At 35.4% G+C, this 49,954-nt stretch carries 42 protein-coding genes, 1 tRNA gene, 1 rRNA gene and 3 riboswitches; of the genes, 36 read left to right on the top strand and 8 right to left on the bottom strand.

Going from position 1 to position 49,954, the window contains the following annotated elements:
• The first annotated feature begins 146 nt into the window (after nt 1–146).
• Nucleotides 147–262 (top strand): 5S ribosomal RNA (gene rrf, locus BKP45_RS20905).
• 3 nt (nt 263–265) lie between these two features.
• Nucleotides 266–397, top strand: a complete 132-nt coding sequence (locus BKP45_RS23435) for a hypothetical protein (protein ID WP_281243190.1) — start codon at nt 266–268, stop codon at nt 395–397.
• Between the two features lie 390 nt (nt 398–787).
• Here BKP45_RS23435 and BKP45_RS20900 read toward each other — a convergent pair whose 3' ends face one another.
• Nucleotides 788–979, bottom strand: coding sequence for a hypothetical protein (locus BKP45_RS20900; protein WP_071391090.1), 192 nt, complete (start codon nt 977–979; stop codon nt 788–790).
• 133 nt (nt 980–1,112) lie between these two features.
• Here BKP45_RS20900 and BKP45_RS20895 point away from each other — a divergent pair, with 133 nt between their 5' ends.
• The 8 genes from BKP45_RS20895 (at nt 1,113) to BKP45_RS20860 (ending at nt 9,326) form a co-directional block, all read left to right on the top strand.
• Complete coding sequence (locus tag BKP45_RS20895) at nt 1,113–2,255, top strand: trans-sulfuration enzyme family protein (RefSeq protein ID WP_071391089.1); 1,143 nt, start codon at nt 1,113–1,115, stop codon at nt 2,253–2,255.
• 210 nt (nt 2,256–2,465) lie between these two features.
• A tRNA-Met gene (locus tag BKP45_RS20890) sits at nt 2,466–2,542 on the top strand.
• 237 nt (nt 2,543–2,779) lie between these two features.
• Entirely contained in the window at nt 2,780–3,775 is a 996-nt protein-coding gene (gene thiL, locus BKP45_RS20885) for a thiamine-phosphate kinase (RefSeq protein ID WP_071391088.1), read from the top strand.
• 1 nt (nt 3,776) lies between these two features.
• The gene (gene tsaE, locus BKP45_RS20880; protein ID WP_071391087.1) at nt 3,777–4,235 is read left to right on the top strand and encodes a tRNA (adenosine(37)-N6)-threonylcarbamoyltransferase complex ATPase subunit type 1 TsaE; all 459 of its coding nucleotides are present in this window, start codon (nt 3,777–3,779) and stop codon (nt 4,233–4,235) included.
• On the top strand, nt 4,232–4,933 hold the full coding sequence (tsaB, locus tag BKP45_RS20875) for a tRNA (adenosine(37)-N6)-threonylcarbamoyltransferase complex dimerization subunit type 1 TsaB (RefSeq protein ID WP_071391086.1): 702 nt from the start codon (nt 4,232–4,234) through the stop codon (nt 4,931–4,933). Before tsaE ends, tsaB begins: the two co-directional genes overlap by 4 nt.
• Nucleotides 4,934–4,948: 15 nt before the next feature.
• Nucleotides 4,949–5,398, top strand: coding sequence for a ribosomal protein S18-alanine N-acetyltransferase (gene rimI, locus BKP45_RS20870; RefSeq protein WP_071391085.1), 450 nt, complete (start codon nt 4,949–4,951; stop codon nt 5,396–5,398).
• Entirely contained in the window at nt 5,398–6,414 is a 1,017-nt protein-coding gene (gene tsaD / locus BKP45_RS20865) for a tRNA (adenosine(37)-N6)-threonylcarbamoyltransferase complex transferase subunit TsaD (RefSeq protein WP_071391084.1), read from the top strand. Before rimI ends, tsaD begins: the two co-directional genes overlap by 1 nt.
• Before the next feature lie 782 nt (nt 6,415–7,196).
• Entirely contained in the window at nt 7,197–9,326 is a 2,130-nt protein-coding gene (locus tag BKP45_RS20860; RefSeq protein ID WP_071391083.1) for a hypothetical protein, read from the top strand.
• A gap of 58 nt (nt 9,327–9,384) precedes the next feature.
• On the opposite strand, the gene abc-f is transcribed toward BKP45_RS20860, so the two are convergent.
• Nucleotides 9,385–11,313, bottom strand: coding sequence for a ribosomal protection-like ABC-F family protein (gene abc-f / locus BKP45_RS20855; protein WP_071391082.1), 1,929 nt, complete (start codon nt 11,311–11,313; stop codon nt 9,385–9,387).
• A gap of 391 nt (nt 11,314–11,704) precedes the next feature.
• Here abc-f and moaC point away from each other — a divergent pair, with 391 nt between their 5' ends.
• The 5 genes from moaC (at nt 11,705) to thiH (ending at nt 15,774) form a co-directional block, all read left to right on the top strand.
• A complete protein-coding gene (gene moaC / locus BKP45_RS20850; RefSeq protein WP_071391081.1) occupies nt 11,705–12,196 on the top strand; it encodes a cyclic pyranopterin monophosphate synthase MoaC in 492 nt (163 codons plus the stop codon).
• A 331-nt stretch (nt 12,197–12,527) separates the two neighbouring features.
• Complete coding sequence (locus BKP45_RS20845) at nt 12,528–13,157, top strand: redox-sensing transcriptional repressor Rex (protein ID WP_071391094.1); 630 nt, start codon at nt 12,528–12,530, stop codon at nt 13,155–13,157.
• 192 nt (nt 13,158–13,349) lie between these two features.
• Nucleotides 13,350–13,481, top strand: coding sequence for a multidrug efflux MFS transporter (locus tag BKP45_RS23175; RefSeq protein ID WP_139193881.1), 132 nt, complete (start codon nt 13,350–13,352; stop codon nt 13,479–13,481).
• A gap of 72 nt (nt 13,482–13,553) precedes the next feature.
• Nucleotides 13,554–13,664, top strand: a riboswitch (TPP riboswitch).
• 153 nt (nt 13,665–13,817) lie between these two features.
• Nucleotides 13,818–14,591 (top strand): thiazole synthase, encoded by a 774-nt coding sequence (locus BKP45_RS20840; RefSeq protein ID WP_071391080.1) that lies wholly within the window; start codon nt 13,818–13,820, stop codon nt 14,589–14,591.
• Between the two features lie 76 nt (nt 14,592–14,667).
• Nucleotides 14,668–15,774, top strand: coding sequence for a 2-iminoacetate synthase ThiH (thiH, locus tag BKP45_RS20835; protein WP_071391079.1), 1,107 nt, complete (start codon nt 14,668–14,670; stop codon nt 15,772–15,774).
• A 90-nt stretch (nt 15,775–15,864) separates the two neighbouring features.
• Here thiH and BKP45_RS20830 read toward each other — a convergent pair whose 3' ends face one another.
• Together BKP45_RS20830 and BKP45_RS20825 are read right to left on the bottom strand one after the other, a co-directional pair.
• Nucleotides 15,865–16,065, bottom strand: a complete 201-nt coding sequence (locus BKP45_RS20830) for a YdiK family protein (protein WP_071391078.1) — start codon at nt 16,063–16,065, stop codon at nt 15,865–15,867.
• Complete coding sequence (locus BKP45_RS20825; protein ID WP_071310599.1) at nt 16,066–16,779, bottom strand: CPBP family intramembrane glutamic endopeptidase; 714 nt, start codon at nt 16,777–16,779, stop codon at nt 16,066–16,068. It lies immediately after the preceding gene.
• A gap of 549 nt (nt 16,780–17,328) precedes the next feature.
• Between BKP45_RS20825 and groES the strand changes: the two genes are divergently transcribed.
• Together groES and groL are read left to right on the top strand one after the other, a co-directional pair.
• On the top strand, nt 17,329–17,613 hold the full coding sequence (gene groES / locus BKP45_RS20820; RefSeq protein ID WP_071391077.1) for a co-chaperone GroES: 285 nt from the start codon (nt 17,329–17,331) through the stop codon (nt 17,611–17,613).
• A 102-nt stretch (nt 17,614–17,715) separates the two neighbouring features.
• Nucleotides 17,716–19,353, top strand: coding sequence for a chaperonin GroEL (gene groL / locus BKP45_RS20815; RefSeq protein WP_071391076.1), 1,638 nt, complete (start codon nt 17,716–17,718; stop codon nt 19,351–19,353).
• An 82-nt stretch (nt 19,354–19,435) separates the two neighbouring features.
• Here the strand turns inward: groL and BKP45_RS20810 are convergent, their stop codons facing one another.
• Nucleotides 19,436–20,569: a tyrosine-type recombinase/integrase gene (locus BKP45_RS20810; RefSeq protein ID WP_071391075.1), complete on the bottom strand. Its 1,134-nt coding sequence runs from the start codon at nt 20,567–20,569 to the stop codon at nt 19,436–19,438.
• A gap of 1,057 nt (nt 20,570–21,626) precedes the next feature.
• Between BKP45_RS20810 and BKP45_RS20805 the strand changes: the two genes are divergently transcribed.
• From BKP45_RS20805 to nikE, 11 genes are all read left to right on the top strand, one after another.
• Entirely contained in the window at nt 21,627–22,493 is an 867-nt protein-coding gene (locus BKP45_RS20805; RefSeq protein WP_071391074.1) for a BMQ_0737 family morphogenetic spore coat protein, read from the top strand.
• A gap of 194 nt (nt 22,494–22,687) precedes the next feature.
• Nucleotides 22,688–23,017, top strand: a complete 330-nt coding sequence (locus BKP45_RS20800; protein ID WP_071391073.1) for an S-Ena type endospore appendage — start codon at nt 22,688–22,690, stop codon at nt 23,015–23,017.
• 113 nt (nt 23,018–23,130) lie between these two features.
• Nucleotides 23,131–23,592 (top strand): hypothetical protein, encoded by a 462-nt coding sequence (locus tag BKP45_RS22755; protein ID WP_071391072.1) that lies wholly within the window; start codon nt 23,131–23,133, stop codon nt 23,590–23,592.
• A 215-nt stretch (nt 23,593–23,807) separates the two neighbouring features.
• Entirely contained in the window at nt 23,808–23,963 is a 156-nt protein-coding gene (locus tag BKP45_RS22750) for a hypothetical protein (protein ID WP_169824148.1), read from the top strand.
• A gap of 283 nt (nt 23,964–24,246) precedes the next feature.
• A complete protein-coding gene (locus BKP45_RS20790) occupies nt 24,247–26,589 on the top strand; it encodes a TOTE conflict system archaeo-eukaryotic primase domain-containing protein (RefSeq protein ID WP_071391071.1) in 2,343 nt (780 codons plus the stop codon).
• Nucleotides 26,590–26,859: 270 nt separating this feature from the next.
• A complete protein-coding gene (locus BKP45_RS20785) occupies nt 26,860–27,600 on the top strand; it encodes a Fic family protein (RefSeq protein WP_071391070.1) in 741 nt (246 codons plus the stop codon).
• 571 nt (nt 27,601–28,171) lie between these two features.
• The gene (gene nikA / locus BKP45_RS20780; protein ID WP_071391069.1) at nt 28,172–29,803 is read left to right on the top strand and encodes a nickel ABC transporter substrate-binding protein; all 1,632 of its coding nucleotides are present in this window, start codon (nt 28,172–28,174) and stop codon (nt 29,801–29,803) included.
• Between the two features lie 18 nt (nt 29,804–29,821).
• Nucleotides 29,822–30,766 carry a nickel ABC transporter permease subunit NikB gene (gene nikB / locus BKP45_RS20775; protein WP_071391068.1) on the top strand — a complete coding sequence of 315 codons (945 nt, stop codon included), beginning with the start codon at nt 29,822–29,824 and terminating at the stop codon, nt 30,764–30,766.
• On the top strand, nt 30,763–31,593 hold the full coding sequence (gene nikC / locus BKP45_RS20770; protein WP_071391067.1) for a nickel ABC transporter permease subunit NikC: 831 nt from the start codon (nt 30,763–30,765) through the stop codon (nt 31,591–31,593). The genes nikB and nikC overlap by 4 nt, the downstream gene beginning before the upstream one ends.
• A 21-nt stretch (nt 31,594–31,614) precedes the next feature.
• Nucleotides 31,615–32,445 carry a nickel import ATP-binding protein NikD gene (gene nikD, locus BKP45_RS20765; RefSeq protein WP_071391066.1) on the top strand — a complete coding sequence of 277 codons (831 nt, stop codon included), beginning with the start codon at nt 31,615–31,617 and terminating at the stop codon, nt 32,443–32,445.
• A gap of 35 nt (nt 32,446–32,480) precedes the next feature.
• Nucleotides 32,481–33,290, top strand: coding sequence for a nickel import ATP-binding protein NikE (gene nikE, locus BKP45_RS20760; RefSeq protein ID WP_071391065.1), 810 nt, complete (start codon nt 32,481–32,483; stop codon nt 33,288–33,290).
• 443 nt (nt 33,291–33,733) lie between these two features.
• Here the strand turns inward: nikE and aspA are convergent, their stop codons facing one another.
• Together aspA and BKP45_RS20750 are read right to left on the bottom strand one after the other, a co-directional pair.
• The gene (gene aspA / locus BKP45_RS20755; RefSeq protein ID WP_245747590.1) at nt 33,734–35,188 is read right to left on the bottom strand and encodes an aspartate ammonia-lyase; all 1,455 of its coding nucleotides are present in this window, start codon (nt 35,186–35,188) and stop codon (nt 33,734–33,736) included.
• A gap of 24 nt (nt 35,189–35,212) precedes the next feature.
• Nucleotides 35,213–36,454 (bottom strand): dicarboxylate/amino acid:cation symporter, encoded by a 1,242-nt coding sequence (locus BKP45_RS20750; protein WP_071391064.1) that lies wholly within the window; start codon nt 36,452–36,454, stop codon nt 35,213–35,215.
• Nucleotides 36,455–36,605: 151 nt separating this feature from the next.
• On the opposite strand from BKP45_RS20750, the gene BKP45_RS20745 reads away from it, so the two are divergent.
• On the top strand, nt 36,606–37,886 hold the full coding sequence (locus BKP45_RS20745) for a sensor histidine kinase (RefSeq protein ID WP_071391063.1): 1,281 nt from the start codon (nt 36,606–36,608) through the stop codon (nt 37,884–37,886).
• A gap of 28 nt (nt 37,887–37,914) precedes the next feature.
• Nucleotides 37,915–38,835 (top strand): response regulator, encoded by a 921-nt coding sequence (locus tag BKP45_RS20740; protein WP_071391092.1) that lies wholly within the window; start codon nt 37,915–37,917, stop codon nt 38,833–38,835.
• A 303-nt stretch (nt 38,836–39,138) separates the two neighbouring features.
• On the opposite strand, the gene mreBH is transcribed toward BKP45_RS20740, so the two are convergent.
• Nucleotides 39,139–40,149, bottom strand: coding sequence for a rod-share determining protein MreBH (gene mreBH, locus BKP45_RS20735; RefSeq protein WP_071391062.1), 1,011 nt, complete (start codon nt 40,147–40,149; stop codon nt 39,139–39,141).
• 450 nt (nt 40,150–40,599) lie between these two features.
• On the opposite strand from mreBH, the gene BKP45_RS20730 reads away from it, so the two are divergent.
• The 6 genes from BKP45_RS20730 (at nt 40,600) to BKP45_RS20705 (ending at nt 49,493) form a co-directional block, all read left to right on the top strand.
• Entirely contained in the window at nt 40,600–40,746 is a 147-nt protein-coding gene (locus BKP45_RS20730) for a hypothetical protein (protein WP_407639609.1), read from the top strand.
• A gap of 333 nt (nt 40,747–41,079) precedes the next feature.
• Nucleotides 41,080–42,051, top strand: coding sequence for an AAA family ATPase (locus tag BKP45_RS20725; protein WP_071391060.1), 972 nt, complete (start codon nt 41,080–41,082; stop codon nt 42,049–42,051).
• The gene (locus tag BKP45_RS20720) at nt 42,051–43,268 is read left to right on the top strand and encodes a DUF58 domain-containing protein (RefSeq protein ID WP_071391059.1); all 1,218 of its coding nucleotides are present in this window, start codon (nt 42,051–42,053) and stop codon (nt 43,266–43,268) included. The genes BKP45_RS20725 and BKP45_RS20720 overlap by 1 nt, the downstream gene beginning before the upstream one ends.
• Entirely contained in the window at nt 43,252–45,522 is a 2,271-nt protein-coding gene (locus BKP45_RS20715; protein ID WP_084788103.1) for a transglutaminase TgpA family protein, read from the top strand. The genes BKP45_RS20720 and BKP45_RS20715 overlap by 17 nt, the downstream gene beginning before the upstream one ends.
• Before the next feature lie 42 nt (nt 45,523–45,564).
• A riboswitch (purine riboswitch) is annotated at nt 45,565–45,665 on the top strand.
• Between the two features lie 444 nt (nt 45,666–46,109).
• On the top strand, nt 46,110–47,648 hold the full coding sequence (guaA, locus tag BKP45_RS20710; protein WP_071391058.1) for a glutamine-hydrolyzing GMP synthase: 1,539 nt from the start codon (nt 46,110–46,112) through the stop codon (nt 47,646–47,648).
• 232 nt (nt 47,649–47,880) lie between these two features.
• Nucleotides 47,881–47,982: riboswitch (purine riboswitch) on the top strand.
• A gap of 209 nt (nt 47,983–48,191) precedes the next feature.
• Nucleotides 48,192–49,493 carry an NCS2 family permease gene (locus tag BKP45_RS20705; protein ID WP_071391057.1) on the top strand — a complete coding sequence of 434 codons (1,302 nt, stop codon included), beginning with the start codon at nt 48,192–48,194 and terminating at the stop codon, nt 49,491–49,493.
• Nucleotides 49,494–49,954 lie beyond the last annotated feature (461 nt).

Genomic DNA, 49,954 nt, shown 5'->3' with positions numbered 1-49,954 from the left:
CACACTCAAGAAACTTATATGTATGTTATCTAGTTTTGAAAGAATGATTTCTTTCAATTAAATAATATCTAGTGGCGATAGCGAAGAGGTCACACTCGTTCCCATGCCGAAGTTTTGAAAGAATGATTTCTTTCAATTAAATAATATCTAGTGGCGATAGCGAAGAGGTCACACTCGTTCCCATGCCGAACACGATCGTTAAGCTCTTTTGCGCCGATGGTAGTTAGGGGCTTCCCCTTGTGAGAGTAGGACGTTGCTAGGTAAAATGAAAAACACATTCCGATGGGATGTGTTTTTTTGTGTTTTCGGAAATCGAATATTTGCGTTAAGTGGTGCTGCATCTGCGTTTGCTAGTATCGCTCCGATGAAGGCTTCCTCGATGCAAAGCAGCATGTAGTAAATTCAAAGAAGCAACTCATGAAGTGATTGAAATTAGTAGCTTTTCTGCGTCTAAGAGTGTCGCTTCTCAGTGTGTTTCCTCAAAGCAAAGCCACATGGTTAGAAAAGTCATGGATTACACGTATCAAATCAAAACGGAGCAAAAGAAAAATGGGAACGTAATTTCTCAAATACGTACCCAAAATCAGTGCATTAAAAAAAGGTTTTGGTTGAACCCAAAATGACGTTTTGAAAAATATAGTTAACATCAATAATAAGAGTGAGTTTCATGATTACTTAAATGGAGCTAGAAGTCTAAATGTTGTTGGAAACAGTATTCACCTAAGAACGTTTAGTATCAGAGTAGCGAAAATAAACAATTATGAAATTCATTAAATAAAATACTATATTATGAATTTTCATTACTTTGCTTAATCTCCTTTTCACTAAACATTTCGTTAACCTCTTCTAATTGTTTATGCTGATCAACGGAATCGCCTGCATAGAAAGGAGTTGAGTGGAAAATATTTTTTGAATTTAGATCGCTCCGTATAGTAACTTCTTCTTTAGCTAGATAATTTTCTCTTTCTTTGTTACTCATATATAAAACCTCCCATAAATTAGTACGCTATAGTTATTCCCTATCCTTTAACTATTACTTAAACAATGGTAAAATTCTAAATAATATAATTTTTAAAAATGAAATTTTTGAACAGTTAATTGGAGGCATAAAAATGACATTTAAGTTTAATACGAAAACCGTTCATTTTCAAAAGAAAATGGAAGAAATGAATGTAAGTAAAGCACAACCGATTTATCAAACATCTGCGTTCTCTTTTAAAGATTTAGATGATATGGAAGATTTTTATAGAGGAAATAAAGAATATTTATATACAAGATACAGTAATCCAAATACTGATGACTTAGGTCAGGGAGTAGCGCAATTAGAAGGGGCACCTAAAGGTTTAGCTACTTCATCTGGCATGTCTGCGATTTTAGCAGGGATATTAGCGGTGGTTAGTCACGGTGACCATATTATTGCCTCTGAAGATATTTATGGTGGTACGTATCAACTTTTTGCAAATGAATTAAAAGAGTTTGGTATTGAAGTTTCTTTTATTTCTATGCATAATTCTGTTGAGATTGAGAATGCTATTAAAGGAAACACAAAACTGTTATATTCTGAATCCATTACAAACCCACTTTTAAGAGTGGAGGATATGACATCTATTGTTTCTATTGCAAAAAGGAATAATTTAAAGACAATGATAGATAATACATTTGCAACACCTTTTTTAATTAAACCATTTGAATTAGGTGTAGATTTAGTTGTTCATAGTGCGACTAAATATATTGGTGGTCATAGTGATGTGACTGCAGGGGTATTAGTAGGAAAAGAAGAAATAATCGCTAAAGCTAAATCAAAGGTTGCCAATTTAGGTTGTAACCTAAGTCCTTTTGAAGGATGGTTAGCTTGTAGAGGCTTGAAAACTTTAGCTGTTAGAATGGAACGCCAAGTAAAAAATGCACAAGCCCTAGCTGATTTTTTACGAAATAACAGATTTATTGAAAAAGTTTATTATCCGCAATCAGTTTCTCCTAATGGAAATGGAGCTATTGTTACAATTGATCTTGGTGAACATTGTGATTTACACCTATTTTTTAAATCTTTACAATGGATAAAAATAGTGCCTACTTTAGCCGGAGTTGAATCTTCAGTTACTTACCCACTCGGGACGTCACATCGTTCAGTTCCAGATGCCATTAGACAAAAGTTAGGAATTACGAAAGGTTTAATCAGAGTTTCGTTGGGAATTGAGGATTCTGCCGATATTATTAACGCTTTTGCAGAAGCTATAGAAAAATCTAGAGTATAATTTGCATTAAGGTTATTAATATGTTAATGTATACATGTTAGCGATAAACATCTGCATACGCAGATGTATTATCGCAAGATGGAGGACATTGAGTTAGCTTCGAAGGATAAGTACCGCAGTTCGACGCAGATTACATCAAAGAAATACTATTAGAGGAAGAAACAGTTATCATGTTCTGATCAGGTACGAAACTAAATATTTTATTATTATCGCGGGGTGGAGCAGTCTGGTAGCTCGTCGGGCTCATAACCCGAAGGTCGTAGGTTCAAATCCTGCCCCCGCAACCAAAAATTATTTCACTTCAATTTAAGTAGACACAATTACGCAAGATCATATGGCTTGCGTTTTTATTAATTTTAAGCAAAGTAATGCTAAACTTCTACTATAATATCTCCAGTACTACTAGGTTTTTTACAAAAAATAAGATACACTACTATATGAACAACCTTAGGAAAATACCTAAGGTTTTTTACACATTTCAATGGACAATTTTAAAAATTTATTTCAAATAGGTGTGAAACAACTTGTTACGTGATGAATTTGATTTTATTACTAAAATAAAGCCTAAAATAGCTCATCAACCCTCGTTAAAAAAAGGCATCGGTGATGATGCAGCTGTTTTTGAAGGTAATAGCATGTTTGATGAGCTTATATGTATGGATACAATGGTAGAAGGTGTTCATTTTACTAAAGAAACGATGGCACCTTTTATGATTGGATATAAAGCTCTTGCGGTAAATATTAGTGATATTGCTGCGATGGGTGGAGTGCCGACGTATTACCTTGTTTCAATTGCCATTCCTAATGATTGGGATGAAAAAGAACTCAAAGAAATTTATGAAGGAATGAAATCTTTAGGAGATAAGTATTCGGTCGATTTGATTGGTGGTGATACTGTTTCTTCTAAACAAGGACTCATCATCACAGTTACTGTATGTGGCAAAATACAAAAAGAATCTAGTCTATACAGAAGTAACGCATCTCCAGGAGATTTCGTTTTCCTTATTGGAGAAGTAGGTGGTTCTGCAGCTGGTTTGGAGCTTTTACTAAAACACGGGTTACATTATCCTTATTCAAATCAAGAAAAGCAGTTAATAGAAGCACACCAATATCCAATTCCACAAATTGAGGCAGGAAAGTTGCTAGCTTCTAGTAAGCAAAGGATATCATTAAATGATATTAGTGATGGACTTGCTAGTGAAGCTAATGAAATTGCAGAAGCAAGTAATGTTACGTTATATATTGACTATGATAAAATACCTCGCAATTCATTTATAGAGACGTATTCTGAAGAAAAGCAAAAGCAGTGGATTCTTTTTGGTGGTGAGGATTATCAGCTTATAGGAACAATACCTAAGGCTTTTTATTCAGAAATTAATCAAACGTTTAATCAAAACGGTATACAGTTCACTATTATAGGTGAGGTAAGTTCAGGGGATGCCGAAGTTTATTTAATAAATAATCATGCTAAACAAATCTTGCCTAAAAAAGGCTTTAATCATTTTAATAAAGGTGAATAACATGGATAACTTTACGATATATACATCTTCTCCAGAAGAAACAATGGAATTTGCAGAGAAGTTAGGTAGACTAATTCAAGCAGGTGCAGTTATTACCCTTGAAGGGGATTTAGGTGCTGGGAAAACTCACTTTACAAAGGGTTTAGCGAAAGGACTAGAAGTAAAAAGAACAGTGAATAGCCCGACATTTACAATTATTAAAGAGTATAAAGGAAGATTGCCTCTCTATCATATGGATGTTTATAGAGTTAGTGATGGTGATGAGGATTTAGGGTTTGATGAATATTTCTATGGTGAGGGTGTTTCTGTTATTGAATGGTCTAGCCTAATCGAAGAACAGCTTCCAGCAGAACGCCTCGATATTCAGATATTTCATCAAGGAGACCAAGAACGGAGAATAGTACTAAGCCCAATTGGTGAAAGGTATAATCTATTATGTAAGGAGCTATTGAATAAATGAAAGCATTAGCCATTGATACGTCTACTTTTGTGTTGGGTGTTGCATTAGTAGATGGAGATAAAGTGCTAGGAGAATTAACTACTAACCTAAAAAAGAACCATTCTCTTCGTTTGATGCCTGCAATTCATTCGATCATGAACGATGCAGGAGTTTCTCCTAAAGAATTAAATCGAATTGTGGTTGCTGAAGGTCCTGGTTCGTATACAGGAGTTAGAATTGGTGTTACAACAGCTAAAACATTAGCTTGGACGTTAGGAATACCACTGATAGGTGTGTCTAGCCTAGAAGTTTTGGCCCAAAATGGTCGCCACTTTAACGGAGTTGTTTCACCAATTTTTGATGCAAGAAGAGGTCAAGTTTATACAGGGCTTTATGGAGTAAAAAACAAGGTGTATACGAAAATCGTGGATGATCAAATCTGTCTTTTAGAGGATTGGGTAACATTATTAAATGAGAAGTATGAGAATGTTCTTTTTTTAGGGAATGATATTCCAATACATAAACATATAATGGAAGAAGAGTTAGGAAATAAGGTTCAATTTGGTTTATTAAGTGATCATAATTCAAGACCAAGTGAATTGGCGAGATTAGGATTATTGAGAGAACCAAATGGCCATATACATGATTTTACACCTAACTATATTCGATTAGCAGAAGCTGAGGTAAATTGGTTAAAGGAACAAAAAAATAATAGTTAACAAGGTAGTTGTCTTATGGGAGAAAATTATAAAATACGCTATATGTTACTTGAAGATATAGATGATGTATTAAAAGTTGAGCAGAATTCTTTTGCGACACCTTGGAGCCGTACGGCCTTCGTTAATGAGCTCGTTAGTAATAAATTTGCTCATTATCTTGTCCTAGTGAGAAATGAAAAAACCATTGGATATTGTGGAGTTTGGGTAATTGTTGATGAAGCGCATATCACAAACATTGCTATACATTCTGATTTTCGAGGCCTTAAGCTGGGAGAACAGTTACTTGTACATGCAATCGAACTTTCTCGTACACTAGGAGCAACAAAGGTAACGTTAGAAGTAAGAGTATCCAATCATGTTGCACAAAGACTTTATGCTAAACTTGGGTTTCAACCAGGGGGAATTAGAAAAAATTATTATACAGATAATCAAGAGGATGCTCTTGTCATGTGGGTGGTATTATAATGAGCGATAAAATAATCTTAGCTATTGAAACAAGCTGTGATGAAACAGCAGCAGCGGTTATAAAGAACGGTACTGAAATTTTATCAAATGTAGTTGCTTCTCAAATTGAAAGTCATAAACGCTTTGGTGGTGTTGTCCCTGAGATAGCATCCAGGCATCACGTTGAGCAAATTACAATCATAATCGAAGAAGCCATGAAAGAAGCGAATAAAACTTTTGAGGACTTATCGGCCATAGCTGTAACAGAAGGACCGGGGTTAGTAGGCGCTTTATTAATAGGGGTAAATGCGGCAAAAGCACTAGCATTTGCTCATGATTTACCGCTTATAGGGGTTCACCATATTGCTGGTCATATTTATGCCAATCAATTAATTACTAACTTTAAATTTCCACTTATGACATTGGTGGTTTCTGGTGGACATACAGAATTAGTCTATATGAAGGAACATGGTCATTTTGAAGTTATTGGAGAAACTAGAGATGATGCTGTTGGTGAAGCTTATGATAAAGTAGCAAGAACATTAAGCTTACCTTATCCTGGTGGACCACACATTGACCGCCTTGCAGCTGAAGGCACTCCAACAATAGATTTGCCTAGAGCATGGTTAGAGCCTGACTCATATGATTTTAGTTTCAGTGGATTAAAATCAGCAGTGATTAACACATTACATAATGCAAAGCAGCGTGGGATTGAGATTTCAAACGAGGATTTAGCTGCTAGCTTTCAGGAAAGTGTAATTGAAGTACTTGTGGAAAAGGCGAAAAGAGCAGCAGTTGAATATCGTGTTGAGCAATTTTTGCTTGCTGGTGGAGTTGCAGCAAATAAAGGGTTAAGAAAGAAGTTAACGGAGGAATTTGATCAGTTAGGGATTGAGTTGATTATCCCCCCTTTATACTTATGCACAGATAATGCAGCAATGATTGGAGCGGCTGCTTTTAATCATTTAGAAAAGAAACAATTTGCGAATTATGAACTAAATGGTGACCCAGGATTGGATTTAGAAAGAGAGTATTAATATAAAGGGACTGCCCGATTGAAGTAGCAGGTTCAGGTTTGAGAGGGAAAGAGTGAATTCACAAGATAAAGCGGAGAATTTCGCATTCAAATCCCATACAGAAACGCACAGATATATCTGTGCGTTTTTTATCCTGTGAATTTCTCTGCTAACGGACACGGGATACCTTATTTTACCGAATTGATCAAATATTTGGAGCTATCGGACATGAGGTACGTTATTTCATGAAAATCCGCTATATTTGGTGCTAAATTAAGTATATAACGAACCTGATGTCCGTTATCCCTTATAAAAACCCTTTTGTTCACAAATAACGGCTCTCTTGTCCGATAGAGTTAATTATAATCAACTAATTCGGATTTATTCTTCGATATTTACTTGTATTAACTTTTATATTCTTGAATTACTGGGATACAAATATATGGTATCAAGTGACTAACATTTGTTGTTCAAATAAAGGATGCTTTAGTGCAATAATCCATCTACTTCTTTCAAATTAAAACTTTATAAAATGGAGAAAGTAAATGAAGTTATTTTTACATAGAAGTCAATAGAGAACGTAGGTACTTATTAACAACTCTCTTGTGGATAATGTGGATAAGTAGTAAAAAGCGTATAAAATTAGGCTAAAAACATGTTAATAACATTATTGGGGATAAAATCAGTATTTATGTTAATAAGTTTCTTGAAACCTTTTGTTAATCATGTTTATTATGTGGATAAAGTTGTTGATAATGTGGATAGATCATAAAATTAGTACTGTAATTAATTGAGGGAGTAGAATGAATACAAAATTTAAAAGTTGTTTTGCGTATCTTATCTTATTTTTGTTGTTAATAAGTTGTGAAAAGGTTTATTCAGCAGAAGAAATAGAAAAAAATTTAGTATTAGTATTAGTTCCAGATTTGTCATTTCAAGAAGTGAAATGGCTAAAAGAAAAAGGGCAATTTCCGCAGTTGTGGAAAACTGGTGGAATGGCTGCAATGAATGTCCGTCCTGATGGACCATATTCATATTTAAATAATACTGTAAGTTTAAGTGCTGGTGTACGTGGCCTAGGTATAGAAGGTTGGAATGCCTATTCAAAAGGAGAATTCGATAATGGAACATTAGTAGAGGAACGTTATCAACAATGGACTGGAAAACTTGTTGATGAGGGCATTATTTTTCATCCGTATTTACATAAGCTTGTGGATAAAAATAAAGAAACGACCTATCGAGCGGATATAGGGATTTTAGGACAAACATTAAAGGAAAATAGTGTCCATAGTTATGTTATTGGAAACAGTGATTATAATGAAGAGAAAATTCGTTACGGTCCTCTTCTAACAATGGACCAAGAAGGTTTAACAAAAGGCTTATTAGATGCAACTAGAAAAAGTCCAGGATCAGCAGCAGGTGTTGTAATGGATGTCGATAAAATATTTGCCTACTTATCCACATTTAATGATCAATCGTCCTTTTTTGTGATTGAATGGGGAGATTTATACCGTTTATATAAGCAAAAAGATGTTATGACAGATGAGTATTTTTCAAAACAGTATGAATTAACATTATTAAATTTAGAGTTGTTTATGTATCAGCTTTTAAGTGGTCACTATACTGATAACCTTATGATGGTATCACCAATGGTTCATAATGATGCCTATCAGGATAAAGAACGGTTAGCTCCGTTTTTTTATTGGCAAGGTTCTTTAGGGGAGCATATCTTTCATATTTACTCTAGTACAACTAGGCAACCATTTATCATTAGTAATTTTGATCTTGTCCCGACGTTACTCAATTCTTTTCATATAGATCATTCAAATGATTTTTTGGGTAAGCCACTACATATTAAAGAGGTAAATGAATCATTATTGGAAAGAGGTCTCAAAAGTATTGATTTAATGTTTGTTATTTTTAAAACTAGAAATGTTGTTCTGTCTAGTTACATAACCATACTTGTACTCTTATTAATTTTGGTTAGTGTTATTATTTTTTTGAAAGATCAAAAGGAAGGGTGGAAACAGACTGCAAAAGTCTTACTTGTAAGTGGTATTAGCTCACCGTTATGGTTATTACTAACACCATACGCTCTAAATTATATTCAAGCTAATATTTACTTATTGTTATTAACTTTATTGAGTTTCTTAACAGGCTATGTATTAGTCAGATATGTTTCCAACCCTATTTTTGCTATAAGTGTCACTTTATTTGTAGCGATAACAGTTGACTTGTTTTTAGGACATTATTTTATGCAAAGATCATATTTAGGCTATGATCCAATCATTGGAGCTCGATATTATGGGATTGGGAATGAGTACGCGGGAATTTATTTAATTTCTAGTATCCTTCTTTTAGAAAATCCTTTGTTTAGAAAGTGGTTTTTGTTATTGTTTATTAGTTTAGGACAGATCTTTGTTTTAAGCTTCACAAATCTAGGAGCTAATGCGGGGGCAACGATAGCAACAGCGGTTATGTTTGGTTTTTTTTATTATCGATTTTACGTTACTAATTTTCAGTGGAGAAAACTACTGATTATTTTTAGTGTCTTAGTTCCAGTTGTTATAGCGATCCTATTTTTTGCCCAATTAAATGGAAAAGAGTCTCACATTGGATATGCTTTTTCAAAATTATTTCAAGGAGACGTGCTTTATATCACTGATACGATTAAAAGAAAACTAGAGATGAACTGGAAGATTTTTCGCTTTAGTAATTGGACGCAGTTATTTGTAACAACATATTTTTTAATTGCTTTGTATTTATGGAGAGGGAAGAAAATTGTAAGGAATGAAGTGAAAAAGTTGATAATACAAACAGGGGTGGTAGCGTCGCTCGCTTTATTAGTATTTAATGATTCAGGAGTTGTTGCAGCTGCTACATCAATGTTTATCATTGTTTGTACAAGTTATTATTGGGCTTTGGAAAATTAAGAATTTAATACTATGAAGGTGTAGGGAGAGCCTCTCCCTACACCAATTTAATTAAATATTAACCTTCTAACTCGCTCCATTCATCCATTAAAGTATCAAGCTCATTTTTTAAGTCGTCGATTTCACTATTCAGTTGACTAACACGTGTGTGGTCTTGGTATACTTCAGGATCGCAAAGCTCTTCTTCTTTCTTGGCTATAGAAAGCTCTAATTTTTCGATTAACTGTTCGATTTCCTCAAGTCGGCGTAAGCGTTGGCGTTCTTTACGTTTTGCTTCTTTATCTTGAAGAAAGTTTTGCTTTGTTAGTTGTTCTTCATTTAAAACGACCTTTTCCAACTCTGTTTCTTTGAGTTGCTGACGTTCTAAGTTTTCTTGTTTTTTTGCAATATAGTAATCGTAGTCTCCGATATAGTCAATTAATCCATCCTTAGTCATTTCTACAACCCGTGTTGCCATACGATTAACGAAGTAACGGTCATGAGATACGAATAAAATAGTTCCAGGATAGTCTAGTAAAGAGTCTTCTAGTATTTCCTTACTATCTAAATCAAGGTGGTTTGTCGGTTCATCCAAAATAAGAAAATTTGCTTTTTGCATCATAAGTTTTGCTAATGCTAACCGTGCTTTTTCACCACCACTTAAATCAGAAACAATTTTTAAGACGTCATCTCCACTAAATAGGAAGTTACCAAGTATAGTACGAATTTCTTTCTCAGGTGTTAAAGGATAATCGTCCCAAAGTTCGTGTAAGACTTGTTTATTTGAAGAAAGTTTTGCTTGTTCTTGATCATAATAACCAATATTCACATTACTACCGTATTTGAACGTTCCAGTTAAAGGTTCTAATTGTTTTGTTATTATTTTTAATAATGTTGATTTTCCGATTCCGTTCGGGCCAAGTAGAGCAATACTTTCGGTTCTGTTAATAGATAGGTTAAGATTTTCAAATAAAGGGTTTGAACTAGAATACCCACCAGAAAGTTGTTCAGTTTGTAATACATCATTTCCAGTTTGCTTTTCGATATTAAAAGAAAAACGGGCAGATTTTTCGTCGCCTTGAGGCCGATCAAGAACATGCATTTTTTCTAACTGCTTTCGTCTACTTTGAGCTCTTTTGGTCGTAGAGGCTCTGGCGATATTTTTTTGAATGAATGTTTGTAGCTTCTCGATCTGTTCTTGTTGTTTTTCAAATTGTCTCAATTCGACTTCATAACGTTTCGCTTTTTCATCTAAATAATGGCTGTAGTTACCGACAAATTTTGTTGCTCTTGTTCGCGAGATTTCGTAAACAATGTTTGCGACTTTATCTAAGAAATAGCGATCGTGAGAAACAATTAATATGGCTCGATCATAATGAAGTAAGTATTGTTCAAGCCAAGATAGAGTTTCTAAATCTAAGTGGTTGGTAGGTTCGTCTAAGATAAGTAAATCTGGACGTGTTAATAATAGTTTACCTAAAGCCAATCTTGTTTTTTGACCTCCACTTAATGTAGAAATCTTTGTAGAATAATCTTTATCTGAAAAATGAAGTCCTGATAATATTCCGCGAATATCAGCTTCGTATTTGTAGCCGCCCTTTTCTTTAAAACTTTCAGAAAGAATATCATAGTCCTTTAATAATTTTTCATAGTTTTTTTCATTGTTAGTTTGAGACGGGTCTGCCATCTTTGCTTCTAAGTCTCGTAATTCTTTTTCCATTTTCATAAGCGGCTCAAATACAGTAAGCATCTCGTCCCAAATTGAACGACTAGATTCTAGGCCTGTATCTTGTGCTAAATATCCTACTGTCACGCCTTTGGGTATAATGACTTCTCCAGAGTTATAGGATAATTTTCCAGCAATTATTTTAAGTAGAGTAGACTTGCCAGCACCGTTTCGACCAACAATAGCTACTCGATCTCTTAATTGGACTTCTAATTTTATATTCGATAATATAGGTTCTGCACCAAACGTTTTTGTCAATTGAACACATTGTAAAAGTATCATTTTTCATCATCCTAACATGTAGTAGCTAGTATCACTTATATTAGTTTACCGTAATCAAATATGCTCAAGCAAGAAAACTTCTGACACTGGTCAAATCTTAATCAAACTGATTTGAACTTAAGGGTCATAGACCCCCACCTCTAAGCGTAGCGTAGGTGGGAACTTCCATTCAGGTGGAGTTGAGACTCCATCTGAATTTCCGATGTTCTAGCGAAGCTAGAACGAGTTCTCTAAAAGAACTATGGTAACTAACATTTAAATACGAAGCGAATGATAAATGAAAGTAATTAAATTGTAATATTATCTTTCCTAGTTATAAGATAAGAATAGATACAAATTTCACAAAATAGTGTACAATGTAGTTGTAATGAATAGAAAGGGGACATTTGATATGTCATCGTTTACTCATTTTAATGAACAAGGCCGTGCCAAAATGGTTGATATTTCTGAGAAAAAAGAGACGGTTAGAACTGCTATAGCTAAAACAAGTATCATCTTATGTGAAAATATTCACAAAAAAATCCTAGAAGGTTCAATTGGTAAAGGGGATGTTTTGGGTGTAGCACAAGTAGCAGGAGTAATGGCTGCTAAAAGAACAGCTGACTGGATTCCAATGTGTCATCCACTAGCATTAAGTGGGGTTGATATTACTTTTGATTGGTCAATAAAAGATGATCAATATATACTAAATATTTTTGTTGAAGTAAAAACAAAAGGGAGTACGGGAGTAGAGATGGAAGCGTTAACTGCTGCTTCTGCAGTAGCTTTAACCGTATATGACATGTGTAAAGCTATCGATAAAGGAATGGTAATTGGCCAAACCTACCTATTAGAAAAAACAGGTGGGAAAAGTGGAGACTTTAAAAGAGAACTAATAGAATAGTCTTAATTCAATAGCAATAATTTAACAAAATATTCAACTTACGTTATAGTAATAATAGATGAAGTAAATTGGTTATTTATCACTAACCATTAAAAGAGAAAAATAGGTTATTTATATTAAAAATAAGTTTGGATAAAATAAATATATTTTATCTGTACCAAATATATTGGAAAAGGTCAGGAGTTAAGTTTACTAGTATGTTTTGTCTGAGACAATATACAAATAACGATTTTTCGTTAGAGGAAAGAACGTATGTGAATATATTCCCATAGGTTTTAATTATTACCTTTATTCAAAATTAAAGGTACAGGTTGGAGGCGTGATTATGAATATTGATCAAGGGAAAATACCTCAAGCTACTGCAAAACGATTACCTTTATACTATCGTTTTTTGGAGAACTTACAAGCATCTGGTAAGCACCGCGTATCATCTACAGAATTAAGTGAAGCAGTTAAGGTAGATTCAGCAACAATTAGAAGAGATTTTTCCTATTTCGGAGCGTTAGGGAAAAAAGGCTATGGATATAATGTTAATTATCTACTGTCGTTTTTTAGAAAAACATTAGACCAAGATGAGATAACGAAAGTAACATTAATAGGTGTTGGTAATTTAGGTACAGCTTTCTTACACTATAATTTCTCTAAAAATAATAGCACAAAAATTGAAATGGCATTTGATGTTCAGGAAGATAAGGTAGGGACTGAGGTAGGGAATGTTCCAATTCATCATTTAGATGATTTAGAAAAAATTCTTGACCCAGATGTTACGGTCGCTATTTTAACGGTACCTTCCTCGGTAGCCCAGAAGGTAGCTGACCGTCTTGTTGATTGTGGTATTAAAGGAATTCTGAACTTTACACCAGCAAGATTATCAGTACCGAAAAACGTAAGAGTCCATCACATTGATTTATCCGTAGAGCTTCAGTCATTAATTTATTTTTTAAAACATTATCCAATGTAACAATGTAGGTTATCACTTATTTAAAGGTGATAATCTTTTTTATCCCACTCTTTAGGGGCAGTAAGACCCCCACTGATTGAAGTTCAGCTTTATACTTTAAGTTTAACTTCGCTTAAGGATTATAGTATAAGAAACTAAGGCGTGCACTTAGGATAATAATTTTCATGTACCTTGATGTTAGGTTTTACAACGATGGACACATCACTTGTTGTTATTTTTGTATTAATGGCAATGAGAGGAGTAGGTCAAGGTTTATCAACGATGCCAGCAACAACGGCAGGAATGAACGCCATTCCAGATCAATTTGTTTCAAGAGGTTCATAGCGATAATTTTCTAAGTGCTTTTATTATATCTATTTTTAAAAATTGTGTTATGATAGAAAAAAGAATATTTTTTTTCACAGCTACGGGAGCCTAGAAGACTAGGCTGAGAAGATGACTGATCTGTCACAGACCGTTAACCTGATCTGGATCATGCCAGCGGAGGGAAGACTGTATTTGTAATGTTTATTTACATGTCTTTAAAGGCCGCATCTGTATGATGGGGTCTTTTTCATTGTTCTATTTGAAATCAAAAAGATCAGTACGCAACATAGCTATTGGATGGGTTTAAAAAGTAATTGAAACAATCACTAGAATGAAAACTTAGGAGGAGAAATTATGGCAAAAGATCTATTAACTATCGGTGGTGTTGAATTAAAAAGTCGTCTTTTAATTGGGACAGGAAAATTTAGCGATGACTCTATAATCCCTGAGGTAATTAATTCTTCGGAATCTCAAGTAATTACAGTTGCAATGCGACGTGTCGATTTTACTACGAGTCAAGAAAATATTATGAAACATATTCCAAAAGATATGATTCTTTTACCTAATACATCTGGAGCAAGAACAGCTGAAGAAGCTGTGCGAATTGCAAGACTTGCTCGTGCAGCTGGAATGGGTAATTGGATAAAAATTGAGGTCATATCTGATCAAAAATATTTACTCCCAGATAATTATGAAACAATTAAAGCAACAGAAGTTTTGGCAAACGAAGGTTTTATCGTACTACCATATATGAGTCCGGATTTAATGGTAGCCAAAAAGCTAGAAGAAGTAGGGGCTGCAGCAGTAATGCCATTAGGGGCTCCGATTGGAACAAATAGAGGATTAAAGACGAAAGAGCTCATTCAAATACTAATTGATGAATGTAAAAAACCAGTGATTGTTGATGCAGGTATTGGAAAGCCTTCTCAAGCATGTGAAGCTATGGAACTTGGTGCGGATGCAGTCTTAGTTAACACAGCAATCGCAACTGCTGGAGATCCTGCTGCAATGGGTGAAGCATTTAAATCAGCTGTACACTCAGGGCGACTAGCTTACTTGTCTGGTGTAGGTGGAGTGACTACACATGCAAGGGCATCATCTCCGTTAACAGGATTTTTACAAATGTAGAAATATTCAAAAAGAATCCTCCTTGGCATTATAAAGTATGTTTCCATTTTATTTGAAATAAGAAAGGAGCTTTTTTGTGAGTTTTTATTATGAGTACGAAAAGTTAAAGGAATTGCCTTTTGAACAATATTTTCAGCGTATTACAGAAATGGATGTAAAGAGGGCTTTGCAAAAGAGGAGATTAAATTTTGAAGATTTGCTTGCACTTTTATCGCCAGCTGCAGAGAATTGTCTAGAGGAGATGGCACAGAAATCACACGAATTAACCGTTCAGCATTTTGGAAAAACAATTTTACTCTTTAATCCAATTTATATTGCTGATCACTGTGTCAATCTTTGTACGTATTGTAGCTTTAGTGTTACAAATAAATTTGAGCGCAAGAAACTTTCGATGGAAGAAATTGAAGTGGAAGCACAAGCGTTAGCAAAATTAGGGTTGAAACACATTCTGATTTTAACAGGTGAATCGAAAACTCATACACCAGTAACGTATATTGCCGAAGCTGTAAAGGTGTTGAAGAAGTACTTTTCTTCTGTTGCAATCGAGATTAATCCACTTGATACAGAGGAATATAAACTATTAGTAGATGCCGGTATTGATGGTTTAACAGTATATCAAGAAGTTTATAATGAAGAGGTTTATAAATCTCTTCATATAAAAGGTCCAAAACGTGATTATCGTTATCGTATGGATACACCAGAACGAGGCTGCGATGCGGGGATTCGCCAGATTAATATTGGTGCTTTACTTGGGTTAGATGATTGGCGTAAAGAAGCATTTTTTGCAGCGATGCACGCGAATTATTTACAGACTAAATATCTTGATGCAGAGATTAGCCTCTCATTACCTAGAATGCGTCCGCATATCGGTGAGTTCCAACCCCCTTCAATTGTTGAAGATCGTCACCTTGTTCAGGCAATAACTGCGTTTCGGTTGTTTTTACCGAGATCAGGGATTACTCTTTCAACTAGAGAACCACAACAATTGCGTGATAATCTTATTTATTTAGGTGTAACAAAAATGTCTGCTGGAGCAAGTACGGAAGTTGGTGGTTATTCAAATTGTAATTCAGGTACAGCGCAATTTGAGATATCCGATGAGCGCTCATTAGATGAAATTAAAGAGATGATTAAATCTAAAGGTTATCAACCTGTTTTAAAAGATTGGGAATTAATTGTTTAAAACATGATTGTAAGAACATTTACGTAGGAAAAAATTGTACGTGATAGAAGTTTTGCCATAAGAATAAAAAAACGGGCCGAGGCCCGTTTTTTATTCTTTATTTTTTCTTTTTACTCTCTTTTTGAATGTGAAGTATCTGTAAGAAACCATGAAATCATAAGCTGCAAGAGCCATTAGGGCAATTGTGAAGAAGTCCCATTGACCAGTTCTTGTATTTTGTTGAATAGCAAAATATACAAACAGACATCCCATGAAAAAATATATTATTCCCCAAACATATGGTGATCTCATTTAATAAAGTCCTCCAATAAAGCCTTGCATTTCCTCAAGTTTTCTTTGAAGTTCGACTAGTCTATCCCCGAAAACAACTTGAACAAGCATAACAAAGCTATTTAATGCAACGTGCGCCATGATCGGCACGATAATTCTTTTCGTTTTAACATAAAGGAAGGCAAATACAATCCCCATCGATGTATAAACTAGTAAATGCTCAAAATCAAGGTGGACGGCTGCAAATATGACGGAGCTAATAATGGCAGCTATCCAGAAATTATATCGTTTATAAAGTGTCCCAAAAATAATCATCCTGAAAATAATTTCTTCTAAAATAGGACCGATAACAGCTACTACGATAATTAAAGCTGGTGTAGCTTTTGCTAATTCAACAATCATTTCGGTATTTTCAGATCCTGGTTCGATCCCGAATACGCCAATTTCTATAAGAACTGCAATATATTGGGCTATGAAGGCCATGAAAATACCAGCGATTGACCATACAATTGCTTCACTTTTTGAGCTTCTATTTCGTGTTAAGTGTCGCTCTGTCATATCTTGTCTTAACAAAAGCAAAATTAATACAAAACCAAGAGAAAAACTAAATAAAGTCCAAATACCTGGGATTTGTCTCTCGTCCATCCCCATGAGCATTAAAATAGGAACACCGATAAAAGCAGATAACTGCATTAGAATATAGGTTAATATCACTAACCAGTAACGTTTTGTCAAACCAAAAACTCCTTTTTACATAATGTGAAATGTAGAAATGAAAAAATTTTATTGGGAAATTTTCTATCGTACAACTTGATAACAACACTATTAGGCTTAGAATACAAACTAACCTTCTATAAAATGTTCGTTCATTCAAAATCTACATTCATATATTGTAACATAGAATTATAAAATCTATTGTGTAGTAACTTTTAAGAAATATAATCACTACAGTATAAATATACTCTAAAACGTCAAAAGTAATGAAGGATAATTTTTCAAGCCTATCAACAAGTATAGTTTAGTAATAGTTTTAAGTGAGAAGGATTTTATCAACATTAAGGAGAAATGAATGTAATGCTCTAAACCGTATACGAGTGCACGCATATACTGGTTTTGTCGACAAATTTCGGTTAAAAAAAAACCAAGTTTTTCTAAAAAAAATCTGAAAAATACTTGCAAAATAGAATTGAAATGATTATTATAATAATTGTGTTAGCACTCAAGTGTAACGAGTGCTAATAATGAATTCAAAAAAATAAAGTTGAATGAAGGAGGTTGTTTTCCTTGTTAAAGCCATTAGGTGATCGTATTGTGATCGAACAAGTTGAAACTGAAGAAAAAACTGCTAGTGGGATCGTACTTCCAGATACAGCAAAAGAAAAGCCACAAGAAGGGCGTATAGTTGCTGTTGGTTCTGGACGCATTTTAGAGAGTGGTGAGCGCGTAGCTTTAGAAGTAAAAGAAGGCGACAAAGTAATTTTCTCTAAATATGCTGGTACTGAAGTGAAACTTGATGGTAAAGAATACTTAATCCTTCGTGAAAACGACGTATTAGCCATCGTAAACTAATCACTTGTACTTATGGTATAAATTGAGTACATGCTATAAAAATCAAGAAAAATTTCGTAGGGGTAGTCCTACTACATAGAAAACTAGGAGGTTGACAAAACAATGGCAAAAGAAATTAAATTTAGCGAAGACGCACGTCGCGCAATGCTTCGTGGTGTTGATGCTTTAGCTGATGCTGTAAAAGTAACATTAGGACCAAAAGGACGTAATGTTGTATTAGAAAAGAAATTCGGTTCACCTCTTATTACTAATGACGGTGTAACAATCGCTAAAGAAATTGAACTTGAAGATGCTTTTGAAAACATGGGTGCTAAGTTAGTTGCTGAAGTTGCTAGCAAAACAAACGATATTGCTGGTGACGGTACAACTACTGCAACTGTTTTAGCTCAAGCTATGATCCGTGAAGGATTAAAGAACGTAACAAGCGGTGCAAACCCAATGGTACTTCGTAAAGGTATTGAAAAAGCTACTGTTAAAGCTGTTCAAGAGCTTCAAGCAATTTCAAAGCCAATCGAAAGTAAAGCTTCAATTGCACAAGTTGCTGCAATCTCTTCTGCTGATGAAGAAGTAGGACAATTAATTGCAGAAGCTATGGAGCGTGTTGGTAACGATGGTGTTATCACAATTGAGGAATCTAAAGGATTCACAACTGAGTTAGAAGTTGTAGAAGGTATGCAATTCGACCGTGGATATGCTTCTCCTTATATGGTTACTGACTCAGATAAAATGGAAGCAGTTCTAGATAATCCATACATTCTTATCACAGATAAGAAAATTGCAAGCATTCAAGAAATCTTACCAGTTCTTGAGCAAGTTGTTCAACAAGGTAAGCCAATCCTTTTAATTGCTGAAGATGTTGAAGGTGAAGCGTTAGCTACTTTAGTTGTTAACAAACTTCGTGGTACTTTCAATGCTGTAGCTGTTAAAGCTCCAGGATTTGGTGACCGTCGTAAAGCAATGCTTGAAGATATCGCTATCCTAACTGGTGGAGAATTAATTACAGAAGAATTAGGATTAGATCTTAAGTCTGCTAACATTACTCAATTAGGCCGTGCTTCTAAAGTTGTTGTAACAAAAGAAAACACAACAATCGTTGAAGGTTCTGGTGATTCTGCTAAAATTGCAGCTCGTGTAAGCCAAATTAAAGCTCAAGTAGAAGAAACTACTTCTGAATTTGATAAAGAAAAACTTCAAGAGCGCCTAGCGAAATTAGCTGGCGGTGTAGCAGTTGTTAAAGTTGGTGCAGCTACTGAAACTGAGTTAAAAGAGAAAAAACTTCGTATTGAAGATGCTCTAAACTCTACTCGTGCAGCAGTAGAAGAAGGTATCGTTTCTGGTGGTGGTACAGCACTAGTAAACGTAATCAACGCTGTAAAAACAATTCAAGCTGAAGGCGATGAACTAACAGGTGTAAACCTTGTATTACGTGCTCTTGAAGAGCCAGTTCGTCAAATCGCTCACAATGCTGGACTTGAAGGTTCAGTAATCGTTGAACGCTTAAAGAATGAAAAAGCAGGAATTGGTTTCAATGCAGCAACTGGTCAGTGGGTAAACATGATCGAAGCTGGTATCGTTGACCCAACTAAAGTTACTCGTTCAGCTCTACAAAACGCAGCAAGCGTATCTGCTATGTTCTTAACAACAGAAGCAGTAATCGCTGATAAGCCTGAAGAAGGCGGCGGCGGCATGCCAGATATGGGCGGAATGGGCGGAATGGGTGGAATGGGCGGCATGATGTAATAAGCCCCTCAAACCCTTGGTATAAAAGGATTTGTTAGTAAGGTGAGAGTGGTTTGCTAACATTTTGCTAACATTGAGGATATTAACGGAGGCTTCTCATCAGTTCACCGAACTTTTGAGAGGCTTCTTTTTTCATTTCTTGTGTTACGTGGAGGTACACATTTTTTGTAATTTGGTCATCTGTATGACCGAGCCGATCCATGATTTGTTCGAGTGAGACACGGGCTTCAGCAAGAAGTGACGTATGTGTGTGTCGCAAAGAGTGCGGTGTTAACTCTTCATTTAGGTTAGCGATGGTAAGCAGCCTTTTCATACGGTCTCGAACGTTTTTTATCACAATAGGATAACCGAACTGTCGCTCCATCTTTGCAAAGATAAAGTCTTTATTGTAGTAGTCGTCACCTAGTCGCTTTATTACTTGATTCTGAACGTCTTTGTGGTCTTTTAAAGCTTGAATAACTTCTTCATCTATGACAACTTTCCGCCTAGACTTTCGGGTTTTAGGTGGGACCAATTGATACTCCACGGTATTATTATTTGGATTATAATACGTTTTGGTTATGCTTATCGTTTGGTTTATAAAGTCTATATCCCTCCATTTGAGAGCAACTAACTCTCCGACTCTTATTCCTGTATAGGCTAGGATTAAAAACGCCAAATAATCATGTTCAAGCCCATGTTGTTTAGCTGTTTCTAAAAACAAGGCAAGTTCTTCTTTTTCAAGGTAATTTGGAACTTCCTCTTCTTCAAGTTGTTCAATCGTTTTCTTGTCTTTTTTAACGTAAGCAAATTCAGTCGGATCCTTCTTAATAAGCTCCAGTTCTAAAGCTTTTCGAAAAATCATTCTTCCTGTTCGGTTGATCCCCTCCCTTGTACTATCAGATAACCCTTGATCTTTTAAATCATTGAGAGCATCTTGATACATTTTTCTTGTGATGTCTTTTAATTTTAATTGAGCAAAATAGGGTAACAATTTTCCGATTTCATGGAGGCGAACTCGAATGGTTCCCGGCTTTACATCTTTTGATTCACTGTAGATCGGTAGCCATTCATTTGCAAACTCGCTAAAGGTTTTATCTGTTTCTTCTAAATATGTTCCTTGGTTTACTTCATGAATTAGAGCTGCGGCAGCCTCTTCAGCTTCCTGCTTAGTAGTAAAGCCGCTTTTTACCTTTTGTTTTCTTTTTCCGGTGATTGGATCTAATCCAATATCGATGGTGTAAGCCCACTTTGAACCACAAGTGCATTTTTTCTTTTTGCACTTACAGCCTCTTCTGTAAAAATGTCATTTCATAGGCATCCTCGCTTTCTAAATATTATTTGTTGCAATTGTACATTATTTCCAAAATCAGAATAATAATTCATGACATTAATTCAGGAAAATGCGGATTAAAGATTATTTTATAAATGGTGTAAGTGGTATATAAGGGTAATTATTAATGATGATTTATTCACTTCGAGATTCTGTTGACTGTTGAGGGAAGGGGGTGCTACAAGCTTTGTACGTAGATTGCTTTGAAGATAAAATGGTTAATGAACAGTAGAAGGATACTATTCAATAGAAAATGATCTACCACAATTGGGCGCGATTGCGGAAAACCATAAGCCTCATTCCTCGGTAAAAATAAGAAGGATTAGATTTTTCACTTCAAAATCCTTGACGTTTTTCTATTGGTAAACACGTTGACAGCAAGTGGTAAAATTTCGTAGCATCTGCTGGTAAAAAACATATCAGAGATGGTACATTCTTGTGGCTGTAATCAATTCATTTTCAGTGATACGTAATAAGTATACTTTATAACGATAACCATCATAATCTTTACTAAAAAAGTACAGTGTACCTCTTATGCCAATCTGAAACAATCTGAAAAAAGTACAGTGTACCCTTTATGCTAGATTGGATGTATTAACAACAGAAATACCTTATCTACCTAGATAGTACTGAAGGTAGTAATTGTTCTCCTCGTTTTGTTGTTCCGCCTATTTTGTAATAACATAATCCAGTAACCATTTAAACAATCAAAAAAGTCCTACAAGGCTGCTGTAAGGCACAAAACAATATTAAGTTTCAAATAAATTAAGATAAGTATAATTCCCCATCCATACATTTCTGCATATTCTTTCTTGAATTTTTAAGTGCTTTATAGTTCATTCGATATTTTGAGGTGTAAGCGAAATATGGGTGAGAGTTCGCTCTATTTATTTGTACCTTTCAGCTTTTCCCATTCGTATAATAAGAAAACTAAACTTTTTGACTAAGGATAGATAAACTGATGAATAGAATTTGCGTAAAAGTCCCTAAGGTATATGACTGGGTTACAAAAGAATCTGAATTTAATACTTGTTTAAGCCTTATAGAATGCTGTACGATTACTGACCAAATCTGCTGTGATTTTATGTTAGAATGCTCGTCTGACTTAAACAGCCTATGGGTAGATAATAGTGGCAATATCCCACGTTCTGGGACAATCACTGTTTCCTTTGACGAAGGATGTGGGGATACGCTTGATGTATTTATTAACGGCAGTTTGGCTTTTTCAGTTGGAAAAGGTCAAACACGGTCGCAAACCGTTGCATTTGTACGTTCCTTAGAAGTGAGATGTCCCAATGGAATAGGGTTTTGTAAAGGGAAATACTCTTTAAGTATTCATCATAAATTTGAAAAAATTTCCCTTCCTGATCCAGTAGATAGCTTGGAGTGTTACCTAGCAGATCCATGTGGAAACAGAATCAGCCCTTTCTCACCTGATTCGATTGATTGTATTGAAATTCCTCAAGAAAACGGAAGACGGAATAAAAAAATTTTAACGCCAAACGGTGACATGGTTACCCTTCAAAAAGTCAAATTACTCAAAAAAGGGTGTATAGGAGTCGAATTTAAGAGACATGGACAATTATGCAAAAAATTAGTGCCCTTCGAATTCACAGAAGATTTACTTTTATGCGCTCCAGAGGGAACAAGAATTGAATGCGAAATCATTGCTTTTGATTGCACAGCAATAATTCAAACAAATGATTCGTGCGCTCGGATCGAGGTTTTTATCAATGTTTGTCAAAGTATACAAAGTGAAGCAGACGTTATCATTTCTTTAGAAGGAGAATTTTGCAAGCCTAGACTAGGTTTAAATTCTGAATGTTGAGTTTATCCAGTTCCTAATGTGAATTAATTATCAGTAAAATAATTAAGAAGTTTAAAATATGTGATAACAAATGAGCCATATCGGGTTTTGGATAACCTATTTTCTCTAATAAATGTGGGGATATGTCCAAACCAAAAAAGCCATTAAACATACTATGGCTATGAAGTAAAATTAAATATTTAGGAGGGTCAATAATGGCTCAATTAGGAAAGTGTTTTCCAACTACATTATGTTGTGTAAATGATGCAGTTTGCTGTGACATAAGTGTGACTGTAGGTACAGGTCCAGTTGATTTATACACTAATTCTACAAACTTTCCAGTTAATGGTACATTCATGGTGGATAACAGTAACTCTTCTACTGGAAATGTAACATTAACCGATGGCACAAATGCAATTGACGTTGCTCCAGGGACATGTCAAGCAATTACGTATAGCGACATTAATAATGGTGAAAGTATTACATGGCAAACTACAGCCGCAGCGGACTTTAAGGTTTCTTTCTCTATAAATTACAAATTCTAGTTAAAAAGGATGCATAGTTGCATCCTTTTTTATTTTTGTCTAAACATACAAACAAGCCGGAAAGATCCTACATAAAATAATAAAAATCAGTTACAAGGTGGTGACATTTTATTATGGCGCAACTTTCTTCGTGCTGCTGCAATTGTCCTTCCATTTCCCCACAACCTGTATTTGGATCCTTATTTGGATCTAATGGAGCTTTTACTGCTACAAATAATACTAATTTAATTTTCCCTACCGCAGGTCCAACTTCTGGAATGGTGGCTGCTCCTGCTCCTACTAATAGTATTACAATACAATCCTTTGGTGTATATGAAATTAGTTTTTCTTTAACCAGCTCAACTAATTCTACCATTTCTGGTGTAGAGTATTATATTTATATTAATGGAGTGCAATTAAGTGTTTCCCTGATCTCCTTTGTAGATCAACTTGATACAGTTGCTCCACGAAATCCAGGTGGAAAAACTATTTTAACAACTTTGAATCCTAATGATGATATAACCGTTAGATCAATTGTTCTTACAGGAACTAGCACTTACATCAACCCAACTTTAGTTGTGAAAAAAATTAGCTAATTGAGTCCGGGGGGACGGTTCGAGACCAGTGAAAAAGTCACAATAGACACAAATTTTAAGTCGAAATCAATATGTTTGTTCTTATTGTATGAAATCAATAAAAAAACAGAAGAATGTGCCGAAACCCTTGATATATTAGGATTTCAGCACAAATAAACCCCCTTAAATGGTATAATGTAAGTACGACCAAACAAAACCATAAGGGGGGTTATTCTATGCTTCGACGTGAGCCAAAGCAAATGAGCTTTCACTCTGAATTATACAATAAAATACCAGAAAATCATATATTAAGAAGGCCGAGGGGACGGTCCCTCCGGCTCTTATATCAACGGAGTGCTAATATTGAAGACGAGTGTCAATTAAAACAGTAGAGACTTTACTGCACAGTACAACGATACTATTCAATATAATATGGAAATAAAGGTAAACGTTAAACAGTCTACAGTAATTAATAACACTTTGCCAATGCTATCCAATAAAAAACGGTAAAACCTGGATATTACATACTTTTCGCACACATAGTAAAAATATTAGTTTTTCATCAATTTTGAAGTTAGGGCGTTCTCGTAATGTCAATTTTCATTAGATTTACTGTTAAATAAGTGCTTTCTTGGCTAAACTAGAGTTAAAGATTTTAATGATTGGAGTAGCCTTATGGATATTCAAGAACAGCTCAATCAGGCTTTAAAAGAGATTGATAGACTAAAAAAAGAAAATATACAATTAAAAAAGGATCTCTATAAAACACAAGGTAGTAATAATCGAACATCTAATCTAACGAAAACAGCGACTGATTTTACTCCTAAAGAAAAAGCTGCAATTTCACTATTTAATAATCTTTTTCGAGGAAGAACTGATGTTTTTGCTCAAAGGTGGGAATCGAGTACTACAGGTAAATCTGGTTATTCACCTGTATGTGAAAACGAGTGGGATAAAGAGCTTTGTCGAAAACCTAAAATCAAATGTCAGGATTGCTCTCATCGATTATTTCCCACCTTAACTCCCCAAGTCATTTACGAACATTTAAGTGGCATAAAAACTGTAGGAATATATCCGTTACTTGAAGATAATACGTGTAATTTTCTGGCTGTGGACTTTGATAAAAAACAATGGCAAGATGACGTACGTGCATTTATTGAAACCTGTAAAAACTTAGGGTTACCATATCACATCGAACGTTCCCGATCAGGTGAAGGGGCTCATATTTGGTTCTTTTTTGAAAAGGCAATAAGAGCTTCGTTAGCTAGAAAATTTGGGGTTATTCTCTTATCGAAAACAAGTGAAAAACGCTTTGAAGTTGGAATGGATTCCTTTGATAGAATGTTCCCTAACCAAGATCTATTACCCAAAGGTGGTTTTGGCAATTTAATAGCTCTCCCATTACAAAAACAAGCAAAAACGAAAGGCAATAGTGTGTTTGTAAATGAGTCATTTCAGGAATTTGCGAATCAATGGCAATATCTATCGTTGATAAAAAAGATCTCTGAAAAAAACATTTTACAAATAGTAACAAACTTCGCCGAGGAAGAAGGCCCTATGAAGGTAAAAGAGAAAGTTGGGAATATTAACTTGCCAAAAGAAGTTACTATTGAATTAAATCAGGGTATTCAAATTCCTAAGATTTTATTACCTAGTAAGATACTAATTGAATTACAAAAACTTGCGACATTTGGAAATCCAGAGTTTTTCAAAGCGCAAGCAAAACGTATTTCTACTCATCGGATTCCTAGAATGATTGATTGTACACAGATTGATGAAAATATGCTCATATTACCAAGAGGTCTACTAGAAAAAGTGAAGGAAATTTTTTTGAAATATAAAATATCTCTTAAAATACTAAATAATCAATTCGGAGGGGAGTCCATTACTGCTAAATTCCATGGTCAACTTACTATCCAACAAGAAGATGCAGTTACTTCAATGTCTAATTATGACAATGGAGTATTAGCAGCAGCTACTGGCTTTGGAAAAACAGTGACAGCTGCAGCATTAATTAGTAGAAATGAAACCAATACACTTATAATTGTGCATCGAACACAATTAGTTGAACAATGGAAAGAGAGATTATCTACTTTTTTAAACATTCCAGTAAAAGAAATTGGACAAATTGGTGGTGGGAAAAACAAACCAACCTATAATATAGATATATCTACGATTCAATCGCTTAATCATAATGGATTAATTAAACCTGAGTTACATCATTACGGGCAAATTATTGTGGATGAATGTCATCACATTTCTGCCGTCAGCTTTGAAAAAGTATTAAGAGCTGTCCGAGCAAAAAAGGTGTATGGTTTAACAGCAACCCCAGTCAGGAAAGATGGGTTGCACCCAATAATATTTATGCAATGTGGACCTATAAGATATAAAACGAATAATAAACAGCAAGCCAATATTCGGACGTTTAAACAAACCCTTGTTAAAAGAGAAACATTATTTAAAACAAATGAAACTGATATACAAGCAATATATTCATTGTTATCTACTAATGAACAACGAAACGATATGATTTTTAATGATGTTCTAAAAGTCCTAGATGAAAAACGATCTCCTATAGTGTTAACGGAACGTTTAGATCATGTAAATGAGCTATATGAGATTTTCAAGGGATTTGCTAAAAATATTATTATCCTATCAGGAGCTATGAAGAAGAAAGAACGGCAACAAGCGCTAGAAAAGTTAATGAAATTACCTGATAGTGAGGAGAGATTGTTAATTGCAACAGGAAAATATGTTGGAGAAGGGTTTGATGATTCGAGATTAGATACACTCTTTCTAACAATGCCAATCTCTTGGAAAGGAACTTTGCAACAGTATGTAGGGCGGCTTCACCGTAAACATAGTGATAAAAATGAAGTGAAAGTGTTTGATTATGTAGATTCGAACGTTGATGTTTTGCAGAAAATGTTTGAAAAGCGATTAAAGGGATATAAAAACATTGGTTATCGTCTATATGGTGAAAACGAAGAGAAAAGCCAACAAATTCAATTATTCTAGTATTTTGAAATAAATAAAGCGATATAAACAATTTAACATAAGATTCTACTGTTTATCCTTGGTAACACTTTATAAAGTAAGTGAACATCTGCACTAAAAGCAGTTTTTCAAAGATTTCAGATTGTGATGAAACTGAGAAATTAAATTGGGGTAAATTAGAAAATATATACTTTTACCAAATGTTTTATTAAAATTGATTTAGAAGGTATATTCAGAGCAACGATGGTATTCTCAATTTAAGTATATGTTTGAGTGAGAGAGGTGAAGCGAATGTTCGAACAAATTAATCAAAAAAAAGCTCTACTAGATGCGAACCGACCATTACCCAAATATACAGTCAAAAGTCTACGTGAAAAGTTATTACTCGAATGGACATATAATACAAATGCGATTGAAGGAAACACGTTAACTATCAACGAAACAAAGGTCGTTCTAGAAGGAATTACTGTCGGTGGTAAAACATTGCGTGAACACTTGGAAGTTCTTAATCATCGTGACGCCATTACCTATGTAGAGGAGATTGTACATAAGGGCGAAGCTTTGTCGGAGTGGCAAATTAAGAACATACATCGACTTGTACTAAAAGGAATTGATGATGGATATGCAGGTGTATATCGGGACCAGCAAGTTTTTATTTCTGGTGCTAAACATATACCTCCAGCTCCTTTCCTCATAAAAGAAGAGATGGAGCAGTTGATGGCATGGTATGAACAATTAGAAACGAAAAAATTGCATCCCATTGCTCGTGGAGCTATGTTACATGCTATTTTTGTTGGAATTCATCCATTTATTGATGGAAATGGACGGACATCACGTTTGTTATTAAATTTAGAACTCATGAAAGATGGTTTTCCACCAATTGTCATTAAAGTGGAAAATCGCCTAGCTTATTACGAAGCATTAGATAGAGCGCATACACAGAAAGAATATGATGACTTTATTAAGTTAGTCACAATTGAAGTAGAAGATTCATTAAACCTATATTTAAGTACAATAAATAAAAACACTTAATAAAATATACAGTAGAGTTGTCAGCTTAAGATAAACACCCCTACATCATTTTATCTGCGATGCTAACATTTTGCTAACGCAAGCTAGTGAAAAACGATAAATGACTGTTAACAATGTTACAAACAGAATTTAACAAAATTTTGATATACCGCACTTTTCGCACACAGCGTGTAAGATATTACACACTCTCACCTTAGGGGCGGCATGATGTAATCTGCCCTCGAACCCTTGATATATAAGGATCTATGTTAGCAAATAATCACATAGAAGATTTTAAAGAGGCTTCTCATAAGTTGATCGAACTTTTGAGAGGTCTCTTTTTTCAATTCTTTTGTATCGTATAGATATACCTTTCTTGTTGTATCATCATTTGAATGACTAAGGCTATCCATTTAATGTTGGACTTTCTTCTACCCTCATAATGAAAATATCGGTTATACAACTCTGATACAAATAACAAATCCTGTTTCATTATTCCTTATATGTAAAATTTGAAATTTTATTGACAGTTAAATTTCAAAGCTTTACTATATGATAATGGTTTTCAATTTCATTTAGGGGGAAAAGCTTCATGTTAAGTCGAATTATTAAAAAACAATTTTTATTTATGTCTGCAATGATTTTTATTTTATCGATCACTTTACTAGGTTGTTCAGGTTCAAGTGAATCAGTAGAAAATTCAGCTTCTACTAGTGAAAGTAGTAATATGATTACTTTTGCTTGGCCTAGGGATATAGGTGATTTAAATCCACATCTCTACAATCCATCTCAATTATTTGCTCAATCTATGGTATTTGAACCTTTAGTTAGCTATCAAGATGGAGGCGAGCTAAAACCACATTTGGCAAAATCTTGGAAAGTTTCAGATGATGGAAAAGAATATGTATTCAACTTACGTCAAGATGTGAAGTTTTCTGATGGCGCAAGTTTCAATGCTGAGATTGTGAAAAAGAATTTTGATGCTGTATTAAACAATGTAGATTTACATAGTTGGTTAGGCTTTATTCCAAAGGTCACTCAAACAGAGGTAATAGATGAGTATACGTTTAAATTAACATTAAACGAACCGTATTATCCTACTATTCAGGAGTTAGCTGTTGTTCGTCCAGTTCGTTTCTTAGGAGAAACTGGTTTTCCTCAAGATGGTGACACTTCTAAAGGAATAGAAAAACCAGTAGGCACAGGCCCATGGGTATTGGATGAATATAAGGTAGATGAATATGCCATATTTAAACGTAATGATAATTATTGGGGTGACCTCCCAAGTGTAGAGCAAATTAAAGTCAAAGTTGTTCCTGATGCTGAAACACGCGTACTTGCTTTTGAAAAAGGAGATTTAGACCTTGTATATGGTGAAGGTGTTATCAGTTTAGATTCTTTTATACAATTAGAATCCACAGGTTCCTATGAGACTAGTATTTCTGAGCCAGTAGCTACTAGACAACTAGTTATGAATACAAATATTGAACAGCTTTCCGATATCCGGGTGCGTCAAGCATTACATTATGGATTTAATAAAGAAGCGATGGTTCAGGGTGTGACATCTGGGGTAGAAGAGAAGGCTGACTACATCTTACCAACAAATTTTCCTTACACCTCAAATGTTGATGTAACCACGGTTAATTATGATGTTGATAAAGCTAAACAATTATTAGATGAAGCAGATTGGAAGTTACCAGAAGGAAAAGATATTCGTGAAAAAGACGGGAAACCACTTGAAATCGAATTAATGTATAACTCAGCTGAGTCCATTCAAAAAACAATGGCTGAAATATTACAATCTGAGTGGGCGGCATTAGGTGTGAAATTAAATATTGTCGGTGTTGAGCTTACTACTCAAGTAGAAAGATTCAAAGCTAATGAGTTTGATATGAACTTCTTTAGTAACTATGGCGCTCCATATGATCCACATGCTTTCGTAAACGTCGTAGCTACAGAAGGATTTGGATTTAGCGAAGCTATTTCAGCTTATCCTAACAAAGAGGAGATATTAGAACAAATTGCAGCTGTCCAACAAACAACTGATGAAAATGAGCGTCAAGAACTATACACATCCATTTTAGGTTCACTACAAGAGCAAGGTGCAATTGTACCGATTTCTTATATTAAGAAAATAGCAATCTATCAAAAGGATGTTTCTAATTTCTCATTCCCTGCTAACCGAGATGAACACCCATTTACAGGGATTAGTATCGAGAAGTAAGCGACAGGAGATTTTCTTATGGGCACTTATATAGTGAAACGAATTTTGGCCATTATTCCAATTTTTCTTTTGGCAAATTTAGTTACATTTGGAATGATCCGCTTATCACCAGTGGACCCAGCTGAAGCATACTTAGCTGCTGCGCATATCCAATCAACAGATGAGATTTTGGCCCAAAAAAGACAAGAGTTTGGCTTAGATCAGCCTCTTTTTGTACAATATGTGAACTCCGTTATTCAGATATCCCAATTTAATTTTGGGGTATCTTATGTAACGAATAAACCTGTGTGGGAAGAGGTTTATACTCGAATACCAGCAACAATTCAGTTAACTGTAGGGAGCATCATATTAGCAATCCTAGTCAGTGTCCCAATTGGATTTTTAGCAGGACTAAAGAAAAACAGTGGAATCGACCATTTTAGTCGATTTCTCTCTTTTTTGGGGGCATCTATACCTTCATTTTGGCTTGGGTATTTATTGATTTTTTTCTTTTCTGTAAAATTTGATCTTTTCCCAGTAGAAGGTATAGGGACATGGAAACATCTAGTTTTACCTTCTGTAACATTGGCTTTACCTTTAATCGCTTTATATACCCGACTATTACGTGCCAGTGTTCTTGAAAATTTAGAAGAGCCATATGTGCTTTTTGCAAGAACGAGAGGGATTCATGAAAGGATCATAATAGGAAAACATGTATTTAGAATTGCCATATCTCCTATGGTTACTGGATTAGGAATGAATTTAGGTAACCTGATGACTGGAGCGATCATTGTCGAGGTCGTCTTTTCATGGCCAGGGTTTGGGCGGTACTTTATTGAGGCTATTTTTAACCGTGATGTACCAGTCATTCAATGCTATGTAATGTTGGCAGCAGGTTTATTCCTGATCAGCAACTTAATTGTTGATCTTATCCAAATGTATATTGACCCACGTATTTCTAGAAAAGGAAGGCAGTTCCAATGATAGCGAGTGTTCGTGTTCTATTAAAAAGTCAAAAAGTGATAGTCCTTTGTTCTCTAATATTGTGCGTGCTATTTTTTATTATGATCTTTGCTCCTTGGCTTGCACCTAATGACCCCACTGCGGTTAATTTAGTTCATAAACTTCAGCCGCCTTCTTTGTCTTACCCATTGGGAACAGATCATTTAGGTAGATGTACATTATCACGCGTCCTATATGGTGCACGTGTTTCGCTAGGGTTTGCTACATTAATTTTTGTTTCAGCTTTAAGTATCGGTTTGATCATTGGCATTATTGCTGGTTTTAAAGGTGGATGGGTGGATCAGCTGTTAATGAGATTCGCTGATGGGGTGATGGCATTCCCAAGTCTTCTGCTTGTTCTTGGATTAGTTGGTATTTGGGGAGCTGGGCTTAAACAGGTCGTAATAGCATTAATTTTCGTACAATGGGTCTATTACGCAAGGATAATCCGAGGAGTAGTTCTAAGCCTGAAAGAACAGAACTATATAACTGCAGCTAAAATTAGTGGTTCATCACAATGGAAGATCATAAAAAAACATATTATTCCAAATGTCCTTCCACCATTAGCAGTAATGGGAACGCTAGAAATGGGTTGGGCTATTATGAATTTATCATCTATGTCCTTTTTAGGCTTAGGAGTGCAACCCCCTACACCGGAGTGGGGAGCTATGCTTCACGAAGGAAAGTCATATATCAGGACAAACCCATCGTTAATGATTTATCCGGGTTTAATGATTATGCTAGTTGTCGTTACTTTTAATTTATTAGGCGAAGCACTATCAGACCGTTTTGGAATTAAACGTCGATAATAAAAAAGGACGGATAAAAAAATGGAAACAAAAGAGAGAAATATTTTACAAGTTAGCGACTTACATGTGCAAGTAAAAACAAAAGATGGTCTTTCTACACTTGTTCAAGACATTAATTTTGGAATTGAAAAAGGGAAAGTACTAGGTCTTGTTGGGGAAAGTGGCAGTGGTAAAACAGTTACAAGTATGTCTATTTTGCAGCTGCATAATCAGAAAAACATGAATATTCAAGGAAGCATTACACTAAAAGGACGGGAATTAAATGGCTTAAAAAATAAAGAAATGCGAGGAATTCGTGGGAAGGACATCGCTTTTATTATGCAAAATCCGATGAATGCCTTTACTCCTGTTTTTACGATTGGTCATCAATTTATTGAAACTATTAGATCCCATACTTCATTAAATAAGAAGCAAGCAAAGGAGCTTGCCATTGATGTGATGCAATATGTAAACTTGCCCGATCCTGCAAAATTATTAAAAAACTATCCTTTTCAATTGAGTGGAGGAATGCTTCAGCGTGTAATGATTGCCATGGCCACATGCTTACATCCTTCTGTTATTATTGCAGATGAACCAACAACTGCACTTGATCTTCACAACCAATTATTAGTCCTTCGTCTTTTAGATAGAATTCGCTCTGAATATGGAACTTCTATTTTACTCATTTCCCATGATCTTGGGGTAATTGCAGAAATGGCTGATGATGTAATCGTTATGAAACATGGTAGAATTGTAGAAAAAGCAAATGTATTTCAATTATTTGATCATCCACAACATGAGTATACAAAGAAGCTGTTAACCACAAGGCCTACCTTACAAGTTGAACAACAACCTATCACCTATATGTTGTGATCAATAGAATTTCATTTTGTAAAGAGGTGAAACCAATGAGCTTATTACAGGTAAAAGAAGTCAATCACAGCTACGATTCTAAGAAACTTTTTAAATGGAAGGATCAATTAAATAAAGCACTTACTAATATTTCTTTTTCGATTGAAGAAGGAACCTGTTTAGGATTACTGGGGACAAGTGGGGCTGGTAAAAGCACCTTAGGAAAAGTGATTCTTGGCATACAACGTCCACAACAAGGCCAGGTCTTGTTTCAAGGATATGATATTTATAATACAGATAAACATAACCAACGAAAAATACGTCGCGATTTGCAAGTTGTTTTTCAGGACTCATATTCAGCTGTGAATCCCCGTATGACAGCTGAGCGTATCATAAGCGAACCATTAGAGAATTATGAAAAACTATCCGTAAGTGAAAAAAGAAGAACGGTTATTTCGCTGTTAGAACGCGTAGGATTATGTGAAAAGGATTTAAAAAAATACCCACATCAATTTAGCGGTGGGCAGTTGCAAAGGATTAATATTGCTAGAGCTATTTCTCTTAAACCAAAGTTAATCGTCCTGGACGAATCGGTTAGTAGTTTAGATATGGTTACACAAAGCTTAATTTTAGATTTATTAAGAGAATTAAAAGATGACTTCGGCTTATCTTATCTGTTTATTACCCATGATATTAAAGCTGCCTTTTCCATTTCTGATACATTAGGTGTACTAGAAAAAGGAGAATTAATCGAGCTTTATGATTCGAAAGAGCAATTTTTTTCCTCAAAAAACCCTGTTGTTTTACGGATGAGAGAATCCATTCTTGCAGAGCATCCACGGTCGCGTTCACTTTCGAAAGGGTGAACATAGTAAAACAATAAATTAAAGTAAATATTGTGTTGATTTTAGAGGCTTCTCAAAGGTTGATAAAACTTTTGGGAAGTCTCTTTTTTCATCTCTTTGGTTACATTCAAATAAATACTTTAGGTAAGTTAAGGGGAGCGGTAATCAGAAGCGCCTTTGTGATTGCTACGCAAAGCTGAAGCTAGGAGTATCTCTCTTCTCTATCATTAGCTCAATCATTTGTCTCTAGCCGCTCTTGAGTCATTGATCATTTTATTTGTGTGATTTTTTACATGATTTTTCATTCATTGACCAATATTCTTTAAAACGTATATATTACATTTGCAATTGATATGTTACATCTCCTATGGAAAATTCCATAGGTAACGTACTGTACGAGTTTCATGAAATACCCCAAAAAATACCGGCCACTCGCTCAATAGCGCGAATGGTCGGTATTCATGTTAACCATTTATAAATCTTGCACCTGCTATACCGGGGTTGGTCATTTCTTTCGGGTCGAGAACCTCATTCAGTTCAGCCTCAGTTAAAATTCCACGTTCCAGGCATATCTCTCTTACGGGGCGATTCGTTTGAATGGCTTCCTTTGCCACTCTTGATGCTACCTCATAACCAACATGAGGATTTATGGCTGTTACAATTCCTACACTTTTTTCAACCATTTCACGACAATGATCGATATTAGCTGTTATTCCACGAACTGCATATTCCGTAAAGACACGAATGCCATTTTCTAAAATGGAAAGTGACTGCAATAAGTTAAAAACTAACACTGGTTCCATCACATTCAATTCTAGCTGTCCTGCTTCAGATGCTAAACTAATCGTATGGTCATTTCCAATTACTTGAAAAGAAATTTGATTAATGACCTCACACATGACAGGATTAACTTTTCCTGGCATGATCGATGATCCTGGTTGACGGGAAGGGAGATTGATCTCATTGATGCCTGTACGCGGCCCTGAACTCATCAAGCGTAAATCATTTGCAATTTTTGAAAGATTAATAGCTATTATTTTTAATGCACTAGATACCTCTGTATAAACATCTGTATTTTGAGTCGCATCTATTAAATCCTTAGCCGTTTTAAAAGGATAACCCGTAATGTCAGCCAAATAAGCGGCGACCTTTTCAATATATTCAGGTTTTGCATTTAATCCTGTTCCTACAGCAGTTGCCCCCATGTTAATCTCATATAAATGGCAGATTGAGCGTTGAACTCTGGAAAGGTCACGTAACAGAACACGACGATACGCTCCAAATTCTTGACCGAGGCGAACCGGTACGGCATCCTGCAGATGAGTTCTTCCCATTTTTAATACGTCATCAAACTCTTTTTCTTTTTCTCCCATAGCATCGATAAGTTCTTCTATTTGTTTTGTTAATCCATCAGATAATCGAAGCACAGAAAGGTGAATAGCTGTAGGAAAAGCATCATTGGTCGATTGTGCCATATTGACGTGAGTATTTGGGCTTACTCGCATGTACTCACCTTTTTGTCCCCCGAGAAACTCGATTGCTCGATTAGCAATGACCTCATTTGCGTTCATATTAAAAGAAGTACCTGCGCCCCCTTGAATGGCATCGACAATAAAGTGATTATTTAATTTTCCAGCAATGACCTCTTCAGCGGCTTCAATGATCACAGCAGCTATATCGGCTTGAAGAACACCTACTTCTCGATTAGCCATTGCTGCTGCTTTTTTTACATAACCAAATGCTCGAATAAGTTCTGGATGAGGGGGGTATCCGGTAATCGGAAAGTTTTCCCTTGCACGCATCGTTTGAATTCCATAATACGCATCCTTTGGTATGTTCCTTTTCCCAAGTAGGTCCCGTTCCGTTCGATACATTGCTTGTCTATCGTAATCTACTAACGCCATTTTATTTATCGCCATTTTCAATTCCTACTTTCTTTCTGATTATCCCGCTAGGTGTTTTGATGGTACACTTTGAGTGGCTTCCCGCTCTTCCTGTAAGTCAACTTCTAGTGCTGATACAATGGTCGCAGCTGAAGCATCTCCTGTCACGTTTACGGAAGTTCTAATCATATCAAGAATACGGTCGATTCCAGCAATCAGCGCAATCCCTTCTAACGGAAGTCCGACCGATGTCATTACCATCGTAAGCATTACTAAACCCGCACTCGGGACACCCGCTGTTCCAATCGAAGCTAATGTTGCTGTTAAAACAATCGTAAGTAATTGGGCAAAACTAAGCTCAATCCCATAAAGCTGGGCTACAAATAAGACGCACACCCCTTGATACAAGGCAGTCCCATCCATATTAATAGTGGCTCCAAGTGGAAGTACAAAACTGCTTACTTTCTTAGAAACCCCTAAGTTTTCTTCTGAGCACTTGATCGTAACAGGCAAAGTACCTGAACTGCTTTGAGTACTAAAGGCTACTAAAATCGCTGGTGAGATTCCTTTGAAAAAATGAATTGGGCTCATTTTGGCAAATAGTTTAACAGCAGAAGAGTACGTAATGATCACATGTAACAGCGCTGCAATGGCCACAGCTGCTATGATTTTTAATAGTGGCAAAAGTACCGCCGGTCCATATTGCCCTACTATAGGTGCTACTAGTCCAAACACACCAATTGGTGCTACTTTCATGACGATATTCGTAATTGAATACATCATTTCGGCAAAGCCTTCAAAGAAAGTGTAGACTCCTTTTGCTTTCTCGCCAACTAATGTAATACTTAAACCTAGAAAGATCGCAAAGAAGATAATTTGAAGCATATTTGCTTCGATTAAAGACATCAATGGGTTTGTTGGGATGATATTCAAGAGTGTATCCACAAGCCCTGGCGCTTCTTGAGGTTCAATTGTTTGCTCTGATACGGGGGTGTCGAGTCCAGCACCAGGCATCATCAGTTTCCCTACGACTAAACCAATCGTAATCGCAATTGCAGTTGTTCCCAAATAGTATGAAACAGTTCTCATACTCATTCTTCCAAGTTTCTTTATATCACCTGTGCTTGCTACTCCTACAATGAGGGATGTAAATACTAATGGGACAATGATAAAATTAATGAGACGTAAAAATAATGTACCTAGAGGCTGTACTGCCTCCATGGCTGGTCCAAAAATAACCCCAAACATAATTGCTAACACGAAAGAAATAAATATCATCGATAATAATTTTTTCCCTTTCATTCTTCCACTCCTTACGTTTTTTCATCACTGTATAATAGAAACTACAAAATCCTACACAAACCTATAAAAAAGAAGAAATCTTGTTCAGTTATCTGACAATCTTTTTTCATTATGTAGATTTCTTTCCTGTTTTCCATTACAATATGACATTATGATAAAAAAGAAAGATTCTAAAGATACTCTAATTCTATTTTTGGTTATGTTACTAGCGGTTCCCATTGCAGGAGAGCTGAAATTTCATCCTTTTCACGATGATTTTCGGGTAAGCTTTGGTACACCGGCTTTTTTTCTGTTTTTATTGTGGCTTCGAAAGATCAACCCCATCCTATCCGGTTTCGTTACAGGTGTGTGTGTCGTCGTTTTCCGTATTGCTTTGGATTGGGTCGTTTTCAATCAGGCAAACTGGGAAAGCTCATTTACTCTGCACTTCCCAGTCTTTTTCTACTATTTTGCTTTTGCAAGTGCCTTTTATATTAGTAAAATACGTCACTTTTATAAACAACCGATCTGGATCGGTTGTTTAGGAGTACTCATTGAAATACTAGCTAGTATTAGTGAGATTTTTGTGCGATCTATTTTCTCTGATCATCTCTTTTCGATTGAAATGCTGCATCAAATTATCATTATTGCCATCATCCGTAGTTTTTTTGTCCTTGGAATTTACACTTTGTTTCTATTGAGAGAATCGACAATGGCAGCCGAACAGCAACGAAAACGCAATGAAAAGATGACCTTGCTCATCTCTAAGTTGTATGCAGAATCGATTCAATTAAAAAAAACGATGCAGCATGCCGAAGAAGTGACTAGAGACTGCTATAACCTTTATCGACAATTACAAGATATTTCTGAGATACACTCACAATTAGCTCTTAAAATCGCTGGTCAAGTACACGAAATAAAGAAAGATAATACCCGTATCTTTGCCGGTTTGTCCCAACTCATTTCTTATGAAAACATTCATGAGAAAATGAGTGTAAGAGAGCTTGGGCATCTACTAAAAACATCAAATGAAAAATATGCGAATATGCTCGGAAAAGAAATAAACATTGATATTGATTTCATAGGAAAACATCCACTTTACCATACCTACACAACGTTATCGATCCTAGGCAATCTTGTATCAAATAGCATAGAAGCCATTCAGACGAAAGGAGAAATTACGATCCTATTTGCAGCCAAAGGGCCGGACACCGAATTAAAAGTTTCCGATAACGGAACAGGAATTGCTAATGAGCACCAAGAGCTCATTTATCAGCCCGGTTTTACAACCAAATATGATCGTTTCGGTAATCCTTCAACAGGCATTGGGCTTTCCTACAGTAAAGACCTCGTAACATCGTTAGGTGGGACCATGATTTTAAATTCAACAAAAAGTGGAAGTACGTTTACGATTCAATTACCAAAGAGTAGCTTATCAAGGGAGAATCAGTAAATTGGTTGGAACATGGGGGGAAAACATAATGAATTATTTTATTACTGATGATGACCCAAGTGTACGGGCAATGTTGAAAGACATAATAGTAGATGAAGACTTAGGCGAGATTGTCAGTGAAGCTAGTGATGGAGCAGGTATAAACGACGCTCTGTTAATTAACCATAAAGTGGACATCCTCTTAATTGACATGTTGATGCCTAATCAGGACGGGATTACAACTATACAAGCCTTACGCTCATATAAGGGAAAGATTGTTATGATCTCCCAAGTGGAATCAAAAGAATTAATCGGAGAGGCGTATTCAATTGGCGTTGAATATTACGTTACTAAACCAATCAATCGACTAGAAGTCATCAATATCCTGAAAAAAGTAAATGAACGAATCCAATTAGAAAATTCTATAAACGGAATAAAGGACTCCCTAAATCTATTAAATCCACTGCCAGTAAAGCGTCAAAAAAACACCTTTAGGGAGCGTAATATTCAATCTGCTGGATCTTTTGTATTGTCAGAACTAGGAATTTTTGAGGAAAAAGGAAGTAAAGACTTACTTAATATATTAAAGTGTTTATCGTTACATGAAGAAAGTTCCGATTCATATGACTATGTTCTGCCATCCTTAAAAACGATGTTTCATAACGTTTCAGAACTAAAATTAGGCTCGAGTGACCACAAAGATATCAAAAAGGAAGTAAAGGCTTGTGAGCAAAGAATCCGCCGTTGTATCTATCATGCATTAACACATATCGCCGCATTAGGGATAGACGATTACTCAAATCCTACATTTGAAAAGTATGCTTCCAAACTGTTTGAATATAGCCAAGTGATGAAAACCATGCAAAGATTAAAAAATGAAGACGTGATTAGTCCGGCTCACACAAGAATTAACACAAAGAAGTTTATTCATGCTTTGTATACAGAAACCAAAAAACAAATGGGCTCGTGATGAATGGTCTTAAAATCCGTTTAAGGTGCTGCCCCTCACCGCTCTGACGTATCATCGTAGCGGGGGCAGGCATCCCAACCTAACAGCCAGAAAGTGAGCATAAGTATTTACTTTAATAAGGGTTAAGAGTTCTAATTGTTAATAACATTGCATTTAAACCGGAGGTAAAAAGGTGTAAATCTTATATTTCGAAATAATGGAAAGGTTATTTTGTTTTTTTGCAAAAAAAATAAGAAGCTTATCTCTTCAAAGGAATAAAAAATGGTGTTATTACTTTGAAAGAGATAGATACATAGCTACTTTTTATGATATCGATGCTTTTGGTAGTTTGTTGATATACTTAAGTGAACGCCCTGTACCAATTGCCACAGATTCTAGTGGGTTAGATGCAATGTGAACAGGTACCGATATTTCACTAGAAAGCCACTCTTGAATCCCGTTAAGAAGAGCCCCGCCACCCGTTAATGTAATACCTTGATCAACAATATCTCCACTTAGTTCCGGAGGACAATTTTCAAGTGTTAGACGAATACCTAGTAATAACTGAAGTAAAGATTCGCGTATTGCTTTTTGAATCTCAGACGAGTGAAGTGTGATTGTTTTCGGTAAACCATTAACAAGGTCTCTTCCGCGTACTTCCATTGTAATTTCTTCATGTTCAATAGGAGCGTAACCAAGTTCTATTTTTATTTGTTCCGCTGTTCTCTGACCGATTAATAGATTATAAGACTTTCTAACGTGTTGTATGATTAGATCATCAAACTTATCTCCGCCAATTCTTATGGTATTACTCGTAACGACACCACCAAAAGAGATGATAGCTACTTCTGTTGTCCCGCCGCCTATATCCACAATCACACTTGCAATAGGTTCATCAACAGGAAGACCTACTCCAATAGCTGCAGCTACAGGTTCCTCTATTAAATGAACATTTTTAACCCCGCAGCTACTTACAGCGTCTACAATAGCACGACGTTCAACGGACGTTGAACCAGAATGTGTGCCAACCACTACGCTTGGCTTGCGAAGTGATAGACCTAATTTTTTACTAACTTTTTTCATTATTGCCTTTAACATACTTGATGTTGTGTTAAAATCGGCAATAACGCCATCCCGAAGAGGTCGAACTGCTATAACATTAGCAGGAGTTTTACCAATCATATTCTTCGCTTCTACCCCTACAGCTAAAACTTCATTTGTATCAGTGTTAATTGCAACCACAGAGGGTTCATTCAAGATAATTCCTTTATCTTTACTGTAGATCAGTAAGTTTGCAGTGCCTAAATCTATACCAATTTCGACGCTTGTCCACATTTCTTTTCACCAACTTCGTTGTATCTTTGTCTATCAATTATTTATTCTAACAATTTATAATCTATGTCGATAGAGACCTTTAGCTTACATTATATGTAATAATACGTGACTAACCCGAAACTATAGTTCTATTTTTATTGGATAGTTGGGAGATTAGTTGGATGAATCCTGTACTTTGGTCCGATGTATTTTCTCCTTTATGAACGTGCTTCTCTCCTTTTACACTAATTAAGAGTATACGGAGAACATGAGATATTTTTTGCGGAAAAGGATATATACCCAAACCCAATAGGCTAAATACGCATATTCTTTATTGTATAGAATAATAGAGGAGGAATTACTTTGACCGATGATTATCATTTCTTGCCATCTCCCCAGGTATTCGATGTGAATGACCAGCGAAGGGTCCGCCCTGGTTTTTGGGGAATTGGAAGACCTGGTTTTGGAGGTTTGGGACTTGGATTTCTAGGTGGTCTTGCTACCGGTGCGTTATTGGCTCCGGGACCTGGCTTCGGATATGCATATGCATATCCATATCCACCGTATCCGTATTACTATCCGTACCCATACTACGGCTATCCTTATTACTGGTATTAATAAAAATAAAACTGAGCACCAATTAACTAGGTGCTCAGTTTTATTTTTACCATTTTCGGGCACCTTCTTGTGTATAACGGTATTGGCTGCACAATTAAAACCCACGGCAGATCGCTAAATTAATAAAAATTATCATAAATTAAAACTCATTTACTTTTCACATATATAAGTAGGCTATGCCACCTTGTAACAAAAGGGAAAAATAAGCGTCTTAATTACTGGTGTAAACAGATAGTAAAATAATGCTAATGTAAAAATAAAGAAAAAGTGTATATGAAGTGTTATCATTAAATTGAAAAGGTAAGTAGTATTTGACTAGAGGAGGTATTTACTTTGTATCAGAACCGGTCTCTATCGGAAAAACATCCGTTAATTGATAAAGTAATAGATAATGTAGAAAAAGTTGTTGTAGGAAAACAAAAAGAAGTAACGTTAAGTTTGGTTGCTATGCTTAGTGGTGGTCATGTTTTATTAGAAGATGTACCTGGTGTAGGAAAAACGATGATGGTACGAGCTATCGCTAAATCAATTGGAGCAAATTATAAACGAATTCAGTTCACTCCAGACTTATTACCATCTGATGTCACCGGTATCTCAATTTACAATCAAAAGATGATGGATTTTAAATTCCGTCCAGGGCCGATTATGGCGAACGTGGTTTTAGCAGATGAAATTAACAGAACCTCACCTAAAACTCAAGCTGCTCTCTTAGAAGCCCTTGAGGAAGCAAGTGTAACTATAGATGGAGAAACACGGCTCTTGGAAAAGCCTTTTTTTGTTATGGCTACACAAAACCCTATAGAATACGGGGGGACTTATCCACTTCCGGAAGCCCAGCTAGATCGATTTTTATTTAAGTTTAAAATTGGCTATCCGACTCCTGAGGAAGAGATGGAAGTATTAACTCGGGTTGAAAAGCAGCACCCAATTGAAAAAATAGAAGCAGTTTTATCATTAGAAGATTTGTTACAAATGCAAAAGGAAGTTACTAACGTTTATGTCGATAACTCGATGAAATCTTATATTATTTCAATTGTAAATGAAACAAGAAATCACCAATCTGTCTATATTGGTGTTAGTCCTAGAGGATCTATCGCACTAATGAAAGCTGCTCAATCCTATGCCTATATTCAAGGTAGGGAATACGTCATTCCAGATGATATTAAATATTTAGCTGAATTCGCGTTAAGTCATCGTGTCATTTTAAACTTAGATTCAAAGTATGCTAATCTGTCTCCTCAAACAGTAGTTACAGAGATTCTTCAATATGTAAAAATTCCTGTTAAAAAAGAAGCGATACGCTAATGGGAAAACTACAAACGTTACTAAGAGTTTTCATCATTCTTGGATTGGGAACGGTAACCTTTTTTTATGCGATGTTCCAAGGGGGATTTGTTAGTTGGTTTCTTTTTTATTCTACTACGGTGATCAGTGTAGTGTTGCTATTGGTTTGCTTAATGCCTATCGGTGATATAGAAGTTGAAAGAAAGTTCAGTGCAGATAGGTTAGTTGTCGGAGAAGATCTAAAGATAACGATCACTCTTTATCGGAAATTTCCTTTTCCGATTTTTTACTTTGTGGCTGAAGATGTCATGTTAAATAAAAATGAACAAAAAACCTCTAAATTCATTATTTACCCATTTTTTCGAAGGGATTTTGATTTTTCATATTCATTAAATGGTTTAAAACGCGGAGAATATCAGTTTGTGAAGGTAAAACTTCATACTAGTGATTTTTTTGGGATGTTTAAGAAGATGAAGGTTATTTACGTAAAGGATGATGTTGTAGTCTATCCTAATTTTCAAGAAATAGAAAGCTTAAACATATACAATGAAAATGAAACAGGGGTTAACATTACTTCTCAGAGATTAATAGAAGATATTACATCAGTAGCGGGTGCTAGAGAGTATATTCCTGGAGATCGATTAACAAGTATTGACTGGAAAGGCACAGCTAGGATTAATAAACTAATGACAAAGGAATTTGAGCAATATCTTGGGCAGCGATTTCTTATTACTCTTGATTGTTCAATTATAGACAAAGGGAAAGCGCAAATTTTTGAAAAGGCGGTAGAGTTAGCGACATCACTTACTGTTCACAGTTATAAAAAAAATCATCAAATAGGGTTACTTACAATAGGAGATAAAGCTAACGGTTACCCGATTAATCTAGCAAAATCTCATCAAGGGAGTTTGTTAGAACATTTAGCTAAACTCAATTATCAATTAGGTAACACATTTGATCGAGTTTTTGAAAATGAAATTAGAAAAATAGCAACAGATTCAATTGTTCTATTGATAACAACTAGAATAACAGCGGCTATGGTTGAGAACGTTCACCGTTTAAAGAAAAAAAGAGTTCAAATCGTTTTCTGTTTTGTCTCAGAGACTAAGCGAATAACAGAAGATGAAAATAACAAGTTACATCAAATTATGGGATTAGACGTGCTCGGTTATGTAGTTAGTGGAGATAACTTTCGAGTTGAATTAAAAGGAGGGGAAGCTGTTGCTCAAAAATCGTAACATGTTCTCGCTTTCTTTGATTTTAATCTACGGGTTATCATTTCTAGTACTTTGGGAGTGGCTTCGCCCACTGCCAGTCATTACAGATACTGGAAACTTATATGTGTTTGTTTGGTTTACTTTTTTTTGTTTTATTTTTATGTATTTCCGTGTGGTTAGTTATATATCCGTACCGATTATTTTTATTGCTATGATGTATGGATTACATTATATTTTTTTCGGTGGTTCATTTATAAGTGAAGGATTTTCAACATTAACTTGGTTTGGTGAAGATCTAGCGAGAAACATAGAATTTTTAATAGCTAGTAAAATGAACGATTTATCTTACGAGTTTCGAAGTTTTTTATTATTTTTAGTTCTGGCCATTATCAGTTATTTAATCCATTTTTGGATTTATCACGTTAAGAAAATCTTTTTCTTTCTTTTCATTACGATTATGTATGTAACAATTCTTGATACTTTTACGGTTTATGATGCAAGTACTTCAATTGTGAGGCTGGTTGTATCAAGTTTTTTGCTAATGACACTCCTCTTTAAAATGAAGCTCGAAGAAACCGAACGAATAAAGGCGGATAAACTTAGTAATGGAGCTTGGATTAGTATCACGACATGTATGATTGCATTTGTAGCAGTAGTTGCATTTTTTTTGCCGAAGTATGAACCTCATTGGCCAGACCCACTTCCTATGGTTCAAGGCGCTATGTCTGGGGAAAATCTGAGTGTTGGACATAGAACAATTGGATATAGTGACAATGATGAGAGGTTAGGTGGCGGTTTCGCTTATGACGATACGGTTGTGTTTACAGCTGTAGCAAACCAAGGTCATTATTGGCGAGGGGAATCAAAGGAGATTTACACGGGAAAAGGTTGGGAATCAGTAGAGCAGCAGCTAAATCGAACGTTCCGCTTTAGTGAGCATTATAATGAAAAAGTTTCCGTACAGTTTTATGAGCAAGGTACACCAATAAATGTACAAGAAACAACCATTACAATGTTTGATGATCGTCATTTCTCTCACTTTTTTTATCCGGGTGAACTTTTAGAAGTTCATGTTGATGGTTTAAAGTTTAACGCTGAGTTTCTAGAAGAACCGTTTCAATTCTCAATTGATTATGTGAGTGGCAAAGTTAGTACAATGAGCTCAACCAATCATAATCCATTACTTTTACAAGAGTACTTAATAACATACAAATATCCATCATTTGTTATTGAACATTTAAAGGAAAAAACAAATTTAGATCCTGATCACATAAAAGAAGTATATCTTCAACTTCCGGAATTACCTGAGAGAATTGGTATCTTAGCAAGTGAAATTACAAGAAATTACGATAATCGTTATGATAAAGTAAAAGCGGTTGAGGAGTACTTCTCAAAATACGATTATAAGTATGAGACGCAAGATGTAGCTATACCTTCTGAAGGCCAAGACTATGTCGATCAGTTTTTGTTTGAAACACGCCGAGGCTATTGTGATAATTTTTCTACCTCGATGGTTGTTATGCTACGTACTCTTGATATACCAGCACGTTGGGTTAAAGGCTTTACACAAGGTAGAGTAATAGGTTTAGCTGAAAATGGAAAGAAGAAGTATGAAATAACGAATGCCAACGCTCATTCATGGGTCGAAGTCTATTTCCCAAATGTGGGTTGGGTACCATTTGAGCCAACAAGAGGCTTTAACGCTGGTTTTGAGTTTGTTGAAGGAAATCCATTAGATGGAGAACTTGATCAAAGTGGCGTTGAAGAAAGTTACGAACAAGAACAGGTACCACAACGGGAGAATGACCCTGAAAACCCATTTTTACCATTAGAAGAAGAGGGTGAGCCAGTTTCGACTATTGAAGAGAATATAACTAACGACCTCGAAGAAAGCTCATCAAAATCTTTTTCTAATCCATTCAATTGGTTTCCTTTACTAATGTTATTGGTAGGATTTTTATTTTATAAAACCTATAGAAGGTTAATAACTTTCTTTTTTCTATATTGGTTTAAATTGAAATCAAGGGATGAAAATATTTATTTGAGTGCCTATGAACGTCTTTTATGGTTATTGCAATTGAATGGTTACTATCGGTATACGGATGAAACGTTACGAGAATATGCAAGTAGGATAGACAAGTCATTATCTTGTACTGAAATGACGAGGTTAACGCTTAAATATGAAAAAATAATTTATGGGAATTCCAGAGATCCTTCTTTATGGAAAGAAATGCACTCGTCTTGGGAGACGATATTAAGGAAGATGGGTTCTTGACCGATTTTATTACGGCTGTTACAATAATTTCGTACTAAATGTCGAACGTTGTAGATATACCTTCATATATCCTTAGGAATAGGCCTAAGAGTTTCTACCAAGTCACCGTAAATGACTTGACTATGAAGGCGGGAACTTTTCTATTGATGTTAATAAAAACTAAATTTGCTTTACTTAAAAGCCTAAAGATGTTTTTCTAACAACTAGGATTCTGCCTTTGTAGGAACTTATATATGGATAAAATAAAGTTTTAGTAACTACCTTAGTAATAAGGTAGTTACTCCTGTGTCATACTTTATAATAAAAGATCCTTATTTAAGTTACCTGTTTTGTGAAGAGAGGTCATGCTGAATTTTAACAGTATAATACTCTCGCTTCTAAAGGTAGATCCTAGTTTTTTGTATATTTAGGAAATTAAAATACTTTTAGCTATGTAGATCGGTTAAAAAATAAATTCCTAAGTATAAGAAAAACGGATAATTCCGCTTTACGCTACAAGTCAAGCGGCAAGTTTAGTGTTCAAATAGAAAAGTATTGATGTAAATCAACGTAATGTTGAAAAAAAGAATAAAGGGTGGAGTAAGAGGATGGAAAATATTAATGAAAAAATCATTGTTTTAGATTTTGGTGGTCAATACAACCAATTGATAGCAAGAAGAATTCGTGACCTTGGTGTATTTAGTGAACTACACCCACATACACTTACGGCAGCTGAGCTAAAGGAAATGAATCCAAAAGGAATTATTTTCTCTGGTGGACCTAACAGTGCTTATGCGGAGGGATCACCGCGATGTGATGAAGAAATTTTTGAATTAGGTATCCCGATTCTAGGGATTTGTTATGGGATGCAATTAATGTCGCATCATTTCGGTGGAAAAGTAGAAGCTGCTAATCATCGTGAATACGGAAAAGCAATGATAACTGTTGAAAATCCAAATAGATTATATCATGATTTACCAACGGAACAGTCTGTTTGGATGAGCCATGGGGATCTAGTTGTAACTCCACCAGAAGGTTTCGTTGTTGATGCGACAAACCCTTCATGTCCTATTGCAGCTATGAGTGATATTTCTCGAGGTTTATACGGCGTGCAGTTTCATCCGGAAGTACGACACTCTGAATATGGAATTCAGTTATTAGAAAACTTTGTATATAAAGTATGTGAATGTCAAGGTAATTGGTCAATGGAAAACTTCATTGAAATTGAAATGGAGAAAATTAAGAAGTTGGTTGGAGACCGTCAAGTACTTTGTGCTTTAAGTGGTGGAGTTGATTCGTCTGTTGTGGCTGTTTTAATCCACAAAGCGATCGGTGACCAACTTACGTGTATGTTTATTGATCATGGTTTGCTGAGAAAAGGTGAAGCTGAAAGTGTCATGAAAACATTCTCTGAAGGGTTTAACATGAATGTTATTAAGATCGATGCTAAAGATCGCTTCTTAGGCAAATTAAGTGGTGTTTCTGATCCGGAACAAAAAAGAAAAATTATTGGAAATGAATTTATCTATGTGTTCCAAGAAGAAGCTGATAAATTAGAGGGGATGGACTTCTTAGCTCAAGGAACTCTATATACTGATATTGTTGAAAGTGGTACAGCGACTGCTCAAACAATTAAGTCGCATCATAATGTTGGTGGATTACCAGAAGATATGAAATTTAAATTAATTGAGCCGTTAAATACTTTATTTAAAGATGAAGTACGAAAAGTAGGTACTGAATTGGGTATTCCTGATGAAGTTGTATGGCGCCAGCCTTTCCCGGGTCCAGGACTAGGAATAAGAGTATTAGGTGAAATTACAGAAGAAAAATTAGAAATTGTACGTGAAAGTGATGCGATTCTTCGTGATGAGATCAAAAAAGCGGGACTCGATCGAGAAATTTGGCAATACTTCACTGCACTTCCTGATATGCGTAGTGTAGGTGTTATGGGGGATGCAAGGACATATGACTATACAGTTGGAATTCGTGCAGTTACGTCGATTGATGGTATGACATCTGATTGGGCGAGAATCCCTTATGAAGTATTAGAAAAAATTTCTGTAAGAATTGTAAATGAAGTAAAAAATGTAAATCGTGTTGTTTACGATATTACATCTAAGCCGCCTGCAACAATTGAGTGGGAATAATTTTAAGTGTTAAAGACGTTAGGTTTGTTATCTTTTTAGGTGACAAGCCTACGCTTTTGTTAAGACATATAATAGTTAAGTTTATATGGTTTTTGACATTTAAAGATTTATTAACAAAAAATCGATAAAGCTGTTTAGTTAACAAACACGAATGATGCCTCGTATCACCTTTTAGAAAGTTCGTTTTTTCTTGTTGACTTTGTCGGATTTTGTTGATAAACTTGCTTAGTATTATTAAAAACGTAATTTTTTTCGTATATACTTAGGAATATGGCCTGAGCGTTTCTACCGAGCTACCGTAAATAGCTTGACTACGAAGAGTGTACATAATTTTGTAGGTGCTTGTTAGTATCTTATATCATTATGTAGATTTTCTTGTTGTCAAGCTCTAGGTAGATATTACATCTCCCTAGAGCTTTCTTTTTATTCGTTTCTGAATAAAAAGAATGTTATGGCTAACGCTAAAAATGTTAGCAGCTTCAAAGTTGTACATCAGTGTATAACAAAAACTAAAATTACATTTTTGAGGAGGAACTTTTTGTAATGGATCGTTATTTTGGTTTTAAGGAGCACGGTACTTCGTATCGTCAAGAAATGATTGCAGGTTTAACAACGTTCTTATCAATGGCTTATATTTTATTTGTTAACCCTTCTATTTTAAGTGCTACTGGTATGGATGCGGGTGCGGTATTTACCGCTACGGCTTTAGCGGCAGCTATTGGTACCTTGATTATGGGTATTGTTGCTAACTATCCTATTGCTTTAGCGCCTGGTATGGGTCTCAATGCATTTTTTACTTTTGGTGTTGTCCTAGGAATGGGTATTCCGTGGGAAACTGCATTGTTCGGCGTATTTATGTCAGGTATTATTTTTATCATTATTACTGTTACGAAAATCCGCGAAAAAATTATTAATGCTATTCCTGCTGAATTGAAGTATGCAGCAGCTGCGGGTATTGGGTTATTTATTGCCTTCATCGGTTTAAAAAATGCTGGTATTATTGTAGGGTACGAAGCGACACTTGTTACTTTAGGTCACCTTACTGCTGGTGGGCCTCTTCTTGCAATATTTGGATTGGTGGTAACGTCTATCTTTATGGTTCGTGGTTTTAAAGGTGGGATATTTTATGGCATGATTATTACTGCGATTGTAGGGGTAATTACAGGTGTGGCTCCGATGCCATCTGGTATTGTTGGTTCTGTTCCGAGTTTATCACCAACATTTATGGCTGCTTTTTCAATTGATTTCTCTGAAATCTTTACTGTTAGCTTGTTAGTAGTTATTTTAACTTTCTTATTTGTAGATTTCTTTGATACTGCTGGAACTTTATATGCAGTTGCTAATCAAGCTGGGTTCGTTAAAGACAATAAATTACCTCGTGCTGACAGAGCGTTATTGGCTGATTCTTCGGCAACTTCGATCGGTGCTTTGTTAGGTACATCAACGACAACGGCTTATATTGAGTCCTCGTCTGGGGTTGCTGCAGGTGGAAGAACAGGTTTTGCTTCTGTGACAACAGGTGTGTTATTTTTAATAGCTTTATTCTTCTCGCCGCTATTAGTTATTTTTGATACAACTCCAGCAATTACTGCCCCGGCACTAATTATTGTTGGTGTGCTTATGGCTTCTTCGTTAAGTCAAATTGAATGGAATAAGTTCGAAATTGCAGTTCCTGCGTTCTTAACGGCGTTGACTATGCCATTAACATTTAGTATTGCTGATGGTATTGCTATAGGTTTTATCTTTTACCCGATTACTATGGTTGCAAAAGGGAAAGCGAAAGAGGTTCATCCGATCATGTATGTATTGTTTGTGATCTTTATTGCCTACTTCGTATTTTTATAAGATATCTATTTTGGGTTTGTCGCCTTTCTGGTGACAAACCCTTTTTATTATGGATTGAGTAGGTGTTGATTTTTATTTTTCTTACTTTATTGAATTTAATCAAACTGATTTGAACTTAAGGGTCCTAGACCCCTGCCTCTAAGCGTAGGGTAGGTGGGAACTTCCAGGGGCTGGGACAAAACCACCTCTTAGATGAAAAAAGCCGGTGAAATTTTACGACGAGTAAAATTTCACCGGCTTTGATTATTTTTAATAAAAATAAGGACCACTTCTGATAAAATAAAGTTACCATACCAAATTTCAACAGAAAGAAGGGTCCTTATGTTTAAAGGTTACCATACCAAATTTCAACAGAAAGAAGGGTCCTTATGTTTAAAGATTATAACATGAACCAATTAGTTTTGCCTTTAGATTTAGAAGTAAAATTACAAAAAAATGATATTGCCTTCCATGTCCACCAT

It is taken from the genome of Anaerobacillus alkalidiazotrophicus (assembly GCF_001866055.1).
The sequence above is the reverse complement of the archived record's forward strand: the minus strand, read 5'-3'. Positions and strand labels throughout refer to the sequence as shown.

What these genes read in the sequence shown, in the direction of transcription:
- BKP45_RS23435 (WP_281243190.1), top strand. Translation starts at nt 266, where the DNA reads ATGAAAAACACATTCCGATGGGATGTGTTTTTTTGTGTTTTCGGAAAT.
- BKP45_RS20900 (WP_071391090.1), bottom strand. Translation starts at nt 979, where the DNA reads ATGAGTAACAAAGAAAGAGAAAATTATCTAGCTAAAGAAGAAGTTACT.
- BKP45_RS20895 (WP_071391089.1), top strand. Translation starts at nt 1,113, where the DNA reads ATGACATTTAAGTTTAATACGAAAACCGTTCATTTTCAAAAGAAAATG.
- tsaE (WP_071391087.1), top strand. Translation starts at nt 3,777, where the DNA reads ATGGATAACTTTACGATATATACATCTTCTCCAGAAGAAACAATGGAA.
- tsaB (WP_071391086.1), top strand. Translation starts at nt 4,232, where the DNA reads ATGAAAGCATTAGCCATTGATACGTCTACTTTTGTGTTGGGTGTTGCA.
- rimI (WP_071391085.1), top strand. Translation starts at nt 4,949, where the DNA reads ATGGGAGAAAATTATAAAATACGCTATATGTTACTTGAAGATATAGAT.
- tsaD (WP_071391084.1), top strand. Translation starts at nt 5,398, where the DNA reads ATGAGCGATAAAATAATCTTAGCTATTGAAACAAGCTGTGATGAAACA.
- BKP45_RS20860 (WP_071391083.1), top strand. Translation starts at nt 7,197, where the DNA reads ATGAATACAAAATTTAAAAGTTGTTTTGCGTATCTTATCTTATTTTTG.
- abc-f (WP_071391082.1), bottom strand. Translation starts at nt 11,313, where the DNA reads ATGATACTTTTACAATGTGTTCAATTGACAAAAACGTTTGGTGCAGAA.
- moaC (WP_071391081.1), top strand. Translation starts at nt 11,705, where the DNA reads ATGTCATCGTTTACTCATTTTAATGAACAAGGCCGTGCCAAAATGGTT.
- BKP45_RS23175 (WP_139193881.1), top strand. Translation starts at nt 13,350, where the DNA reads ATGGACACATCACTTGTTGTTATTTTTGTATTAATGGCAATGAGAGGA.
- BKP45_RS20840 (WP_071391080.1), top strand. Translation starts at nt 13,818, where the DNA reads ATGGCAAAAGATCTATTAACTATCGGTGGTGTTGAATTAAAAAGTCGT.
- BKP45_RS20830 (WP_071391078.1), bottom strand. Translation starts at nt 16,065, where the DNA reads ATGAGATCACCATATGTTTGGGGAATAATATATTTTTTCATGGGATGT.
- groL (WP_071391076.1), top strand. Translation starts at nt 17,716, where the DNA reads ATGGCAAAAGAAATTAAATTTAGCGAAGACGCACGTCGCGCAATGCTT.
- BKP45_RS20805 (WP_071391074.1), top strand. Translation starts at nt 21,627, where the DNA reads ATGAATAGAATTTGCGTAAAAGTCCCTAAGGTATATGACTGGGTTACA.
- BKP45_RS20800 (WP_071391073.1), top strand. Translation starts at nt 22,688, where the DNA reads ATGGCTCAATTAGGAAAGTGTTTTCCAACTACATTATGTTGTGTAAAT.
- BKP45_RS22755 (WP_071391072.1), top strand. Translation starts at nt 23,131, where the DNA reads ATGGCGCAACTTTCTTCGTGCTGCTGCAATTGTCCTTCCATTTCCCCA.
- BKP45_RS22750 (WP_169824148.1), top strand. Translation starts at nt 23,808, where the DNA reads ATGCTTCGACGTGAGCCAAAGCAAATGAGCTTTCACTCTGAATTATAC.
- BKP45_RS20790 (WP_071391071.1), top strand. Translation starts at nt 24,247, where the DNA reads ATGGATATTCAAGAACAGCTCAATCAGGCTTTAAAAGAGATTGATAGA.
- BKP45_RS20785 (WP_071391070.1), top strand. Translation starts at nt 26,860, where the DNA reads ATGTTCGAACAAATTAATCAAAAAAAAGCTCTACTAGATGCGAACCGA.
- nikA (WP_071391069.1), top strand. Translation starts at nt 28,172, where the DNA reads ATGTTAAGTCGAATTATTAAAAAACAATTTTTATTTATGTCTGCAATG.
- nikB (WP_071391068.1), top strand. Translation starts at nt 29,822, where the DNA reads ATGGGCACTTATATAGTGAAACGAATTTTGGCCATTATTCCAATTTTT.
- nikC (WP_071391067.1), top strand. Translation starts at nt 30,763, where the DNA reads ATGATAGCGAGTGTTCGTGTTCTATTAAAAAGTCAAAAAGTGATAGTC.
- nikD (WP_071391066.1), top strand. Translation starts at nt 31,615, where the DNA reads ATGGAAACAAAAGAGAGAAATATTTTACAAGTTAGCGACTTACATGTG.
- nikE (WP_071391065.1), top strand. Translation starts at nt 32,481, where the DNA reads ATGAGCTTATTACAGGTAAAAGAAGTCAATCACAGCTACGATTCTAAG.
- aspA (WP_245747590.1), bottom strand. Translation starts at nt 35,188, where the DNA reads ATGGCGATAAATAAAATGGCGTTAGTAGATTACGATAGACAAGCAATG.
- BKP45_RS20750 (WP_071391064.1), bottom strand. Translation starts at nt 36,454, where the DNA reads ATGAAAGGGAAAAAATTATTATCGATGATATTTATTTCTTTCGTGTTA.
- BKP45_RS20745 (WP_071391063.1), top strand. Translation starts at nt 36,606, where the DNA reads ATGATAAAAAAGAAAGATTCTAAAGATACTCTAATTCTATTTTTGGTT.
- BKP45_RS20740 (WP_071391092.1), top strand. Translation starts at nt 37,915, where the DNA reads ATGAATTATTTTATTACTGATGATGACCCAAGTGTACGGGCAATGTTG.
- mreBH (WP_071391062.1), bottom strand. Translation starts at nt 40,149, where the DNA reads ATGTGGACAAGCGTCGAAATTGGTATAGATTTAGGCACTGCAAACTTA.
- BKP45_RS20720 (WP_071391059.1), top strand. Translation starts at nt 42,051, where the DNA reads ATGGGAAAACTACAAACGTTACTAAGAGTTTTCATCATTCTTGGATTG.
- guaA (WP_071391058.1), top strand. Translation starts at nt 46,110, where the DNA reads ATGGAAAATATTAATGAAAAAATCATTGTTTTAGATTTTGGTGGTCAA.
- BKP45_RS20705 (WP_071391057.1), top strand. Translation starts at nt 48,192, where the DNA reads ATGGATCGTTATTTTGGTTTTAAGGAGCACGGTACTTCGTATCGTCAA.